General features: G+C 62.6%; 41 protein-coding genes, 2 tRNA genes and 1 pseudogene (1 of these 44 cut by a window edge). 20 read left to right on the forward strand and 24 right to left on the reverse strand.

Translation table 11 applies throughout. The annotated features are described in order from the left end of the window. On the reverse strand, positions 1–836 hold the 5' portion of the coding sequence (locus X730_RS143770) for an NAD(P)/FAD-dependent oxidoreductase (RefSeq protein WP_023826949.1). It extends 349 nt beyond the left edge of the window; 836 of the gene's 1,185 nt are visible here — the first part of the coding sequence; it begins with the start codon at positions 834–836; its stop codon lies beyond the left edge, outside the window. A gap of 173 nt (positions 837–1,009) precedes the next feature. Here X730_RS143770 and X730_RS143765 point away from each other — a divergent pair, with 173 nt between their 5' ends. Beyond that, entirely contained in the window at positions 1,010–1,315 is a 306-nt protein-coding gene (locus tag X730_RS143765; protein ID WP_023670294.1) for an ETC complex I subunit, read from the forward strand. 60 nt (positions 1,316–1,375) lie between these two features. After that, positions 1,376–1,452 (forward strand) — tRNA-Arg (locus tag X730_RS143760). 20 nt (positions 1,453–1,472) lie between these two features. Here the strand turns inward: X730_RS143760 and X730_RS143755 are convergent. Beyond that, positions 1,473–1,546 (reverse strand) — tRNA-Cys (locus X730_RS143755). 130 nt (positions 1,547–1,676) lie between these two features. Between X730_RS143755 and X730_RS143750 the strand changes: the two genes are divergently transcribed. Together X730_RS143750 and X730_RS143745 are read left to right on the forward strand one after the other, a co-directional pair. Continuing rightward, a complete protein-coding gene (locus X730_RS143750) occupies positions 1,677–2,012 on the forward strand; it encodes a hypothetical protein (RefSeq protein WP_031195175.1) in 336 nt (111 codons plus the stop codon). A 32-nt stretch (positions 2,013–2,044) separates the two neighbouring features. Further along, the gene (locus X730_RS143745) at positions 2,045–2,902 is read left to right on the forward strand and encodes an alpha/beta hydrolase (RefSeq protein WP_245261397.1); all 858 of its coding nucleotides are present in this window, start codon (positions 2,045–2,047) and stop codon (positions 2,900–2,902) included. A 46-nt stretch (positions 2,903–2,948) separates the two neighbouring features. Here the strand turns inward: X730_RS143745 and X730_RS143740 are convergent, their stop codons facing one another. The 6 genes from X730_RS143740 to X730_RS143715 form a co-directional block, all read right to left on the reverse strand. Continuing rightward, entirely contained in the window at positions 2,949–3,563 is a 615-nt protein-coding gene (locus X730_RS143740) for a LysE family translocator (RefSeq protein ID WP_245259945.1), read from the reverse strand. Positions 3,564–3,670: 107 nt separating this feature from the next. Next, entirely contained in the window at positions 3,671–4,477 is an 807-nt protein-coding gene (locus tag X730_RS143735) for an ABC transporter permease (RefSeq protein WP_023689053.1), read from the reverse strand. Further along, on the reverse strand, positions 4,477–5,310 hold the full coding sequence (locus tag X730_RS143730; RefSeq protein WP_023701874.1) for an ABC transporter permease: 834 nt from the start codon (positions 5,308–5,310) through the stop codon (positions 4,477–4,479). Before X730_RS143730 ends, X730_RS143735 begins: the two co-directional genes overlap by 1 nt. Before the next feature lie 21 nt (positions 5,311–5,331). Beyond that, the gene (locus X730_RS143725) at positions 5,332–6,447 is read right to left on the reverse strand and encodes an ABC transporter substrate-binding protein (protein ID WP_023689052.1); all 1,116 of its coding nucleotides are present in this window, start codon (positions 6,445–6,447) and stop codon (positions 5,332–5,334) included. 82 nt (positions 6,448–6,529) lie between these two features. Continuing rightward, entirely contained in the window at positions 6,530–7,621 is a 1,092-nt protein-coding gene (locus X730_RS143720; RefSeq protein WP_023689051.1) for an ABC transporter ATP-binding protein, read from the reverse strand. Between the two features lie 103 nt (positions 7,622–7,724). Continuing rightward, complete coding sequence (locus X730_RS143715) at positions 7,725–8,621, reverse strand: LysR substrate-binding domain-containing protein (RefSeq protein ID WP_023684774.1); 897 nt, start codon at positions 8,619–8,621, stop codon at positions 7,725–7,727. An 83-nt stretch (positions 8,622–8,704) separates the two neighbouring features. On the opposite strand from X730_RS143715, the gene X730_RS143710 reads away from it, so the two are divergent. Both X730_RS143710 and X730_RS143705 read left to right on the forward strand, forming a co-directional pair. Beyond that, a complete protein-coding gene (locus X730_RS143710) occupies positions 8,705–10,306 on the forward strand; it encodes a peptidase M20 (protein WP_031193513.1) in 1,602 nt (533 codons plus the stop codon). Positions 10,307–10,325: 19 nt separating this feature from the next. Continuing rightward, positions 10,326–11,258, forward strand: coding sequence for a dimethylarginine dimethylaminohydrolase family protein (locus X730_RS143705; RefSeq protein ID WP_023711883.1), 933 nt, complete (start codon positions 10,326–10,328; stop codon positions 11,256–11,258). A 324-nt stretch (positions 11,259–11,582) separates the two neighbouring features. Here X730_RS143705 and X730_RS1000000166500 read toward each other — a convergent pair whose 3' ends face one another. The 3 genes from X730_RS1000000166500 to X730_RS143695 all read right to left on the reverse strand — a co-directional run bounded on the left by X730_RS1000000166500 (position 11,583) and on the right by X730_RS143695 (position 13,084). Beyond that, a complete protein-coding gene (locus X730_RS1000000166500) occupies positions 11,583–11,768 on the reverse strand; it encodes an FCD domain-containing protein (RefSeq protein ID WP_023834744.1) in 186 nt (61 codons plus the stop codon). Between the two features lie 212 nt (positions 11,769–11,980). Beyond that, positions 11,981–12,403 (reverse strand): hypothetical protein, encoded by a 423-nt coding sequence (locus X730_RS143700; RefSeq protein ID WP_023670308.1) that lies wholly within the window; start codon positions 12,401–12,403, stop codon positions 11,981–11,983. A 129-nt stretch (positions 12,404–12,532) separates the two neighbouring features. Then, positions 12,533–13,084: a cytochrome c gene (locus tag X730_RS143695; protein ID WP_031244639.1), complete on the reverse strand. Its 552-nt coding sequence runs from the start codon at positions 13,082–13,084 to the stop codon at positions 12,533–12,535. A gap of 611 nt (positions 13,085–13,695) precedes the next feature. Between X730_RS143695 and X730_RS143690 the strand changes: the two genes are divergently transcribed. From X730_RS143690 to X730_RS143650, 9 genes are all read left to right on the forward strand, one after another. Continuing rightward, positions 13,696–15,129 carry a tlde1 domain-containing protein gene (locus X730_RS143690; protein WP_245259950.1) on the forward strand — a complete coding sequence of 478 codons (1,434 nt, stop codon included), beginning with the start codon at positions 13,696–13,698 and terminating at the stop codon, positions 15,127–15,129. A gap of 145 nt (positions 15,130–15,274) precedes the next feature. Further along, positions 15,275–16,060, forward strand: coding sequence for a ThuA domain-containing protein (locus tag X730_RS143685; RefSeq protein WP_023670311.1), 786 nt, complete (start codon positions 15,275–15,277; stop codon positions 16,058–16,060). 103 nt (positions 16,061–16,163) lie between these two features. After that, on the forward strand, positions 16,164–17,222 hold the full coding sequence (locus X730_RS143680) for a Gfo/Idh/MocA family oxidoreductase (protein WP_023670312.1): 1,059 nt from the start codon (positions 16,164–16,166) through the stop codon (positions 17,220–17,222). A gap of 20 nt (positions 17,223–17,242) precedes the next feature. Beyond that, positions 17,243–17,644 (forward strand): GFA family protein, encoded by a 402-nt coding sequence (locus X730_RS143675; RefSeq protein ID WP_023670313.1) that lies wholly within the window; start codon positions 17,243–17,245, stop codon positions 17,642–17,644. A gap of 196 nt (positions 17,645–17,840) precedes the next feature. Beyond that, positions 17,841–18,506, forward strand: coding sequence for a hypothetical protein (locus X730_RS143670; protein ID WP_023670314.1), 666 nt, complete (start codon positions 17,841–17,843; stop codon positions 18,504–18,506). A 7-nt stretch (positions 18,507–18,513) separates the two neighbouring features. Further along, positions 18,514–21,192 (forward strand): OmpA family protein, encoded by a 2,679-nt coding sequence (locus X730_RS143665; RefSeq protein ID WP_031197149.1) that lies wholly within the window; start codon positions 18,514–18,516, stop codon positions 21,190–21,192. A gap of 11 nt (positions 21,193–21,203) precedes the next feature. Further along, positions 21,204–21,698, forward strand: coding sequence for a Rab family GTPase (locus X730_RS143660; protein WP_023670316.1), 495 nt, complete (start codon positions 21,204–21,206; stop codon positions 21,696–21,698). Positions 21,699–21,701: 3 nt separating this feature from the next. After that, entirely contained in the window at positions 21,702–22,772 is a 1,071-nt protein-coding gene (locus X730_RS143655) for an adenylate/guanylate cyclase domain-containing protein (RefSeq protein ID WP_023821290.1), read from the forward strand. 144 nt (positions 22,773–22,916) lie between these two features. After that, on the forward strand, positions 22,917–23,984 hold the full coding sequence (locus X730_RS143650) for a cyclic nucleotide-gated potassium channel (protein ID WP_023684786.1): 1,068 nt from the start codon (positions 22,917–22,919) through the stop codon (positions 23,982–23,984). 194 nt (positions 23,985–24,178) lie between these two features. Here X730_RS143650 and X730_RS143645 read toward each other — a convergent pair whose 3' ends face one another. From X730_RS143645 to X730_RS143620, 6 genes are all read right to left on the reverse strand, one after another. After that, entirely contained in the window at positions 24,179–24,907 is a 729-nt protein-coding gene (locus X730_RS143645) for an amino acid ABC transporter ATP-binding protein (RefSeq protein ID WP_023670319.1), read from the reverse strand. 70 nt (positions 24,908–24,977) lie between these two features. Further along, complete coding sequence (locus X730_RS143640; protein ID WP_023684787.1) at positions 24,978–25,652, reverse strand: amino acid ABC transporter permease; 675 nt, start codon at positions 25,650–25,652, stop codon at positions 24,978–24,980. After that, positions 25,649–26,326, reverse strand: a complete 678-nt coding sequence (locus tag X730_RS143635) for an amino acid ABC transporter permease (protein ID WP_023684788.1) — start codon at positions 26,324–26,326, stop codon at positions 25,649–25,651. Before X730_RS143635 ends, X730_RS143640 begins: the two co-directional genes overlap by 4 nt. A gap of 178 nt (positions 26,327–26,504) precedes the next feature. Then, positions 26,505–27,293, reverse strand: coding sequence for an ABC transporter substrate-binding protein (locus tag X730_RS143630; protein WP_023684789.1), 789 nt, complete (start codon positions 27,291–27,293; stop codon positions 26,505–26,507). 111 nt (positions 27,294–27,404) lie between these two features. Beyond that, the gene (locus X730_RS143625; RefSeq protein ID WP_023826953.1) at positions 27,405–28,568 is read right to left on the reverse strand and encodes a saccharopine dehydrogenase family protein; all 1,164 of its coding nucleotides are present in this window, start codon (positions 28,566–28,568) and stop codon (positions 27,405–27,407) included. Next, on the reverse strand, positions 28,565–29,074 hold the full coding sequence (locus X730_RS143620) for an Lrp/AsnC family transcriptional regulator (RefSeq protein WP_023754678.1): 510 nt from the start codon (positions 29,072–29,074) through the stop codon (positions 28,565–28,567). Before X730_RS143620 ends, X730_RS143625 begins: the two co-directional genes overlap by 4 nt. A 441-nt stretch (positions 29,075–29,515) precedes the next feature. On the opposite strand from X730_RS143620, the gene X730_RS143615 reads away from it, so the two are divergent. Continuing rightward, positions 29,516–30,367 (forward strand): hypothetical protein, encoded by an 852-nt coding sequence (locus X730_RS143615; protein ID WP_023826954.1) that lies wholly within the window; start codon positions 29,516–29,518, stop codon positions 30,365–30,367. A 314-nt stretch (positions 30,368–30,681) separates the two neighbouring features. Here the strand turns inward: X730_RS143615 and X730_RS143610 are convergent, their stop codons facing one another. The 3 genes from X730_RS143610 to X730_RS0134160 form a co-directional block, all read right to left on the reverse strand. Then, positions 30,682–31,725, reverse strand: coding sequence for an acyltransferase (locus X730_RS143610; RefSeq protein WP_081731617.1), 1,044 nt, complete (start codon positions 31,723–31,725; stop codon positions 30,682–30,684). A gap of 171 nt (positions 31,726–31,896) precedes the next feature. Then, positions 31,897–32,622, reverse strand: a complete 726-nt coding sequence (locus X730_RS143605; protein WP_023826955.1) for a 3-keto-5-aminohexanoate cleavage protein — start codon at positions 32,620–32,622, stop codon at positions 31,897–31,899. A gap of 205 nt (positions 32,623–32,827) precedes the next feature. Then, the gene (locus X730_RS0134160; protein ID WP_050588144.1) at positions 32,828–33,304 is read right to left on the reverse strand and encodes a MarR family transcriptional regulator; all 477 of its coding nucleotides are present in this window, start codon (positions 33,302–33,304) and stop codon (positions 32,828–32,830) included. Positions 33,305–33,462: 158 nt separating this feature from the next. On the opposite strand from X730_RS0134160, the gene X730_RS143600 reads away from it, so the two are divergent. Together X730_RS143600 and X730_RS143595 are read left to right on the forward strand one after the other, a co-directional pair. Then, on the forward strand, positions 33,463–34,278 hold the full coding sequence (locus X730_RS143600; RefSeq protein ID WP_023754674.1) for a p-hydroxycinnamoyl CoA hydratase/lyase: 816 nt from the start codon (positions 33,463–33,465) through the stop codon (positions 34,276–34,278). After that, positions 34,275–35,804, forward strand: coding sequence for an AMP-binding protein (locus X730_RS143595; RefSeq protein WP_023826956.1), 1,530 nt, complete (start codon positions 34,275–34,277; stop codon positions 35,802–35,804). Before X730_RS143600 ends, X730_RS143595 begins: the two co-directional genes overlap by 4 nt. A 15-nt stretch (positions 35,805–35,819) precedes the next feature. Here the strand turns inward: X730_RS143595 and X730_RS143590 are convergent, their stop codons facing one another. The 4 genes and pseudogenes from X730_RS143590 to X730_RS0134170 form a co-directional block, all read right to left on the reverse strand. Continuing rightward, a complete protein-coding gene (locus X730_RS143590; protein ID WP_023754672.1) occupies positions 35,820–37,127 on the reverse strand; it encodes a cytochrome c in 1,308 nt (435 codons plus the stop codon). 10 nt (positions 37,128–37,137) lie between these two features. After that, complete coding sequence (locus tag X730_RS01000000164655) at positions 37,138–38,862, reverse strand: molybdopterin cofactor-binding domain-containing protein (protein ID WP_245261399.1); 1,725 nt, start codon at positions 38,860–38,862, stop codon at positions 37,138–37,140. A 124-nt stretch (positions 38,863–38,986) separates the two neighbouring features. Further along, positions 38,987–39,517 (reverse strand): annotated as a pseudogene (locus X730_RS1000000168735) (molybdopterin cofactor-binding domain-containing protein); the annotation flags it as partial. A 15-nt stretch (positions 39,518–39,532) separates the two neighbouring features. Continuing rightward, positions 39,533–39,985 carry a (2Fe-2S)-binding protein gene (locus X730_RS0134170; RefSeq protein ID WP_031197152.1) on the reverse strand — a complete coding sequence of 151 codons (453 nt, stop codon included), beginning with the start codon at positions 39,983–39,985 and terminating at the stop codon, positions 39,533–39,535. Between the two features lie 174 nt (positions 39,986–40,159). On the opposite strand from X730_RS0134170, the gene X730_RS143585 reads away from it, so the two are divergent. Both X730_RS143585 and X730_RS143580 read left to right on the forward strand, forming a co-directional pair. After that, positions 40,160–40,582 carry an OsmC family protein gene (locus tag X730_RS143585; protein ID WP_023754670.1) on the forward strand — a complete coding sequence of 141 codons (423 nt, stop codon included), beginning with the start codon at positions 40,160–40,162 and terminating at the stop codon, positions 40,580–40,582. 44 nt (positions 40,583–40,626) lie between these two features. Further along, complete coding sequence (locus X730_RS143580; protein ID WP_023754669.1) at positions 40,627–41,151, forward strand: hypothetical protein; 525 nt, start codon at positions 40,627–40,629, stop codon at positions 41,149–41,151. Positions 41,152–41,266 lie beyond the last annotated feature (115 nt).

The raw sequence follows: 41,266 nt of genomic DNA on the forward strand, positions 1-41,266 counted from the left end.
TCATCGGTCGCGATGGCGGTATAATCCGACGCCAGCCGGCTTGCGCCGCCCGAAGGCGTCGGCGGCAGGCCGTAGGCCGTGAGGTCGCCGAAGGCCCATCGCTGCGTCGCCGCCATCACCGCATCGGCGAGCTTGAACGGCAGCCGCGCCAGGATCGGCGAAAACCGGTGGACGGCGATCTGGCCGAGGCGCTTGGGCAGCAGTGCCGGACCGTTGCGCGCCGACAGCCAGATCTGTCCCGCGTCGGCTGCCACCAGGTGATTGAGCACGTCGAAGCCGGAATTGCCGGCGCCGACGACCAGCACTTTCTTGCCCGCATAGGCCTTGGCGTTACCGAATGCGGCCGAATGGATGATGCGTCCGGCAAAGGCCTTCATGCCTTTCCAGGCCGGGATGAAGGGCTGCCGGTCGCGCCCGGTGGCGATGACGACATGGCGCGCCAGCCGCGGCCCGGCACTGGTCCGCACAAGCCAGTGGTCGCCCTCGAAGCCAATCTCCTCGACCGCGATGCCGAACTCGACCGGCAGCCGGTGCATGGCGTGGAATTCGTTCAAATGGCCGATGATGGTGTTTCGGTGCGGAAAGGCAGGGGTGCCGGCAGGAAAGGAAACGCCCGGCAGCGCCGAAAGGTCGCGATGCGTGTTGAGATGCAGTCGCTCGTGCCGCCCGTGCCATGGCTCGGCCAGCCGGGCTTCCTTTTCCAACACCATCACAGGCACGCCGGTCTTGAGCAGCGCATGGGCTGCGGTCAAGCCGGCTGCCCCGGCGCCGATCACGATCGCGCCGTCGAAAATCGCTTGGCTGTCGGCCTCGGCGTGCAAAATCCCTGCGTCCATGCCTCTTTGTGTCGCCATCATGACCATGACTTTTGATGCTACGCCAGTGTATCGGGCCGATGCCGCTGCCGAAGCGGCCTGGTTGCAGGCCGCTTCGGCCTTGCCGTCGGCAGTGTTGCACAGTATTGACTGAAATAAGGCGGCGCTACCGCCAACGCAGCTACGAGGTGCCCATGTCCGCGCGAATTTTCAGCCCAGCCAAAACCGCGATGCAGTCCGGCAAGGCCAAGACCGGCCATTGGGTGCTGGAATTCGATCCCGCCCAACGCAAGAAGATCGACCCGCTGATGGGCTACACCACATCGGGCGACATGCTGAGCCAGATCAGGCTGACCTTCGACACCAGGGAAGAAGCGGTGGCCTATGCCGAAAAGCAGGGGCTGGCCTTCCGTGTCGAGGAGCCGAAAGAGACCAAGCGCCGGCAGATTTCCTATGCGGAAAATTTCCGCTATGACCGCAGGATACCCTGGACGCATTGACCGGCGGTCAGCGCCTGGCACATAGACACCAGCCGGCCAAGATATCAAATGCCGGCCAGCGGTCCCGTAGCTCAGCTGGATAGAGCACCGGCCTTCTAAGCCGATGGTCACAGGTTCGAATCCTGTCGGGATCGCCAACAACTTCAAAGAGATAGTGTGGAGGCCTGAGTGGGAATTGAACCCACTACGTCGGTTTTGCAGACCGATGCGTCACCGTCCCGCCCTCAGACCATGGCTCCTTGTGCATTGACCGCGACAGCTAGTCAACTTGGCCGGCCTCTGCTCGCAGGTTCGGACCGCGATCCGGCTGCCACCAGTCGAGATGTTCGGAACGCGGCTCGCGTTCAGGCGTTTGTTGCTGATGGCACCGACAACCCCGACCATTGCGCGCATCTGGCGCGGCAGGACCTTGCCCGACAAGGCCGACGCCTATGAGCGCTACAATTACGAGGCTGGTATCAAGCCGCTGATCGAGAAAGCGCTGGGCGTGCAGACTTTTCGCGAGGACACGCCGACGCATTCGGAATTCATCACCATCTCCTATTGGGAGAGCGTCGAGGCGATGGCCGCCTTTACCGGCGGCGATCCGCAAAGCATCCACCATCTCGACCGCGACAAGGAGTTCCTGATCGAATTGCCGAAGGGTGTCCAGGTGCTGCGAATCCGTTCCAGCCACGGAATGGTTGGCGGCAGCTGATGTTTGCGGGCTTTGACGCCAGGACCGTTCAAATGGAGGAGACATCGATCTTCGTCAGGGCCGGTGGCTCAGGGCCGCCGCTGCTGCTCCTGCATGGCTTTCCCGAAACGCATGTTATGTGGCGGGACATCGCCGTGGCATTGGCGCCGCACTTCAGCGTGGTTGCCGCCGATCTGAGAGGCTACGGACAAAGCGCCTGTCCGGCTTCCGGAGCCAATCATGCCGCCTATTCCAAACGAGCGATGGCGCGCGACATGGTGCAGGTTATGGACGTTCTCGGTTTCGACCGTTTCATGGTTGCCGGCCACGACCGTGGCGGTCGCGTCGCCTACCGGCTGGCGCTCGACCATCCCGAAACCGTGTCGAAAGTCGCCGTTCTCGACATCGTCCCCACGACCTCCGCCTGGGATCGGGCCGATGCCAGGTTGGCGCTGGCCTTCTGGCCGTGGAGCCTGCTCGCCCAGCCGGAACCGCTGCCTGAGCGCCTGTTGTCCGCAGCACCCGACGCAGTTGTCGACAATGCGATCGCCGGCTGGGGCTCGGCTCCAGATGCTTTTCCCGCTGAGGTCAGGGCCGCCTATATCGAGGCGCTGCGTGATCCCGCCCATGCCCACGCCATCTGCGAGGAATATCGCGCCGCCGCAGGCATCGACCGCGAGCACGACGCGCAGGACCAGGCTAATGGCTGTCGCATCAGATGCCCGCTGCTTGCGCTCTGGAGCGGCGAGGGCGGGTTGGAGAACTGGTATGCGGAGGAGGGCGGCCCGTTGGCGATCTGGCGGCAATGGGCTGATAACGTCGGAGGCGGCTCGGTCAAGGGTGGGCATTTCTTCCCGGAAGAGCACCCCGAAGACACGGCTGCAAGGCTGTCGAGATTCTTCGCAAGCTGACTGCGGACCGATTGCTAAAATCCGGGCCTGTGTGTTCCTGTGTCGACTATCTCAGATGGCCGAGGGATTGCAGGATCAAAGTGCTCGAAAGACCAAGCAGGGCGATACCGTAAAACCGGTCGATCCACACGGCGTTTGGCCCAGCCAGAAGCCTTGCAGCCCGCGCGCCAAGGGCTGCGTAAAACGTCAGCACAAACACATCGGCAAGCGCGGCGATAATGGCCAGGATGCCATACTGGATCGCGATCGGCTCATCCACGCGGACAAAATGCGGCAGGATCGCGGGGAAAAGCAGCCAGGCCGCCGGATTTGTGACCGCCACCAGGAAGCAGCGCCCAATGAGTGCCTTGGCTGAATGGCGTGTTTCGGGAAGGTTAGGGTTGAACGAAGGTCGGGATGCGGCGCGCAGGGTACCGATGGCGACGAAAAGCAGATAGCCCGCGCCGAACATCCTGAGAGCCGAGAGATAGAATTCCGAAGCCAGCAGAAGAGCGCCGAAGCCCAGCGCGACGATGCTGATAAGAACGAAATCAGACAGTACGACGCCGGCCATGCCGAGAAACGCGCGTCGAAAACCGTAGCGGGAGCCGTTGGTGATGGCGAGCACGACGTCCGGTCCCGGAACCGCCATTCCGAGCACCGACACGAAGGCAAATGTCACCAGCGGCAGGTTTCCCATGACGCCGCGTAATGTACCCGGCGCTCACCGTCCGTAACGCCCTTCACACAGCGGCTTGGCTATCGCCGATTGTTGTTGGCCACCTTGGCTCAGTGCCCGCCGCGCATCTTCACCACCACAGTCCTCACCGCCAGCACCAGCACAGTGATGATGATCAGGATCACCGAGAGCGCGGCGATCGCCGGGTCGATGTTGTCGCGCAGGCCCATCCACATCAGCCGCGGCAGCGTGATGGCGTTGACCGAGGTGATGAACAGGGTGACGCCGATCTCTTCCCAGGACAGCACGAAGGACAGCAGCGCGGCGGTGACGATGCCGAACTTGATGTTGGGCATGATGATGCGCGTCGCGCGTTCCCACACGCCGGCGCCAAGGCCGCGCGCGGCAAGGTCGATGCGGCGGTCGAGCTGGCTGAGCGAGACCAGGATCAGCACCGTGGCGAAAGGCACCGTCATCACCGAATGCGCCATGGCGACGCCGAGCCATGTGTCATAGCCAAAGAACGAGCTCATGCCCGAGATCGACGTCAGCAGGAAGTAGAGCGTGATCGCCGAGACCACCGGCGGCACCACCATCGGCAACAGCACGAAGCCGACAAGGGTGGCCGTGAAGCGCGGCTGGAACATCCAGACGCCAAGGCTGAAGCACAGCGCCAGCACGGTGGAGATGACGCTGCTGACGATGCCGATGCGGATCGACAGCAGGATGGCGTCGAGCCAGCGCGGATCCTCGATCAGCGCGCGGTAGTGGCGCAGCGACAGTTCGCCCGTCGGCATAGCCAGCATGCGGCTTGGCGTCAGCGACACCGGGATGACCGCCAGCAGCGGCAGCAGCAGGAACAGTGCCACCAGCACGGCGAGGATCAGCGAGACGGGACCGGGGCGATAGGTCGGCATCAGATCAGTTGCTTCGGTCTGACATAGCGGAACAGCAGCGCCATGAGCGCGCCGACGAACAGCACCAGCACGACGCTGATCGCCGCGCCCAGTCCCCAATCGGGACTCTGGAAGATGCGCAGATAGATCAGCTCGGCGATCATCACGCTGCGGCCGCCGCCGAGGATCGCCGGCGTGACGAAGAAGCCGAGCGAGAAGACGAACACGATCATCGCCGAACCGATGATGCCGGAGCGCGTCATCGGCACGAACACGGTCCAGAAGGTGCGCATACGGCTGGAGCCGAGCCCGCGCGCCGCGAGCAGCACGCGCTCGTCGAGGCTGCGCATGGCGGAGGCCAGCGGGAACACCGCGAAGGGAATGAGGAAATGCGTCATGCCGACGATGACGCCGAACTCGTTGCGCACCAGCGCCAGCGGCTCGGAGATGAAGTCGATCGATTGCAGCCAGGTGTTGATCAGGCCGCGGTTGGATAAAAGCGCCACCCAGCCGAAGGCGCGGGTCAGCACCGAGATCCAGAAGGGGACGAGAATGCAGAATTCAGCGATTATGCGCTGTGCCGGGCTGCCGCGCACCCACACCATGGTGATGGCGTATGCCGCCGCCACGGAAACCACGGTGACGATCAGCGCGATGCGCAGCGTGCGGATGAACACAGACTGCACCAGGGCATCGGTGGCGAGCGCGCCATACTGGCCGAGCCCCGGTGTCGGCAAGGTGACGCTCCACTTGACGACGCCGAGGAACGGCCAGGCGTAGGCCAGCACAAGGAACAGGAGCAGCGGCGCCATCAGCACCGCCGCGCCCATCCTGTCGGAGAGGGTGCCTCTCATCGAAGCTCGTGCCCGGCCTGGTCAGGCCGAGATGATCTTGGTGTATTCGTCGAGTGCTGCCCCGTAATTCTTGGCGTACCAGTCCATGTCGAGCGCGATCTGCTTCTTCATGTTTTCGGGATCGACCGGGTTGATGCGCTTCTTGTCGGCGGGGATCAGCGCATCGGCGGCCGGATTGGCCGGACCCTGTCCGAGCTTGTCGAACATCACCAGCTGCTTTTGCGGATCCTGGGCGCTGGCGATGAACTTCATCGCTGCGTCCTTGCCGCCGGGGTTGCCCTTGAGCACGGCCAGCGCGCCGGGCGAAATCAGGCCCTGATCCCAGATGAACTTGATCTTGCCGCCCGAGTCCTGCTCGATCAGCGAGGCGCGGGTCGACCACACGATCGCCATCGAGGCTTCGCCGTTGAGCAGCACGCTCTGGCTCTCGGCGCCGCCGCCCCAGTAAGCCACGACGTTTTCCTTGAAAGCGGCGATCTTGTCATGCGCTCGCTTCAGGTCGAGCGGGTAGAGCGAGGCCGGCGCGATGCCGTCTGCAAGCAGCGCTGCTTCCCAACTCGACACGCCCCATTTGTAGAGCGAGCGCTTGCCCGGAAACTTCTTCACGTCGAAGAAGTCGGCCATGCCGGTCGGCGCGTCCTTGCCGTATTTCTCGGAATCATAGGCGATGACATAGGAGAAGAAATAGGTCGACGCCGCGTATTCCCAGCCGAACCCCTCGCGCATCTTCTTCTTGTCGACGATGGCGTAGTCGATCGGCTCGAGCGCACCCTGCGCGCCGAGCGTGATGGCCGAGAACGGGTCGACGTCGACAAGGTCCCAGGTCGGCGCGCCGCTCTTGAACTGTGCGGCAATCGCGCCTTCGGTCGGGCCCGAACCGTCCATCTTGACGGTGATGCCGGTTTCCTTGGTGAAGGCCTGGCCGTAGGCGGCGTCATAAGCGGTAAGGGCATCGCCACCCCAGTTGACCAGCACCAGCTCCTTGGCCTGCGCAAAGGCACCGGTCGAGCGCAGCAGCATCGGTGTGCCGGCCAGCACGAGGGCTGCAAGCTGGGTGAATTGCCGGCGCGAAATCTCGCCGCGCACAGCCCGGGCGGTCAGCCCGTCCATGGCTTGTTTTTTGCTTTGGTTTGTCATTTTAGTTCCCCTTTTTCGTTTTGGTTCCGGTGGTTATGGCGCGCTCCAGATTCTTTGCTGGAAGACTTCGCCGTTCTCGTCGTCATCCTCCGTCCGGAAGGAGGAAACCCTTTTCCGCCGGCCATGTCAGCCAGACGGAATTGCCTTTGCTGAGTGCAGCCGCCGCGACCTCGTTCGGCACCGAGACGGTCACCTTGGCGCCCTGGCGTGTCGTCAGATCGAGTTTGGTCGCCGCACCCAGATAGGTCGAGCCGATGGCGGTGGCGGCAATGCCATTCTCGCCGGCGGCGGCTTCGCGCGTGATCGACATATGTTCGGGCCGGATCGCCAATATGGCATCGCCACGGACTTTCTCGGCCTTGCAGAGCATGTTGACCGCGCGGTCCTCGCAGAGGCCCGTCGAGCCATTGTCGGCGGGCTTGACCCCCTTCAACGGCAGCATGTTGATCTCGCCAAGGAACTCGGCGACGAAGCGGTTGTCCGGCCGGTCGTAGACCTCGTCCGGCGCTCCGACCTGCAGCAATTTTCCGTGGTTGAAGATGGCGACGCGCGACGACAGCGCCAGCGCCTCGCTCTGGTCGTGGGTGACGAAGACGAAGGTGGTGCCGGTCTCCTGATGCAGCCGCTTCATCTCGGCCTGCATCTGGCCGCGCAGGCTCTTGTCGAGCGCCGAGAACGGCTCGTCGAGGAGCAGCACGCCGGGTTCGAACACCAAAGCGCGGGCCAACGCCACGCGCTGCTGCTGGCCGCCGGAAAGCTGCGCCGGCAGTTTCGTCTCATGGCCCTTGAGGCCGACGCGCTCGATCATCTCGGCAACGCGGCGCTTGATCTCGGAAGCCGATTTCTTGCGTACCTTGAGCGGGAAGGCGATGTTGGCCTCGACCGACATGTGCGGGAACAGCGCATAGCCCTGGAAGACCATGCCGGCGGCACGCTGTTCGGCCGGCCGCTCGGTGATGTCGATGCCGTCGCTGAAAAGCTTGCCGGCGGTCGGTTGCACGAAGCCGGCGAGGATCATCAGGAATGTGGTCTTGCCCGAGCCGGAGGGACCGAGCAGCGTCAAAAACTCGCCGCGGCCGATATTGAGCGTCAGGTCGTCCAGCGCCCGGAACGAGCCGAAGCTCTTGCCGATCCCGATTGCCTTGATCTCTGCGGCCCGGCCGGGTTGCTGCATCCTGCCTCTTCCTTGGTCGTGGCTTGAGCGTAGGGCAGGGCCCCGGCTCACCGCAACCGAATAGTTTTCGCCTGATCGGCAAATTTGATTCACGGATGGGAGGCTAGTACGGGCTGATCCGGTTCTCCGACAGCTTCGACCTCAACCACCCATTGAATGCTTCCAGCACCGGGTGGCTGGCCTTGGCATGTTCCGACACCAGGAAATACGAGCGCGGCGAGGGGATCGCGATATCGAAGGGGCGCACCAGACGGCCTTCGCTCAGCGCCCGGCGGCTGGTCAACTCGTCGCCCATGGCGATGCCCTGGCCGGCGATCGCCGCGGAAAAAACGAGGTTCATGTCCGAGAAGAAGATGCCGCCTTCGGTGTCGGGGTTTTCCACCTTGGACAGCGCCAGCCAGCGCGCCCAGTCCTCGGTGTCGCCGAGATGCAGGAGATTGGCGCGCAGCACGTCGGCCGGTTTTGAAAAGCCGCCGACCTTGTTGAGCAGTGTCGGGCTGCAAAGTGGCGTGAACGAGATTTCGCACAGCAACTCCACCGAGCGGTTCGGCCAGTTGCCGACGCCGAAGGCAATGAAGGCATCGGCGTCCGGATTGCTGACATCGTCCAGCCGTCTGGGCGTCAGGATCGACAGCGCCACGTCCGGATACATCTGCCGGAACTCGCCGATGTGCGTGCACAGGAACAGAGAGGCGAAGCCCGGCGTGCAGGAAACGGCGAACGAACCGCCGACGCCCGTGCCGGCCTGGCGCGTCACCGCATCGCCGAGCACCGTCAGCGCCTTTCTCACATCGGCGGCATAGCGCTGGCCGCGCGGTGTCAGCGCCACGCCCTTGCCGATGCGCTCCAGCAGGTCGAAGCCGAGGTCGCGTTCGAGCAGCCGCAACTGATGGCTGACGGCGCTGCGGGTCAAATGCAGTTCATCGGCTGCGCGCCAGACACTGCCGTGACGGGCAAAACTGTCGAGGGCGCGCAGCGCCTGTGTGGAAGGTATTCGCAAGAGGCCTCAGGTGAACCGAATTTGCATGAACCGGAAAAACATATCACTTTTTGCAATGCCGCTTCACTGCTTTCTTGGGCCGCATGGAGAAACCGGTGACGACCTCGGCGCAAGCCACCGCGCTTGCCTGTCTCGATAGCATCCAGCCGTCGCTGTCGGCGTGGACGCGCACCATTTTCGATTTCGGCGAAACAGCCTGGCGCGAATACCAGTCGGCGGCCTGGTATGTCGCGCGGCTGAAGCATGAGGGCTTTTCGGTCGAGGAAGGGTCGGCCGGCATGCCGACCGCCTTTTGCGCCCACTGGACGAATGGCCCGGGGCCGACCATCGGCATGTACGGCGAATACGACGCCGTGCCTGGCAACTGCCAGGACGCGGCAACGGTGAAGCGATCGCGGCCGGGCCTCGGCAGCGAGGCCGGCGGCCACACCGATCCGCATTCCGGGCTTGGCATTGCCGGCCTCGGCGGACTTCTCGCCACCAAGGCTGCAATGCAACGCCACGGCATCGAGGGGACGTTGCGCTTCACCGGCGAGCCGGCCGAGAAGGTCAGGGGCTCGAAGCCGATCCATGCGGCCAAGGGCTACTATGACGGCCTTGCCGGCATGATCTCCTTCCACCCCTTCTATATGCTGCCGCTCTGCAACACGGCGCGCTGGGACACGCATTGCGGCGCCGCCTATGCGATGATCTACCGTTTTGTCTGCGACGAACCCGAAAACTGGGTTCGCGCAAGCGATGGCGCGCCGATCCCGCAGGCGCATTCGGCGGTGCGGGCGCCCGGCGCCAACGACGCACTGATGACGATGTACATGACCTCCAAGGCGCTGCGCGATTCCATGCTGCCTCACCAGGGCGGCTGGTCGATCAGCGAGGCGATCCTCACCGCCGGGCAGGCGACCGCCGACAATCTGCCGGCGGGGCTGGCCGAGATCCAGTACATGATCCGCGTGCCGACCATTGCCATGGCAGAGCAGGTCACCGCGGTGCTCGACCGTAATGCGGCCGCGGCCGCGGCGATCAGCGGTTGTCGCTATGAGCGCCATTGGGTGTCGAAGTCGAGGCCGGGCCTCGCCAATCACGCCATGGCGGGGATTGCCTATGAGGCGCTGTCCACCGTTGGCGCTCCGAGCTGGGACGAGGCGGCGAAAGCGATCGGTCGCGAGGTCCAGGTCAATGCCGGCGGCACCGCGACCGACAACCCTTTCATCGACGAGATGGAGCGGCTGGTTGCGCCGCAAGAGGCCGAGGCAATCCTGCGCCGCGATTTGCCTCCGTCGCAGATCAACTCGACCTCCGACGACTACACCGACATGTCGTGGCACACGCCGACCGCACGCTTCTATGTCGCTCGCCCGGCGCTGCGCTCGGCGAATGGCCATGCCTATCCATCCTGGGCGATGAACGCGCTGGGCGGTATCTCGGCCACCATTGACCCGATGGTCATTTGCGCCGCCAAGACGGTTGCGCTTGCAGCCCTCCGCCTGCTCGAGGACAAGTCCGCGCGTGATGCAGCCATGGACGAATTCGTCACCCGCACCGGCGGCGGCATTGGTGGCTCCAACTGGATCGCGCCGCTTTGCGACTATGACCCGCCGATCAATTTCCGCTGGCCGGAATATGTCACCACCGCGCGCGGACGCGATTGGTGGATTCCGAGCAGCCAATCCAATCAAGCTGCATAGTCAAATCGAGGAGAACCTTATGACCGTCCATGATCGCATCATCGCCGAACCGTTCTCGCTGCAGCGCCGCAATCCCGCCGGCGGCACCAAGCCGCTGACATCATGGGGCTTTGCCAACGAGACCGACGTGCTGACAGACGTGTTGCTCGGCTCGCCAAACTTCCTGCGCCACCTCTCGACCAGCTCGCTGTCGCGCAAGCATTTGCGCGAAGCGCCCTGCAACGTTCAGATCGCCCAGGCGCAGCACAAGGACCTCGTCGCCGCCTATGAGCATTTCGGCGTCAACATCCACTGGCACGAGCCGACGCCGGAACTGCCGATGCAGGTCTATTCCAGAGACTCCAGCGTCATGACGCCCTACGGCGCCTTCATCACCGCCATGGCCAATTGGTGGCGGCGCGGCGAGAACTATGCCGCCATCCGCACCTATGAAAAGCTCGGCATCCCCATCTACGACATGGTCACGGCTGGCACCTTCGAAGGCGGCGACTTCAACGTCATCGAGGAGGGCGTGGTGCTGATCGGCTGCGGCGGCGCCCGCACTCAGGAAGAGGGCGCCCGCCAGGTGCAGGACTGGTTCGAAAAGGAAGGCTGGGAAACGCGCCTCGCCTTCATCGACGAATATTACGTCCATATCGACCTGATGGTGGTGCCGATCGCCGAGAAGCTCACCGCGGTGTGCCTCGCCTGCACCGAGCCCGGCATCGTCGACTGGCTGAAGGGCAAGGGCCACGAGATCATCGACGTGCCCTTCCAGGACACGATGGCGCTCGGCTGCAACTTCATGTCGCTGGGCAAGGACAGGGTCATCGCGCCGACGTCGAGCCAGTCGCTGATCGGCCAGCTCAAGGCACGCGGCTTCGAGGTTGCTGCCGTCGACATGAGCGAGATTTCCAAGACCGGCGGCGGCATTCACTGCATGGCGCAGGCGCTCAAGCGCGAGCCGGCGTAACGGCACGAATTGCCGCCGGGACCTGTGACGGACTGCTGCCAGATTTGACAAAACAGGCCTGGCAGAGGAAATTGATGCCATTAGAGGAGGGATTCTGTGAAGAAAACTTACGAAAAGCCGAGTCTGGCCAAAGCCGGCAAACTCGGATCGCTGGTCGCTTCAAACCCGTCGAAGCCCGCCCCCTGAGCGCAACCAGCCGCTGAAGGCCGAAATTCGGTCGTCCTGGTTATCGGCGACCGGATCGCGCTGTATGATTGAAGGGAGCCCGCCGGCTTTGAACGGCGGGCTTTTTGCTTTGCGCCAGAGCGCTGCCGCGTCTGCCGGCTAGTCCAATCTGCCCGAACCTGAATTGAACTTGCTCCGGGCGTTTTCCAGATGCGCCCGCATCGCTTGGCCGGCCGCTTCCGGGTCGCGGCGCTCGATCGCCTCGAACACCGCCTGGTGGCCGGCAAAACTCGTGCGGTTTCGATCTCCGTATTGGCCACGTGGATGCGCTGATTGATCAGCCATTCGACCTAGCCGTTGATTTTGAAACCAAGCCAGCTTCCCCAAAAGATCATGCCCAAACAAAGCCATAGCGCGAAGACCACATGCGCGCCGTTCCCGCCCGCCCGGCGATCAGGGAGTGGCTGGCGTGAGATGGCCGCGCTGACGACGGAACGAGATCGCCTCGTCTGGCCGGCCGGACTCGCGACGGCGTGGTCCGGCCGGAATTCCATCTGCTATGCGGGTATCAATACGGCGATGCGATGCACGCCGACCTCCTTGCTTGTATTCGTCGCTTCATCGGTCTTGCCCTTGGAGCAGGTGTACATATCACCCGTCTTGAGCTTGAATTCCTTGTCCGCTTTCTTGATCGTGAATGCACCTGAGGTAATGGTGCACACCATGTCGTTGTCCATCACGGTTTGAGGAGCATGTGCTCCGGGCTGAAACACAACGTCGATAATTGCGATGCTCTTGTAGGCGGGAATGTCTGCATTGCCGGTGCCGACCTCCACCACCCTGACACCGGGCGCAATCTCCTTGCCCTCTTTCGGGCCGTATTTCTTGATTTTTGCCGATGCCGCCAAGGGGAACAAAGGCGCTACCGCGGCGGTCGTCAGACCGAGGGCAATTGCAGACCTGCGATTCATGGTTTTCATTGCATCCTCCCGATGCTCGTCATGCATGGATATGCACGACCGGCGATATATTAGCACAAACGAATTTACTTGTATGCAAAGTGACTGTGGCGCAGGCCAGCAAGAAATGCTCCGCCGGATAATGTCGCTTCACTGTACCTTTTGCCGGAATTTCGAATGACAGGTCGAGCAATCCTGCAGGATGAGATGCAGGATATGCTCCGCCGGCAGTTTGGTCGGATCGGCTTCCTCTGGAATCGAGCGCTTGCCGAGCAGGCTGCCGCCGCCCATCGCCAGGCCGGTGCCCATGCGCATGTCATCGGTGATGACGGCCGGCGCGCTTTCGGCCTTGGCGGCCAGAGCGTCGGCGAGCGTTCCGATATGATTTGCCAGGGCCTCGAATTCCGCCCGTGACTGATCGATCTCCAGCCTGGCCTGCGAAGGCGGTCCAAGCGAGCCGCTCGGAAATTCGGCAATCAGGGCAGGGCCGGTGCGCGCGCGCAGCGTGTCCGCTGCCGCCTTGAAGGCTGCCGCGTCATAGGCTTGCCTGCGGTCGAACATGCCGGCAATGGTTTTCGCAGCCGCCGCCATCTCCTTCATCGACGCCTGCCGGGCCGCGACCATCGGTCCGCCGCCGACGGAGGCGGCCATCGTAAGGGCACAGACCAGCCACAGCAGCGCCGCTTTCACAGTCCATCTCACGGCGCCATGTCCTTGCCCCATCCATCTGTGATCAGCCAGCCGCAGCAGGGGTTCGACCTGCAGTCGGATTCTTCGGTCGTGATGCCGGTTCTCATCGGTAAATTTCCGTCGCCGGAAGTCTCCGTCTCTGAGCGGATAGACCTTCCAGCCACCGGAAGGTCAACTGATTGAGAAGGCCGATCAGCGGGCAATCAGCACAGGCTTGCAGCAAGCTGACGCAGCGTTTCCTTGACTTGGATCGCAAAAACGGGCAGCAAGGCGGGGGTGAGGGAGAGCATTCTACCGTGGCGCAGACCATGGAGTGCTCTTTTTTTCGTATCAGGCGCCGCATAATCGGTGGCTGATGGAGGGATTGGTTAACCAACTTTGTCCATCTTTTGATTCAATCGGCAACAGACGCGAAAGGTGCAGGGGGCACCAGCGAACTGTGGATGTCACGGATGCGAGGGTCGCAAGCCTGCATGCCGATTGAGAGTGGTTGTATGGCGTTTTTGCGTTTGAAAGACCGGGGCGACACTCCTGAACGGGGTTTGACTTCGAAGAGATCCGGCCAGCGCTGGGTGGTGGTGCCGGTTGTCGGCGCGGCCTTGGCGCTGTGGTCGGTGGCAACCATGGCCGGCCTCTATTCGCTCGGTACCTCGCTCACCGCAGCCTCCAACAGCCTTCCGCACAGTCTGCTTCTGCCGAACGCAGCACTTGCCGATTCGCGCCGCAGCCTCGCCAATTCGTGGGCGCCGCGGCTTTCGGCGCAAAAATCACAGGCCTCGCTGCTCAGCCAATGCGACGCCGGCTGCGCGCATGCCGCCGCGAACTTCGCGCATGACGGCAAGATGGCGCGGCTGAAGCCGGCCGCGCACGCTGTGGCCCCGAGCAGTGTCGCCTCAAACATTGCGCCAAACACCAGCGTCGCTCTCGCCACTTCGCGCGGCATGCGCTTCGACGGCGTGGTGGCCAAGGCAGAGCTGTCGCCGCAAAAGCTGGCTGCCGCCTTCGCCAAGGCCTCGAATGCGCCCTTCATGCTTGCCAGCCTTCCGGTCGCTGCCCGTTTCGCCGAAGTCCGGCTGCCCGATCAGCATGGCCCAGCCTCGGAACGCTTTGGGCCGGAAGTGGCTGAGATCGAACGCTCGTCGCGCCTGGCGCTGGCGCTGGCCAACAGCTTGCCGGAAGACGCTGACATGCTGGCCCCGCCGCCGGCCGTTGAAGCAATCGCCGGAGGGCAGGATCCTGAGCAGGCCGAAGTTCAGGTCGCTTCGCTGCCGCCGCAGGACGATCTGCCCGACAACATTGCGTTGCCGGGTTGGCGTCCACGCGCCGAAACCGCTCAGCCTGCAGAGCCTCGGCAAGCCAGCAAGCCCAGGGCAGCCAAGCCACAGACCGACGGGACGGCCGAGAGCCCCGCACCCCAGTCGCCGGGCAATTCGTCGCCGCGCTCGCCACGCAGTACTTCGGAGGTCGCCGCACTGCCTGGCGTGCCAGACAGCCAGAGCATCCAATCAAGCCGGATCAAGCCTGGCAAAAGGTCGAAGACACAGGCCGGTGAGATGCTGGCCTATGCCAAGCCGGACGTCCCGGCGGGCGGTGTCGGTCGCGCCTTCAAGGATCTGTTCGCCACGCCCGGAATGGGCGGCGGCGTCGCCGTCTACGATATCTCGGCCAAGACCGTCTACATGCCGGACGGCTCGCGGCTGGAGGCCCATTCGGGGCTGGGCTCGATGGTCGACCAGCCGCGCTTCGTGCACAAGAAGAATGTCGGCCCGACGCCGCCCAACACCTATGATCTGCGGCTGCGCGAATCCCGCTTCCATGGCGTCGAGGCGCTCCGTCTCACTCCCGTCAGCGGCGGCAACAAGTACGGCCGCGACGGCCTGCTCGCCCACACCTACATGCTGCGCGGCGGCCGTGCGGAGTCCAATGGCTGCGTCGTCTTCAAGGACTACGCCCGCTTCCTTGCCGCCTACAAGAAGGGCAAGATCAAGCGCCTCGTCGTCGTGCCGCGCCTGACCAAGCCGCTGACGCGGGTCGCTCAGGAAGGCCGGGGAGCGTAAGGCAGTAGGCAGTAGGGCCCAGGAGCGTCCATCGCCTGTTCCTTGTTTTTCTGCCCCTATAGCCTATTCCCCACTGCCTATTCCCTTTTGACCCCCAGGCAGACTATGAGTGACCGCTGCGGGTCGGCTTCACCACGAGGACATCATGACAATACGCGCTGTCGTTTGGGGCGAGAACATCCATGAGCGGACCAATGAGGTGGTCGCCGCCCTCTATCCCGAAGGTATGCACACGACCATCGCCAAGGCGCTGAACGCCGACGAGGCGATCTCCGCCTCGACCGCCACGCTCGAGCAGCCGGAGCACGGCCTGCCGGCCGGCCGTCTGGCCGAGACCGACGTGCTGGTCTGGTGGGGCCACAAGGACCATGGCGCCGTTGCCGACGAGATCGTCGAGCGCGTCGCCCGCCGGGTCTTTGAAGGCATGGGGCTGATCGTTCTCCATTCCGGCCATTTCTCGAAAATCTTCAAGCGGCTGATGGGCACGCCCTGCACGCTGAAATGGCGCGAGGCGGGCGAGCGCGAGCGACTCTGGGTGACCAGTCCCAGCCATCCGATCGCCGAAGGCGTCGGCGAATATTTCGAGCTCGAGAATGAAGAAATGTATGGCGAGCAGTTCGCCGTGCCCGAACCGCTGGAGACCGTCTTCATCTCCTGGTTCCAGGGCGGCGAGGTGTTCCGTTCTGGGCTGACCTATCGCCGCGGCGCCGGCAATGTCTTCTACTTCCGCCCGGGCCACGAGACCTATCCGACCTATCACGACGCCAATGTGCACAAGGTGCTGCGCAATGCGGTGAAGTGGGCGCACAATCCGCAGGGCACCAAGTCGGCGATCCTTGAGGCGCCGAACGTGCCGGTCGAGAAGGCGCTGGAGCCGATCGTCGAGCGCGGCGGCAAGCTGCACGCTTCGGGCGAGGCCGGCTTCCGCTAAAGCAAAATCCAGGAAAAAAGGCGTGGCGGTTTTCCGCATGGGTTTCCTAGACCGTATCTGCGCCATATGATTGAATCGAACCAATTCGCTCGGAGTGCAGAAAATGCGGCTTTTGATACTGGGAACCGGCTGGATGGCGCAGGAGCATGCCCGCCGCTTCGGCGGTATCGACGGCGTCGAGATCGTCGGTGCTGTCGACGTCGATGAAAAGCGCGTTGGCGAATTTGCCGACGGGTTCAAGATACCGAAGCGGTTCACATCCCTGGAAGACGCGCTGGCGTGGGGCGAGTTCGATGCGGTCGCCAACGTCACGCCGGACCGCATTCACCACCCGACCACCATGGCGTTGATCGCGGCCGGCAAGCCGGTGCTGTGCGAAAAGCCGCTGGCCGAAGACTTCGGCAAGGCAAGCGAGATGGCCAAAGCGGCTGAGGCGGCCGGCATCGTCAACATGGTCAATCTCACCTATCGCAATGTCGCTGCCTTGCAGAAGGCGCGGCAGATGGTGCTGGTCGGCGAGATCGGCACCGTCCGCCACGTCGAGTCCTCCTATCTGCAGAGCTGGCTGGTCTCGAAATTCTGGGGCGACTGGCGCACCGACCCGAAATGGCTGTGGCGGCTGTCGCGCGACCACGGCTCCAACGGCGTGCTCGGCGATGTCGGCATCCACATCCTCGATTTCGCCAGCTATGGCGCCGCACTCGACGTCGACCACGTGTTTTGCCGGCTGCGCACCTTCGACAAGGCGCCAGGCAACCGCATCGGCGAATACGACCTCGACGCCAATGACAGCTTCGCCATGACGCTGGATTTCTCCAACGGCGCCTTTGGCGTCGTTCACGCCAGCCGCTGGGCGACCGGCCACATCAACGAATTGCGCCTGCGCATCTATGGCGACAAGGGCGGCATCGAAGTCGTGCACAATCTCGAGGGTTCGGAACTGAAGGCGTGTGTAGGCGAGGATATCGAGAACGCCAAATGGCAGGTGCTCGACGCCGGCACGGTGCCGACCAATTACCAGCGCTTCGTCGATGCGGTTCGCAGCGGCGTGCAGGCCGAGCCTTCATTCCACCATGCCGCCGAACTGCAGAAGGTGCTGGATCTGGCCATGGTTTCGGAACAGAAGCGGACGGAACTGAGGGCCAGCGCCGATACGCAGTGATGTGAAGGGAGGAAGAAACAATGGTCACGCGCCGCGCGCAATGTCTCTGCGGCCAGCTTTCAGCCGTCTGTTCGGGCGAGCCGGTGCGCATCTCGGTCTGTCATTGCCTCGACTGCAAGCGCCGCACCGGCAGCGCCTTCAGCTACAATGTCCGGTTTGCGCAAGCTGATGTATCGATCGAGGGACGGGCGAAGCAGTTCACGCGCACCGGCGACGAGGGCGGCCGCGTCATCTACAATTTCTGCCCGGAGTGCGGCGCCGCCGTCCACTATCGCATCGACACGCAGCCCGGTGTGATCGCCATTCCCGTCGGCGCCTTCGCCGACCCGTCGTTCCCGCCGCCATTTCAGTCTTTTTACCACGAAAGCCGGCGCTGTGAGTGGGTCGAGATCAATGCCGAGCCGCTGGCGACGTTCGACTGAAGGCCGCTTTTTGGATACCCGGAACCGTCCGCACGCTCCGCGCCTTCAAGAGGGCATCGCCCCTGATTGCCATTGCCGGGCCGTTAGCCATCGCGCTCGGCTGCCCCATGAATAGGCATAAGTCAAGACGAATCCGGCTTGCGGCCCGATTGCTGACATGCTTACCTGACGGCATGTGTTCAATGGGGGTATATGGATGGCTAAGGAATCTTCGAATTCCGCTTCTTCAGAAAAGAAGGCGGACGTAAATCTGATAGGTAACACAGAAGGAAACGGGCTGAACTTCATGGGAGTTCAGGCCCGCGAAAACGGAACCGCCGGCGACGCCGTCGGTGTCGACAAGATCCGTGACCTGCTGTTCGGCAACCAGATGCAGGACTATGACCGCCGCTTTTCCAAGCTTGAAGAACGGGTGTTGCAGCGCTTCAAGGATGTTGAATCCGAGGCCAAGCGCAATCTCGAAATGTACGAGTCGAATGCAAAGAAGCAGATCGATTCGCTTGCAGGGCAATTGCGGAGCGAAAAAGATTCACGAGCCGATGCCGACAAGGAGATCGACCGGAATCTTCGCGAGCAAAACCAGGCTCTTGAAAAGCAGGTGCGCACGTTGTCGGATCAGTTAAGCGCGCTCGAGCGCGATGTTTCGGACCGGATAAATCGAAACGATCATTTGCTGCGTGAGGAAATCAAGCAGAAGAATGAAGGCGTTCAGATGCTGATCGAGAAGATGTTTGCCGACCTCAGCAACGTCAAGACCGACCGAAATCTTTTGGCTGGCCTGTTTGTCGAGGTTGCAAAGTGTCTCAATCAGGATCCCGTCGGGAGCAAGAGCAACTCGGACCGTAGCTGGAAAGTGAGTTGATGGGACCTTGACGTCCACCGTCGACCCATTCAACCTTCCGCAAAGAACAGCCTCGAACGATACAGAGATTGATCGCGAGGCTCTGGCTCGTCTTTTGATCGAAATTGCCCGGAACGTTGATCCGGACTACCGTGCGCAGTTCGAGGCGGTTCCAACCGCCGATCCGCGCATGGAAACGCTGCGGCAGTTGCTGGTCAGCCGCGAAATCTCCGAGCTTTCACGCGTCACGCATCTGCTCGACGAACCCGAGCAGCTTGCGGCGGCCGTGGGCGACGTTCTTCCCAGTGCTGCCGGACGAGCGCCTTACGCGCAACTCGGCGAGGCGCTTGCGCCAGCTGTCGAACGGGCTGTGCAACGGTCGATCCAGAAGAGCCCGCGCACGCTGACGGACATATTGTACCCGGTGTTTCTGCCGGCAATTCGCAAGTCGATCGGCGAAAAGATCGACCAGACCTTTCAGTCGCTGAATGAAACTCTAAGGCACATATTCACCTGGCACGGGCTCAAGTGGAGACTTGAAGCCTGGAGAACAGGGGCAAGCTTCTCGGCAGTTGTTCTGAAGCATTCCCTTGTCTACCGTGTGGAACATGCGTTTCTCATTCATCGGAATTCCGGCCTTTTGATAACGCATGTAACGGCCGACAATGCAACGAGCGAAGATCCTCAGCTCATTTCTTCGATGCTCAGTGCGATTCAGGATTTTGTAAAAGACTCATTTAACGAGAAAGAGCAGAGCGGCCTGGACACAATCCGTTTCGGCGAGCTTCGTCTCTGGTCGGAAGTTGGACCGTTTGCGACCCTGGTTTCGGTGATCCGGGGAAATCCGCCGGAGGAATTGCATGAAATCGTTCGCGATGTGTTGCTTCGCATCCATGAGGAAAGCTCACAGGCCTTAGAGCAGTTTGACGGCGACGGTTCGCAGCTGGCCAGCGTAGAGGCGCAGTTGCAGACCTGCGTCGAGCTGAAGCAGGAGGAATCAAACGACGGATTTCCGTGGCTGGTGGCGGCCGTTGCCCTGCTGCTTTTGAGTCTGGCAGGCGGTTGGTACTTTCTTTCCTGGCAATCAGCGCAGCGCTGGCAGGCTTACGTGTCGCGCTGGCAGGCTTACGTGTCGCGAGTGGAGGCCCAGCCGGGCATCATCGTTGCCGAACAGCAGGTACGCGATGGCCAGTTCTATATTGCCGGCCTGAGGGACCCGCTTGCCGTCGACCCGCAGTCGCTGTTGTCAGGCACGGGAGTCGATCCGGCCGGGGTTCATTCGCAATGGCAATTTTATCAGAGCCTTGAGCCGGAGTTCGTGCTGAAGCGGCTGACGGCGTCGCTGGCTCCGCCGGATTCAGTGCGACTTTCGATTGTCGATGGCCGCATCGTCGCCGAGGGTGAGGCTCCCGACACCTGGATCAGCCGGGCGCGCGCGGCGGCCCAGCAGCTTTCGGCAGGCGGGCCGGTCTTCGATATCTCGGGGGTTCGTGACGTAAGTCCCCAAGTGCGCGAGGCGGAGCGCTGGCACGCCTATGTGTCGCGACTGGAGACCCAGCCGGGCATCATCGTTGCAGACCAAAAGATAAGCGACGGCCAATTCTATATTGCCGGCCTGCGAGACCCGCTTGGCGCCGATCCGCAGTCGCTGTTGTCGGGAACAGAGGTCGATCCCGCCCGGGTTCATGCGCAGTGGCAGTTCTATCAGAGCCTTGAGCCGGAGTTCGTGCTGAAGCGGCTGACGGCGTCACTGTATCCGCCGGAAACAGTACGACTTTCGATCGTCGATGATCGCATCGTTGCCGAGGGTGAGGCTCCCGACACCTGGATCGATCGCGCGCGCGCGGCGGCCCGGCAGCTTTCGGCAGGCGGACCCGAATTCGACATCTCCAAGGTTCGTGACGTGAGCCCCGAAGCACGCGCGGCGGAGCACTGGCAGTATTATGTGTCGCGACTTGAGGCCCAACCGGGAATCATCGTCGCCCAACAAACGGCGAGGGGCGGACATTTCTATATTTCCGGCTTGAGAGACCCGCTTGCCGCCGACCCGCAAGCCCTGCTGTCCGGAACGGACGTTGATCCTGCCCGCGTTCATGCACAGTGGCAATTCTATCAGAGCCTTGATCCGAAGTTTGTGGTGAAGCGGCTGACGGCGGCGCTGTCCCCGCCGAAAACCGTTCAGCTCTCGATCATCCAGGGTCGCATTGTGGCCGTGGGTGAGGCTCCTGCCGGCTGGATCAACCGCGCGCGGGCCGCCGCTGAACAACTTTCGGCGGACGGAGTGGTTCTGGATGTCTCGCAGCTGCGTGAGCTGAACCTCGCAGAACTTAATCATTTGAGGCAGGCGATCCAGACGACCGATATTTTCTTCTCTTCCGGCAAGGTTGTGCCGGGACCGGAGCAGACGCCGGTTCTCGACAGGTTGGCGGATCAAATAAAGGAATTCGCCCAGAGTGCCCGCAATTCCGGCGTAACGGCGCGGTTCATGTTGACCGGGCATTCGGACACCACGGGCCGTGAGACGGCCAACGCGTCGATCAGCGCCGCCCGCGCCGAGACAGTTCGTGCGCTTCTCAACAAGCGCGGCGTTGCTCCCGAACTGCTGCTGGTTCGGGGCGCGGGCACTTTTGAGCCGGCTGTACCTGAAAACAGTCTAACCGGTAGCTCCACCAATCGCCGGGTTTCGATTACGGTAAACCTGGACTAGCGGAGCCCAACATGTTGCAAAAAAAGATCTGCATGCTGGGCGGCTTCGCCGTCGGAAAGACGAGTCTGGTCCGCAGGTTTGTGCAGAGCATCTTCTCAGAAACCTACTTGACCACCGTCGGAGTGAAAATCGACAAGAAAAGCGTCGCGCTCCCGGACAAAACCGTGGATCTGATTTTGTGGGATTTGGCCGGCGAGGACGATATCGGCTCATTCCGCGTCAGCTATGTTCGAGGTGCAACCGGGCTCGTGCTAGTCGTCGATGGAACCCGCGCTGCTACTCTTGCCGTGGCACTCACGCTGCGCGAACGGGTCGAGGCCGAATTCGGCGCCATGCCGTTCGTATTGCTGTTCAACAAGTCCGATCTGGCCGATCGGTGGGCGATATCGGATGGTGAGATCAACGAGTTGAGGCAACGTGGATGGCAAATCTATCTAACAAGTGCGCTTTCGGGCGAGCAGGTCGATGACGCCTTTCGTCAACTTGCCTTGATGGTCACCAAATAGACCATGCATGAATTGCCAAAAGAAGTCAGAAATTGGTTTTTCAATTTCTTCTTCGACGGGCACGCTGTCGCTTATCTGAAAATCGACGCTGAGCTTTGCATAGCTGCCAAGGGCGGTAATGTTGAACATTACGGGCTGTCATCGCTTCGCATCGGCAAGCCTGTTGCGGAGCAGCTTGAATTCATGGAAGGTTTGCTGCCTTGCCCGGAGCTTCCGTTTCGCATGGATATGGTTGAACTGCCCGGCGGGCGTGTCGCCGACCTCCATTTTTTTGCTGACAATGCGTTCGTGTGGCTGCTTTTTCTGGACGCCACTGCCGAACGAGACAACAGGCAGCGGCTTCAACAGAAGGCCTATGAAATGACGCTCCTGCAAGAGAGGGAGCGTCAACTCAACGAAAAATTGCAATCGACGAACGAGGCACTGAGAAAGAGCCAGGAGGGATTGGCGCGTGAATACCAGCGCGCCGAAAACCTGCTCCTCAACATTCTCCCGGCGTCGATCGCGGAGCGATTGAAAGCGCAAAAGAAAATTGCCGACAACCACGCAGAGGTGAGTGTGCTTTTTGCCGACATCGTCGGTTTTACGGAACGAGCGCGCAGCGTCGGAGCGGTGACGACGCTCGCTATTTTAAACTACTTCTTCAAGGCGGCGGATCGGCTCTCTGAGCGATACGGCTGCGAAAAGATCAAAACAATTGGCGATTGTGTGATGGTGGTCGCCGGCCTGCCCACGGCGCGATCCGATCATGCAAAGGCCCTCACGCGCTATGCGATTGAGCTGCGCAAAGCGGTCAAGCGGGAACGCTTCGCAGGAGAACCGATAAGGCTGAGAATTGGAATTCACTCAGGACCGATCGTCGCCGGCGTCATAGGCAAGAGGCGGTTCGCCTACGACCTGTGGGGTGAGACCGTTAATCTCGCCTCACGTATTCAAACGTCCGCGGAGCCCGATGAAATCCGTATTTCCGATGCAACTTGCCAACTGCTTGGACCGAAATTTGCTTGCGACCCACTCGAGGAAACGGAATTGCGCGGTGCGGGTCGCGTGCGAATGTGGCGGCTCCCGAGCTGATCCGTCGCCTGCGGTGCGACCGTGGAGCGCCGATAGCGGCGCCCGAAAGCCATTGGCGTGACGTGATCTTGCGATCGCAAAGCACCCTTTGCGCTTGCCCGGAAGGCCTCTATTCTGGAGCACAGTGGCCGCTGGTGGGATAGAATGTCGGTACTGCCTTTTCTGAGAATCTACGCACCGCTAAATGCGGTGCTCGCTGCGCCTGGGCTTCTGGCGGTGGCTGCGCTCACGATGCCGAACATGTCCGGACGAAGCAGACTGGCTCTGGCTGCCGTGCTCGCTGTCATTTGGGCCGCCTATCTTCTGCAGATGGCCGAGACCCTGCTCAAGCGCTGGGCGGGAGACCTCAGGGACAGGACGCCGGCAATCGCGATCGATGTGCTCGCGGTTTTGGTTCCAGTCGCCGCATTTCTGCTCGACGGCACGCCCGACCGGAGCCTCTACTGTGCTGTCTGGCTGCTGAAGCCGCTGCGCGACTCGACCTTCTTCCCGCTGCTTGGCAGGGTTCTGGCCAACGAAGCGCGCAACCTGGTCGGCGTCACCACGGTCTTCGGCCTGGTTCTGTTCGGTGTCGCACTCGCGGCCTATGTCATCGAGCGCGACGTCCAACCGGAAAAGTTCGGCAGCATCCCCGAGACAATGTGGTGGGCGGTGGTCACGCTGTCCACTACCGGCTATGGCGACGACATTCCGCAAAGCTTCGCCGGCCGCGTCCTTGCCGGGGCTGTCATGATGTGTGGCATCGGCATCTTCGGGCTCTGGGCCGGCATTCTTGCCTCCGGCTTTTATCAAGAAGTCCGTCGCGAGGATTTCGTCCGCAATTGGCAATTGATTGCCGGCGTTCCGTTGTTTCAGAAGCTTGGCCCGGCCACGCTGGTCGAGATCGTGCGCGCGTTAAGGCCTCGCACGGTGCCGGCGGGCGCCGTGATCTGCCGCAGCGGCGAGACCGGCGATCGGATGTTCTTCGTCGTGGAGGGCCGCGTCAGCGTCGCGACGCCGAACCCGGTGGAGCTTGGCCCTGGCGCCTTCTTCGGCGAGATGGCGCTGATCAGCGGCGAACCGCGTATGGCGACCGTCACTGCCGCAACTTCTGTCTCACTCCTGTCGCTGCACGCGGCGGATTTCCAGATGCTGTGCAGCAGCAGCCCGGAAATCGCGGAAATCATCCGCAGGACCGCGCTCGAGCGGCGCGGCGCGGCGCCGGTGGCTTGACCGTACAGCCGATGGTGGCCCGGCTGGAACTGGATGGTGCGGCTCCATCCGCGCGGAGCTTCTGGACGGCACGTGGAAGTTCCAGAGGCGTAGCCGGAGACGTAAACGTAGCCGATCCACTCTACCGGCGGCTCGTTGTTTGGCGCTGTGCGTCGACAGTTCCTGCCCCGCGGCCTTTCGGCTTGGGCTAAACTCTAATGCCTTAGAATCTTGCTTAGAAAAGCCCGGCTGCGGTCGGTCTTCGGGTCGGAGAAAAACGCCTCCGGCGTGCCGCTTTCGACGATGGCGCCGGCGTCCATGAACACCACGCGCTGCGCCACCTTGCGGGCAAAGCCCATTTCGTGCGTTACCACCATCATGGTCATGCCTTCCTCGGCCACCGCGACCATGACGTCGAGCACTTCGGAAATCATCTCGGGATCGAGCGCCGAGGTCGGTTCGTCAAACAGCATGATCTTGGGGCGCATGCCGAGGCAGCGCGCGATGGCCACACGCTGCTGCTGGCCGCCGGACAGCTGTGACGGGTAGGCGTTGACCTTGTCGGCGAGGCCGACCTTGGCCAGCAAGTCGCGCCCGGCCTGCTCGGCCTCGGCGCGGGGGATCTTGCGCACATGGATCGGCGCCAGCGTGACGTTTTCCAGCGCCGTCTTGTGCGGGTAGAGGTTGAACGACTGGAAGACGAAGCCGATCTCGGTGCGCAGCTGCGTCATGTTGGTGGCGGGGTCGCCGAGGCGCTGGCCGTCGACGACGAGGTCGCCATCCTTGATCGCTTCCAGGCCGTTGATGCAGCGGATCAGCGTCGACTTGCCCGAACCACTTGGGCCGCAGACGACGACCACTTCGCGCGGCTCGACGCTGAGCGTGATGTCCTTCAGCACATTGAGCGAGCCGAACCATTTGTTGACGCCGCGAAAGTCGATCATGCCCGTTTTGGTCAGGTTTGTCTTGGTCGGGCTTGGATTGGTCATGGCGGTCAGCCCTTTGGGTTCGATGTCACAGCTGCACCTCGCCATGCGCCGCGCCCATGCGGCGCTCCAGCCGGCGGGCGAGCATGATCAGCGGATAGCAGACGACGAAATAGCCGACGCCGACCAGGAAGAAGACCAGCAGGCCGTTGGGCACACGCTGCACCACAAGCCAGCCGACGCGGGTGAGGTCGGTCAGCCCGATCGCCGAGACGACGGAGGAATCCTTGATCAAGAGTACATATTGCCCGACCAGCGGCGGCAGCACGATGCGCATCGCCTGCGGCAGCACCACCTGGCGCATGCGTTGCCAGCGCGACAGGCCAGACGCCAGAGCTGCCTCAACCTGGCCGGTCGGCACCGAGCGGATGCCGGCGGCGACGATCTCGCAGATGAAGCACGCGGCGAGGTTGGTGAGCGCGATGATGCCGGCCGTGAAGGCATCGAGCTCGATGCCGAATTCCGGCAGGATGAAGAAGATCAGGAAGATCTGCACCAGGAACGGCGTGCCGCGGATCAGGTCGACCCAGGCGCCGATCACGCTCGAGATCAGCCGGTTGCCGCCGGTGCGCAATATGCCGAGGCCGAAACCAAGCAGCGTGCCCAGCACCAGGCTGATCGCCGACAGCATCACGGTCATCCCGAGGCCGCGCAAGGCGAGGGGGTAGCTGCCGGCCAGGCTTTGCAGCTGTTGCCAGATCATGTGCTGCTCCTTGCCGGCTGCAGACCGAGCCAGCGACTGGACAGCCCCGCCAGTCCTTTGAGGCCGTAATAGAGCAGCAGATAGAAGGCGGCGATGGTGATGAAACCTTCTGCCGGCATGAAGCGGTCGGACGCCAGCAACTGGCCGGCGCGCGTCAGTTCGGAAACCGAGATCAGCGACAAAAGCGCGGAATCCTTGACCAGCACGATCGCCTGGCCGAGCAATGGCGGGATCGTCACCTTGAAGGCTTGCGGCAGGATGACCAGGCGCATGCGCTGGACATAGGTCATCCCCGAGGCGACGCCGGCCTCGACCTGGCCGCGCGGGATCGACAAGATGCCGGCGCGGATGATTTCCGCGACATAGGCGCCGCTGTTCAGCGACAGAGCGATGATGCCGACGACCAGCTCGGGCAGGACGAAGCCGAGACGCGGCAGGCCGAAATAGAGGAAGTAGAGCTGCGCCAGCAACGGCGTGGCGCGCACGGCATCGATATAGCCCTTGGCCAGCACGCGAAACAGCTGGCCGCGCTGCAGGTTCATGGCGGCGAGCACGATGCCGACGGCCAGCGCGCCCGCAAAAGACAGCGCCGACAGCCACACGGTCGTGATCAGGCCCTGCCCGAACAGCGGCAGATATTCGACGATGGTGCGGAAGCTGAAATTTTCGAGCATGGCGGTGAATGGTGAATGGTGAATGGGCAGTAGTGAGTAGTGAGTAGTGAGTAGTGAATAGTGAGTAGTGAATAGTGAATAGTGAGTAGTGATGGGCGTCCGGAATGGCCATTCACCATTCACCATTCACCATTCACCATTCACTACTTCCTACTCACTACTCCCTGCTTACCTCTGCTTAGTGATCCTTCTTCCAGGCGTCGGAATTGACCCAGTAGTCGAGGTTCTTCTGCAGGCGTCCGTCGATGCTGACCTGGTTGAGGAACAGGTTCATCCAGATCAACAGGTCCGGCTCGTCGTAGCGGGTGGCGAAGGCAAGCGGCTCCTTCGACAACAGGTCCGGCATGATGGTGAAGGTGCCGGCGGGATAGGCTGTCGACTGACCCTTGACCGCCGAGACGTCGTTGACGCCGCAATCGGCTTGGCCGTTGTTGACCGCGTCGAGCAGCAGCGGGCCGCCGCCCTTGTAGCTCTTGATGTCGGCATCCGGGAAGGCGTTCTTGGCTTCCTTTTCGCCGGTGGCGCCCAACAGCACGGCGATCTTGGTGCCCTTGGCCTTGCAGTCCTCGGTTGTCTTGAACTTGCTGTCGGCCTTGGTGAAGACGGTGCTGCCCGTATACATGTAAGGTGTGGTGAAGGCGACCTTCATGCCGCGCGCCAGCGTCGGCGTCATGTCGGCGACGAGCAGGTCGGCCTTGCCCGAAAGCAGCGCCGGGATCAGCCCGTCCCAGTCATAGTCGAGGAAGGTGATCTTGACGCCCATTTCCTTGGCCATCAACTCGGCGAGTTCGACCGAACTGCCGGTGCGCTCGCCGGCCGCGCCGACCAGCGAGAAGGGAGGTCCTTGCGTCTGTACCGCGACGCGCAATTCGCCGCGCTTGGTGATCTCGTCGAGCGTTCCGGCACTGGCAGCAGCGGTGAGACCCGCAAGCGCAAGTCCGGCGATGAAAAGCTTGGCAATCTTCATTTGGCATTCCTCCTTGTTGTATTGTTCCACTGCGTCGTTTGTTATTTTCACCCTTCGGGTGCTTTTTGAACGGCAGCGCCGTTTGCCGGCGGCGCCACTGTTCGAAAATCCTCAGTCCCAGGCCACCGTCTCGGCAACCTTGATGCCACGTCTCGCCAGCTCCTCGAAGAAGCTGGTGTCGGGAACATGCTGCAGCGGGTTCAAAAGCCCTGGTGTGGTGATCTCGCGCCGCGCCAGCATCTGCGCCACGATGCTGGCGGGATAGCCGACGCCGAGGCTCATGCCGAACAGGCCGGAGCCGAGGTCGCGCTCAATGACCAGGTCCGACGTCACCGTCTTGCGGCGACCGCCTTCGAGACCGGAAAAGACATTGCGCATCACGCAAAGGTCCTTCTCGTCGGCGCCGTACTGGAGTTGCGGGCCGAGCAGCCTGCCGAGAAATTCGCGTGGGCTGGCGCTTGTGCCGGGCACCTTGTCTTCGGAGAGGAAGCCGAGTTCCTTCAGCGGCGCCCAGAACGCCGACCAGCCGGGCCAGCGCAGCGTATAGCGGCCCGAGCGTTGCAGCCCTTTGGCGGCCTCCAGCATCTCGACATAATGCAGCGCGTCGCCATTGGGAAAGGCTTCCAGCCGGCCGAGGCCGGCCACGTCGATCTCGTGGATGAAGCGGTTGTCGTGCTGTCGGCCGGCCGAGACTTCGACGCGCTTGCCGTCCTCGATCATCACGCTGTCGCGGTTCTGGCTGACCAGAACCATGTCGAAATTCCAGCTCACCTTGTAGCGGAGCGGCTTGGCCATTGCCTTCGGCTCGGGGATGCCGCCGCAATAGGAATCGATCGAGGAGATCCTAGAGAACTGCTTGGCGGCGCGCGCGTAGAGCACGAGGTCGATGCCGGGGTCGAGCCCGCATTCGGTCATGATCGAAACGCCGGCCTGTTCAGCCTCCGGCGCCAGATCGGCGATGGCCTTGCCGTAATTGGTGGTGACCAGCGGCGTGCGCGTCGTGATCGCAGCCTGCACCGCCTCGCGCATCAGCGGCTGCGGCAAGAGGTCGATGACCGCGTCGACATCGGCCAGCACGGTGGCGAGTGCCGGACCGATGGCGCCCTCGGGCACCATGAAACGCACGCGAGAAAGGTCGGTCAGGCCGCCGAGCCGGGCAGGTCCGTCAGGCGCGGTATCGACGCAAACCACCTCCTCGATGCCGGCGCTGGCGACGAGATCGGCGATGGCCGCGCGGCCCTGCAGGCCGAGGCCGCCGAGAACAGCTATTCTCATGCCGGCTCCTTGCGCGCCGGTGTTTCTTCCGACCAGCAGCCTTCGGGCAGGCTGACCCATTTGTTGCAGGAGGCCATGACGACGAAGGTCTCGCTGCGCACCACTTCGCCCGGAATGCCGGCGCCCGGAATCAGTTCGCTGGTGATGCGGTAGAGGTCGGCGACATCGCCGGCGACGGTCACGTCGACGATGATGTCGAAGCGCCCGGTAACCACCGAGGCCGAGTTGACGAAAGGCAGTTCGGCAATGCGCTGCGCCAGTTCCCGGGCGCGGCCACGTCCCTGAGCGTTGATCCCGACAATGGCCGAGATCAACTCGGGGCGTTCGGTCAGATTGAGCAGCCCGACGATCTTCAAGAGGTTGCGGTCGAGCAGATTGCGCAACCTTGAGCGCACCGTCGGCACCGAGATCGCCATCGTCTCGGCGAGCCGGTTGATGCCGGGCTGGGCATCCTGCGACAACAGCTTTACCAGCCGTCGATCGGTTTGATCGAGATGCTCACGCAAAGGCAAGCCTTTCATAAAGGGAAAGAAACGATCGGATTTTCTTTCGGATATGAAAAATACCTTATGGGGAATTTTTTACAGCAGCAAGAGCTATGTCATCCCTCTGTGTCCCTTCCGTGTGCGTTCGGGCAAGACAGGATCAGGGGCCTCTGTCCTGCTGGACATCTCCTCACAAGAGGGAAATCGCTAGTTTCGTCGAGGTTGCCACATTTGTTCTTGTTTTGTTCCAGCAGCTATGCTACTAATTTGGGGTAGGTGCTGATTCGCGCCGCCAGCCCGCCTTCCGAGGCGGGTTTTTTGTTTTCAGCATACCTTTGAAGGTTCATCGCCGCCTTTGAGGCTGGCGGGACAGCGCCGTTCGGGGCGCTGTGTTCGAAGGCGAAAAAGCAAACGGCGCAAGGGGTGTGCTTCGAATTTCATGGAAAGGAACGGTGAATCGATATGAAGAAGATTTTTCATCTGTTGGTGCTAACTGCAATCTGCACCATTGCTGCTACCATGGTGCCAATTGGCGCCGCATATGCCCAGAACGCGCCCTACTGGCGTGCGGACTGGGAGGAGGGGTCTTGCACCGGAGCCTCGTGCTATACCGACTGGTCTTTCGTTCAGGCGGAGGATCCCGCGGAAGCTGATCCCAACCTGAACGCAATTGTCAGCGGCTTGGTCTCGACCGGCGCGGGGAATGTATCCTCGCACGGCGGCAACAGCTTCGGAAAGTTCGAAACGACGGTGGCTGCCATCAATGCTGGAAAGCCCCATTCCAAAGTCTACAAAGAGTGGCTCTTTCCAGGCGGCCTGGCCAAGAACGACGCTTTCGGACGTCCGCTCCAGGCCGTGTCGCCATCAGGGATCGATGGGACCTATGTCTCGTGGTTTTTCATTCCGTCCAATTACCAGGCGGCCAATGGCTGGACGAATATCTTCCAGTTCAAGGTGACCGAGCAATCGCCTTTCTCGCAGGAACCAACGTGGTGGGTCAACTTGCGCGACAGTCAGACTGAGGATTTGCTGCTGCTGCATGTGGAAAATGCGGCACCCGGAACCTACAATCCGGCTAATGATGTTCCCGCACCGAAGGGCCGTTGGTTTCAGCTGCGCGCGGATCTCTATGAAGGGGTGGGCATCGATTGGTATCTGGACGGGGTGTTTTGGCAATCATCGTCAAACGCAACGTGGCCGGTCGGGCGGGATTCAGACGGATCAGGTACACCTCAGTCATTTGTGTTTGGCGTGGGTCACTATGGTGGAGTTGGCAAGATCTATACGGACGATGCCTATTTGGTCGCAAAATAGCTACTGCCAAATTGCCCTGGCGCATAAAACACTAAGCTGCTTCGGGTCCAAACGGGGCAGCTTTTTTTGCACTTGAGCACGTCGCGTTTGAACGGGACCCCTGCGACGCGCTTAAGTCTCTGTTCATGCATGTCGTCGTCCCAAAACCGCTGTGCATTTTGGGGCGACAGGCAGTCGAGGATGTGCGCGACAGCACTAGGCGACGGAGTTCGGAGACGATCTTGCCGCCGCCGTGGTCGCTTGAACGCGACGCGAGGTCGTAGTGAGCAACGCACCCGCATAGCAGGCCGACCGAGTTGCGGCGTAGCCGCAACTCACGCCTTCACCTGATAAGCGGAGAGGCTCATTCGCGACATGGCCAAAAGCGGCCTTTCAATAAAACTATAACTCGCCAGGGACACGGCGATGCAGGCGGTGACAATAGCTATGCCTGCAAGCCATGGTGACACATTGGCGGTTGCAACGACAGGAGCGATCGCGAGCAGCACGATAGGATGGGTCAAATAGAGAGAGTAGGAAGCATCTCCCAGCCTTGCCAGCACGCGAGGAGCAAAAAGTCGGAAGTAGCTCTCCAGGCTGATGCAACCCGCGACAAGGATCAGCGCCGGGATACCTTGAGCAAGGGTTCGCGGCAAGTTGAAGCCAAGTACCATCACCAGTGTGGACACAATAGCGAACCCGACAGCCGAGGCACCCAGGAAAGCGGGCAAACGCACCAGTCTGCCGACCAGATGGCCGACAGCCATGCCGGCAAGGAACTCAAACAGGATTGGCGTGGTATAGAAAAACAGCACAGTGTCGGCGGCGGGTTTGAAGATAATGCGTGCGGCTACGGCGATTGCAAAGACAACGCCAATGGTGGCCATTTGCGTCAGCGCACCAAAACCCATAGTCGCCGCGAACAGAATGTAAAACAGGATTTCCAGATTGAGCGTCCAACCCACGCCAAGCACTGGCTGGACATAGCCTGTGGCCGTATCGAGATAGGGCACGAAAAGCAGGCTGTTGGCAATCTGCTCAAAGGACACTCCACGACCGGCAAACAGCCAAAGTGCGGCGACCATGAGGAAGGTCATGACCCAATAGAACGGAACGACGCGCGTGAACCGCTGCATCAAAAAAGCACGGTGGTCGCGATGTCTGTTCTCCGTCGAGAGAACCATGACGAAACCGCTGATGACGAAAAACAGGTCGACGCCGCTGTTTAGAATGGGAATAGGCAAATCGAGCACGCCTAGTGCGGCCGGAAGATGATAGATAACAACCATAAGGGCTGCTAGCCCCCGCAGGGTCTGTATCGATGTATATTGTTGAATCCGACGCGGCGCAGCGTGATCATTATCCGGAATGACGTTCATTAAAAAAGTCCCCGATGCGGGAGAATATTAACATAGATGAGACCGTTGATGCGACTATTAACTGCCGGTTTAATTAATACATAAAATTTGAATAGCTTCCACCGACTTTCGCGGCCCGGGCCTTGCGATCGCCATCGTCTCGGCGATGCCTTGGCGCGCTGCTTGTATGCGCTATCGCCCGGCCCGGAAGATCGCCACCGCAGCCGCCACCAGTGCCGCATTGCCGGCCGCCACCGTTCCATCCGGCAGGTCTTTGCCGTCCTCCAGCCCGACGCGCGTCGACCAGTTGTGCTCCGCCGCACGGCGCACGAACGGCCAGACCGTGGCGTCGGACCCATGCAGCAGGATGACACGGCGGATGCCGGCGCGATCCAGCACTTTCTCGATGCCGTCCGAAACGGCAAAGGCCTCGTCCAGCGTCTGCTCGGAAATCTCGATCAGCACGCGCAGAACGCGTCCGCCATGGTCGAGGCTGACGAGACGCTCGGCGTCGGCGACTGAAGCCAATCCGGCTTCGACCCCGATACCGCGTTGTCGCAGGCTCTCCATGACGATGGGGGCTGCCGCCTCGCTGAGATTGACCGAGGCATAGTCCGGCAATTCGCGCCAGCCGGCGATGGCGACCAGCGTGCTGGTATCGTCGTTCTCGATCCAGGCACCGGTGGAGACGCCGATCAGCGTGCCGGGGCAGGCGCGGCGCAGCGCCGCGATCGTCGGGTCCATCGCCGCAGGCGCAAGGCTCTCGCGGCGGTCCGCGCCGCGGGCATGGATGTGCAGCTCGGCCGCACCCGCGGCAACAGAGGCCGCACCATCGCGCGCCATGGCCTCGGCGTCGAGCGGCAGCGTGGGATGAAAATCGGCGGGACGCGCGCCGTTGATGCAGGTCTGGACGATCATGGTTCTCGCGATCCTGTTGCGGATGGTGCGAGCCTAGCTCAGGGCTGCCAAAATCGGTACCGGTCCGCCGAAGGCTCCTGACAGGTGGATGCGACCCGGCCTGAATCAGTTCGGCAGGAGGCGCCCCTATCATATTGTTCGAAACCGATCTTCCGCGAGTTCAGTGGCGGGACGTCAATGGCCAGTGACACGCTTGCCGGAGAACTTACTCTTCCTCGGTCCAGATCAGCCGCAGCAGGCGCAGCAGCGTTGCCCGCTCTTTTTTCGTCAGCCGCTCCAGGAGCCGGTCCTCGTGCCGGCGCACCTGCCGGCGCCATGCCGGCATGGCGGCTTTGGCCGCCTTGGTCAAAGCCAGCACCTGCACGCGTCTGTCCTGCGCATGGTCGTCGCGCTCGACCAGGCCGCGCTCTTCGAGTTCGGCCAACAGCGGCGCCATGTTCGCGCTCTTCATGCCGAGCAGGCGGCAAAGCTCGGCGGCCCGAATGCCAGGCCTTTCGTCGATCAGCGCCAGCATGCCATAGGTGACCGGGCGCAGCGCCGCATCGGCCAGCTCGACCGCGAAATCATTGAGCGCCAGCGCCGAAGCGCGCCGCAGATTGTAGCCGATCTGCGCGTCGAGCCTGTCTTCGGGCGCGACCCTGCTCGCCTTGCCGGATGCGGTGCGATCTGCCGTCTCGTTCATGCTGCAAGCGATCACCGCGATCAAGGCTCTTGTCAAGGAGAAAATACTATGCGACATAGCAATTATGAAGGCTATGTCACATAGCTATTGATGACATGTCGGGGAGGAGCGCAACTCTTGCCTCGTCACACAGGAACGCAAGCAGGAGGAGAATTGCCATGACCCAAGACACCGTTGCCTTCGACATCGAGGACGGCATCGCCTGGGTGCGCTTCAATCGCCCTGAAAAACGCAATTGCATGAACCCGGCGCTCAATCGGCGCATGATGGAAGTGCTGGACCAGCTCGAATACCGCGACGATGTCGGCGTGCTGGTGCTGTCGGGCGAAGGCAATGCCTGGTCGGCGGGCATGGATCTCAAGGAGTATTTTCGCGAGACCGAGGCCAAGGGGCTGGGCGCCGTCCGCAAGGCTCAAGGCGAGGCCTATGGCTGGTGGCGGCGGCTGCGCTGGTACCGCAAGCCGACCATCGCCATGGTCAATGGCTGGTGCTTTGGCGGCGGCTATGGCCCGCTGTTTGCCTGCGACCTCGCTTTCGCCGCCGACGAGGCGCAATTCGCGCTGTCGGAGATCAACTGGGGCATCCTGCCCGGCGGCGGCGCCACCAAGGTGGTGGTCGACCTGCTGTCGATGCGCGACGCCATGTACCACGCGCTGACCGGCGAACTCATCGACGGCAGGAAGGCGGCGGCCTGGAAGCTGGTCAACGAAAGCCTGCCGCTGGCGGAGTTGAAGCCACGAGTTACCGAGGTGGCGAACATCCTGCTGAAGAAAAACCCGGTGGCGCTGAAGGCGACCAAGGACGCCATCCGCCGCGTCGCCGAGATGACCTACGACAATGCCGAGGACTATCTGGTGCGCGCGCAGGAGGCGGCCAATTCCTACGACAATGACGGCCGCAAGGAAGGCATCCGCCAGTTCATCGACGAAAAGAGCTACAAGCCCGGCCTCGGCGCCTATGACAAGGCGAGGTGATCAGCCAATATCCGATCTGGGAGGAGATGCAGATGCCGGCCTGGACGACGCCCGATCCCGTGGCCTTGCATGCCGAGACGCAGCCAGAGCGTCTTGCATGCGTCGACCTCGCTTCCGGGCGGCGCTGGACCTACGGCAGGTTCGACGAAGCCATCCAGCGCGCTGTCGCCGTCCTTGAGAGCGGCTACGGCATCGAGCCGGGGCAGCGCATCGCCACCGCCGCCCGCAACAGTGTCGATCTCCTGATCCTGCAGCAGGCCGCCATGCGGCTCGGCGCCGTCTTCGTGCCGGCGAACTGGCGCCTCGCTGCACCTGAGCAACAGGCAATCCTAGCCGATTGCGATCCCGCGCTGCTGCTGCACGACACCGCGTTTGAATTGGCGCCGCCCGAGGGCTGCGTGCCGGTCGAGATCGCTGCCTTCGCCGCGGCGGTGGACGCGCAAGCGCCGGCGCCGCGCCGGCCTTTGCCGCCGGCCGATCATCCATCGATCATCCTCTACACCTCGGGCACGTCCGGCCGGCCGAAGGGGGTGATCATCACCGAGGCCAACGCCTCCGCCACCGCGGTCAATTTCGGCGTGCTGGGCCGCGTCGGCAATTCAAGCGTCTTCCTCTGCGACGCGCCGATGTTCCATGTCATCGGCCTCATCACCAGCCTGCGTCCGCCCTTGCTGCAGGGCGGCACCGTGCTGATCTCGCCCGGCTTCGAGGCCGGCCTCACCAACCGCCGCCTGGCCGATCCCGACCTCGGCGTCACCCACTATTTCTGCGTCCCGCAAATGGCCAAAATGGTGCGCGAAGATGCCGCGTTCTCGCCGGCAAACTGGACCACACTGACTGCCATCTTCACCGGCGGCGCGCCCAATCCCGCCGCCGACATCCTCTGGTGGCTGGAGCAGGGCGTGCGCATGGTCGATGGCTTCGGCATGACCGAGGCCGGTACCGTGCTCGGCATGCCGGTCGAGGCCGGCCAGATCGCCCGCAAGGCGGGTTCTGCCGGCCTGCCGGCGCCATCATTGTGCTTGCGCATCGTCGACGAAGATGGCCACGACGCCGCGGCCGGGGAGGCGGGCGAGATCTGGCTCAGCGGCCCCAACGTCACGCCGGGCTACTGGAACCGTCCTGACGCGACGGCACAGGCCTTCACATCGGATGGCTGGTTCCGCACTGGCGACATAGCGCGCCGGGACGAAGACGGCTTCGTCACCCTGGTCGATCGCCGCAAGGACATGTTCATTTCCGGCGGCGAGAACGTCTATCCGGCCGAGGTCGAAATGGCGTTGCTCGCTCATCCCGACATTGCCGAAGCGGCTGTCATCGGCATCGCCGACGAGCGCTGGGGCGAGGTCGGCCGCGCCTTCGTCGTGCTGAAGGCTGGCTGCGTCCTCGATCCGGCGGCGCTCGCGGCGCACTGTGCGGCTCGCATCGCCCGCTACAAGGTGCCGAAGGAATTCCTGCTCACCGACGCGTTGCCCCGCACCGCCTCCGGCAAGATTCAGAAACACATTTTGCGCGGCTGCCGGTGACCCCACCGCCGTCCTTCACTGCGCCCGCGCTTTGGCCACGTCGGCTGGCGTGATGGCGGATTGCTTGCCGCCGAAATGCGCCAGCACATAGTTGCCGAGGGCTGCGATCTCGGTATCCGAATAGGCGTTGGCGAAAGCCGGCATGGCCTGCTTGCCCAGCGGCGTCGTCATATGCGCGCCTTTCAGGATGACCTGGATCAGATTGGTGCCGTCGGGGTCGTTGACCGTGCGGCTGCCGCGCAGTGCCGCGTAGGGCGTCTGCAACCCTTCACCATTCCATCCGTGACAGCTGGCGCAGGCGCCCTGGAACAGCTTCAGGCCGAGCCCGCCTTGCGCCACTGAATCGGCAGACGGAGCGTAGGCGATGGACGTCGTCAGTGTTGCCGGCGGCTCGACTTCGACGATCGCCTTGTCGCTGCTGACTTGCGGCGGAACGGTTTTTACGTAAGTGACGATCGCCTTGATGTCTTCCGGCGTCAAATGGCGCAGGCTGTAGTCGACGGCTTCGCCCATGTTGCCGGTGGCCGCACCACGCCCTTCCGCATGACCCTTGAAGAGATAGTTGGACAGCTGCTCCTCGCTCCAGCTTCCGATGCCGGTCGTCTTGTCCGAACTGATGTTGTAGGCCTTCCAGCCCTGCAGTTCGGCGCCGGCGAATTTCTTGCTGTTGTCGAGCCCATAGAACAGGTTGCGGGGCGTGTGGCATTCGCCGCAATGCGCCATCGCTTCGGTGAGATAGGCGCCGCGGTTCCATTCCGCGCTCTGCTTTTCGTCTTGTGGCAACGGACCGTCGGGAACGAACAACAGGTTCCAGAACCGCAGGACATAACGCTGGTTGAACGGAAAACTCAGATCGTTCTTCGGCGCCTCGGCGTGCACCGGCGGCAGGCTGAACAGATAGGCCTTGATCGCCAGCGCATCTTCCGTGGCCATCCTGGCATAGGAGGCATAGGAAAAGGCCGGATAGAGATTGCGGCCTTGCTTGTCGATGCCCTGATGCAAGGCACGCACGAACTCCGCGTCGCTCCAGTCGCCGATGCCGGTTTCCTTGTCGGCGGTGATGTTTGGGGAATAGACGGTGCCGAACGGCAGCTTGAAGGCAAGGCCGCCGGCATAGGGCTGGCCGCCTCCGGTTGTGTGGCAGGCGACGCAATCGGCGGCGCGCGTCAGATATTCGCCGCGATCGATCAGCGCCTGACCGGTCGGCAGTTTCGCCGCCGCCATGGAGACGTCCGGCAGCGACGCCGGTTTGAACAGGAAGATCGCAACGCCGGCGGCGATGACGACCACGACAGCGAGGAGGATGCGGACCAAGCTTCTCATGGCCTGGCCCTCACAGCGCTTCGGCTTCGGTTTCGATGCCGGTCTCCGGGCGCTCCCTGCTGTTCGCCAGCACCGCCAGCAAGGGTGCTGCGGGCGGCGGCACCATCGACACGCTGGTCTTGTCGGCGCCGTCGCTCTTCAGCTGGTTGCGGTCGATGGGCAGGCTGCGCAGGCGTTTTCCCGTCGCGGCAAAGATCGCGTTGGCAAGGGCAGGCCCGGCCGAAACCGTTGCTGTCTCGCCGATGCCGCCGGGCGATTCCAGGCTCTTGACGTGATAGACCTCGATCTTCGGCGCCTCATTGTTGCGCAGGATGCGGTAGTCGTGAAAATTACTCTGGTCGACGCGGCCATTGCTGAAAGTGATGCCGCTGTAGAGCGCCGCCGACAGGCCGAAGATCAACCCGCCTTCGATCTGGGCTTCGACCGTGTTTGGGTTGATGGCGATGCCGCAATCGACGGCCACCACCGCGCGCTGCAGCGTAATCTCGCCGGCCGCTGAAACCGAGATCTCCAGCACCGCGGCCATGAAGCTGCCGAAGGCATCGTGCAGGGAAATGCCGCGGCCGCTGCCGGCCGGAAGCGGCGAGCCCCATCCCGACTTTTCGGCCGCAAGCTCGAGCACGCCTGCGGCCCGCGGCTGGTTCTTGGTCAGCGCCCGGCGATACTCCACCGGATCCCTGCCCACCGCATAGGCGAGTTCGTCCATAAAACTTTCGACCACGAAGACATTGTGCGTCGGCCCGACACCGCGCCACCAGGTGATCGGCACCGGCGGATCCTCGCGCACCCAGTCGACCTGGATGACCGGCAGATCATAGGGCGGTTTGGCGGCGCCCTCGACGGCATCGTCGTCAAGCTTGTCCTGAGGCCAGCCGCCGGGGATGTAATTACCCAACACCGAACCGCCGGCGACATGGTCGATCCACACGGTTGGCAAGCCGTCGGCGCCGAGACCGGCTGATATCCGGTCGTAGTAGGTCGGCCGGTAGAGATCGTGCTGGATGTCTTCTTCACGCGTCCAGATAACTTTGACCGGGTAGCTCACCTGTTTGGCGATCGCCACCGCCTGGCCGACATATTCAGCGACAAGCCGGCGGCCGAAGCCGCCGCCGATCAGGTGATTGTGCACGATGATCTTGTCGAGCGGAAAGCCCGTGACCTGTGCCGCCCAGCCTTGCGCCTGGGTGGGCACCTGGGTGCCGAGCCAGATCTCGCATTCATCGGCGCGCACATGCACGACGCAGTTGACCGGCTCCATCGGCGCATGGGCCAGGAACGGCAGCTCATAGCTCGCCTCGACCGTCTTGACGGCGGCTTTCAGCGCGCCGGCGACGTCGCCTTCCTGGCGCGCCATGATCGGTGTCTTGTTTTTGGACGCAGCCTTCAGCGTGTTCATCATATCGGCGCTTGAAAGCCTGGCGTTGGCGCCTTCGTCCCAGGTGATGGTGAGGGCCTCGAGGCCTTTCTTGGCCGCCCAGAAATGATCGCCGATCACGGCGACCGCATTGTCCAGCCTGACGATATCGCGCACGCCTGGGACGGCGCGTGCCGCCGTCTCGTCCACATCGCCGAGCTTGCCGCCGATCACCGGACAGGCGGCGACCGTCGCCACCTTCATGCCGGGCACGCGCACATCGATGCCGTAGACCACTGCGCCATTGACCTTGCCCGCCGTGTCGACCCGGCGCAGCGACTTGCCGATTANGCACATCGATGCCGTAGACCACTGCGCCATTGACCTTGCCCGCCGTGTCGACCCGGCGCAGCGACTTGCCGATTAGCTGGAAATCCTTGGGGTCCTTGAGCTTGACGTCGCTCGGCACCGGTTGCTTGCCGGCCGCGTCGGCGAGCGCGCCATAGGCCAGCTGCCGGCCTGTCGGCAGATGCGTGACCACGCCAAGCTTGGCGCTGCATTCCGAAATCGGAACCGCCCATTGCGCGGCTGCTGCCGCAACCAGCATCGTGCGGGCAACGGCGCCTGCCTTGCGCAGCGATTCCCAGGTTGCCCGCATCGAGGTCGAGCCGCCCGTTGCCTGGCCGCCAAGCGCAGCGGTGGCGTACAGCTTGTCGTTGGGCGGCGCGTCGACGACCTTCACCTGGTCCAGGCCGACTTCCAGTTCCTCGGCAATCAACGTCGCTTCGCCGGTGTGCGTGCCTTGGCCCATTTCGATGTTGGGCAGGATGAAAGTGATCTTGCCGTCGCTGTCGACGCGGATAAAAGCATCGGGTGAAAAGGCGGCGGTGACGTCGCCCTCGACGGGTTCGGCGGCGGCAAAACCGGGCCTGGTGCCGGCGCCCAGCATGGTGAAGCCGAGCAGAAGGCCGCTGCCCTGCAGGAAGGCACGGCGCGAGGTGAATTTTTGGGTGGGGGAGGAGGACGGCTTGCTCATGGCTGGCTATCTCCCTCAGGCCTTCGCGGCCTGTTTTATGGCCGCTCTTATTCGCGTGTAGGTGCCGCACCTGCAGATATTGCCGGACATGGCGGCGTCGATATCGCTGTCGCTCGGGTCGGGGTTGCGCTCCAGCAGCGCCGAGGCCGACATGATCTGGCCGGACTGGCAATAGCCGCACTGGATGACTTCAAGGTCGAGCCATGCCTGTTGCACTTTCTTGCCCGATGGCGTCGCATCGATCGCCTCGACGGTGGTGACATGGCGCGACCCAACCGACGCGACCGGCAACACGCAGGATCGCACCGGTTGCCCGTCAAGCTGCACCGTGCAGGCGCCGCACTGGGCGATGCCGCAACCGAACTTCGTGCCGGTCAGGCCGATGACATCGCGCAGCACCCACAGCAATGGCATATCGTCCGGCACGTCGACACTGCGATCCTCGCCGTTTACATTGAGCGCAATCATGGGCCTCTCCTCGGTTATCCGCATCCCCGTGGACAATGCAGTAGGCACCTGTTTGCCGGTAGTGTCTAATCACATGCATGTTGTTCGGCACCGCAACGCGTGTGCAAATCGCACTCGTGTGCGCGCCACAGTGCCCCTGATCTTTGCCGGGCTGCCGGCTGAAAGGTTTTTGCGATGGCTGAGTTGAAGGTCAGAACCCGCGTCACCGGCGCGACGGCGACGCTGCAGCCCGGCGGCTTGCCTTCCATCACCACTCCGACCGGCGGTGCAGTCGATGTCGTCACCGGCGTCAGCGCGCCGGGCTTCAATCCGCTCGACCTGCTCTACGCCTCGCTCGCCGCCTGCATGGTGCTGAGCGCGCGCATCGCCGCCTCCCGCCTCGGGGTTGCCGCCGCGCTTGGCGAGGTGCGCGCCGAGGTCGGCGGCGAGAAGGCCAAGGACGAGCCGTCGCGCGTCGAAAGGCTCAACATCAGGCTCGACATCTCAGGCGATCTCGACGCTGCGACCAAGCAGCGGATCGTCGAGGACGCCGAAGCGATCTGCACGGTGTCCAACACGCTGCGCGCCGCGCCGCAATTGCATACGACGCTTGGGTGAGGGCTTCGCAGAATGCCTCGCTGCCACCAACCAAGGACCGTCCCATGGCCATGATCCCGCCGATCGACTACGCCTCGGCATCGCATGACATCCGCGCCGAGCACGACAGGGAGCTTGGCCTGCGCGGACGCATGACCAACATGAAGCGCATCCTGCTGCATTCACCGGCGGCCCACCGCATCTATGCCGAATGGTTCACCCTGCGCGATCTGCTCAAGCCCGCACTCGACGACCGCGCTGTCTGGCTGTTGTCGCTGGCGATCTCCGAGAGATGCCGCGCCGAGATACCGCTTACCTTCTTCCGCCGCGCGCTGATCGACAGCGGTCTTGATCCCGAGGCGATCGAGCCCAGCGCTGAAGAAGCTTTGCTGATCGAATTCGGCAAGGCAGTCGCTGCCGATACCAACGCCGTTCCCGACGATGTCTGGGCGGCACTCAAGGCTCGCTACGACGACACACTGCTGGTCAACCTCGTCGCCTTCGCCGGCATCATGGTGGCGACCTGCGTGTTCACGAATGCGGTGCGCGTTGATCTCGACCCGGAGCTGGAGGTGTATCGCAAGCGGTGAAGCGCGTTTTCCCTTCTCCCACAGGGGCGAAGGGGAAGATTGTCCGAACCGGATAGATAGGTAACAGAATGGACCGATAGCATGGGTGACAGTTTTCTTGTCCGCCGGAGGACCG

Origin of the sequence: Mesorhizobium sp. L103C131B0 (genome assembly GCF_000502275.1) — a bacterium.
Taxonomy (GTDB): Bacteria; Pseudomonadota; Alphaproteobacteria; order Rhizobiales; family Rhizobiaceae; genus Mesorhizobium.

Excerpts from the sequence above, each read along its gene's own strand:
- X730_RS143765 (WP_023670294.1), top strand. The coding sequence starts at position 1,010 with ATGTCCGCGCGAATTTTCAGCCCAGCCAAAACCGCGATGCAGTCCGGC.
- X730_RS143750 (WP_031195175.1), top strand. The coding sequence starts at position 1,677 with ATGGCACCGACAACCCCGACCATTGCGCGCATCTGGCGCGGCAGGACC.
- X730_RS143745 (WP_245261397.1), top strand. The coding sequence starts at position 2,045 with ATGGAGGAGACATCGATCTTCGTCAGGGCCGGTGGCTCAGGGCCGCCG.
- X730_RS143735 (WP_023689053.1), bottom strand. The coding sequence starts at position 4,477 with ATGCCGACCTATCGCCCCGGTCCCGTCTCGCTGATCCTCGCCGTGCTG.
- X730_RS143730 (WP_023701874.1), bottom strand. The coding sequence starts at position 5,310 with ATGAGAGGCACCCTCTCCGACAGGATGGGCGCGGCGGTGCTGATGGCG.
- X730_RS143725 (WP_023689052.1), bottom strand. The coding sequence starts at position 6,447 with ATGACAAACCAAAGCAAAAAACAAGCCATGGACGGGCTGACCGCCCGG.
- X730_RS143720 (WP_023689051.1), bottom strand. The coding sequence starts at position 7,621 with ATGCAGCAACCCGGCCGGGCCGCAGAGATCAAGGCAATCGGGATCGGC.
- X730_RS143710 (WP_031193513.1), top strand. The coding sequence starts at position 8,705 with ATGGAGAAACCGGTGACGACCTCGGCGCAAGCCACCGCGCTTGCCTGT.
- X730_RS143705 (WP_023711883.1), top strand. The coding sequence starts at position 10,326 with ATGACCGTCCATGATCGCATCATCGCCGAACCGTTCTCGCTGCAGCGC.
- X730_RS1000000166500 (WP_023834744.1), bottom strand. The coding sequence starts at position 11,768 with ATGGCTGATCAATCAGCGCATCCACGTGGCCAATACGGAGATCGAAAC.
- X730_RS143700 (WP_023670308.1), bottom strand. The coding sequence starts at position 12,403 with ATGAAAACCATGAATCGCAGGTCTGCAATTGCCCTCGGTCTGACGACC.
- X730_RS143690 (WP_245259950.1), top strand. The coding sequence starts at position 13,696 with ATGGCCGGCCTCTATTCGCTCGGTACCTCGCTCACCGCAGCCTCCAAC.
- X730_RS143685 (WP_023670311.1), top strand. The coding sequence starts at position 15,275 with ATGACAATACGCGCTGTCGTTTGGGGCGAGAACATCCATGAGCGGACC.
- X730_RS143680 (WP_023670312.1), top strand. The coding sequence starts at position 16,164 with ATGCGGCTTTTGATACTGGGAACCGGCTGGATGGCGCAGGAGCATGCC.
- X730_RS143675 (WP_023670313.1), top strand. The coding sequence starts at position 17,243 with ATGGTCACGCGCCGCGCGCAATGTCTCTGCGGCCAGCTTTCAGCCGTC.
- X730_RS143670 (WP_023670314.1), top strand. The coding sequence starts at position 17,841 with ATGGCTAAGGAATCTTCGAATTCCGCTTCTTCAGAAAAGAAGGCGGAC.
- X730_RS143660 (WP_023670316.1), top strand. The coding sequence starts at position 21,204 with ATGTTGCAAAAAAAGATCTGCATGCTGGGCGGCTTCGCCGTCGGAAAG.
- X730_RS143655 (WP_023821290.1), top strand. The coding sequence starts at position 21,702 with ATGCATGAATTGCCAAAAGAAGTCAGAAATTGGTTTTTCAATTTCTTC.
- X730_RS143650 (WP_023684786.1), top strand. The coding sequence starts at position 22,917 with ATGTCGGTACTGCCTTTTCTGAGAATCTACGCACCGCTAAATGCGGTG.
- X730_RS143645 (WP_023670319.1), bottom strand. The coding sequence starts at position 24,907 with ATGATCGACTTTCGCGGCGTCAACAAATGGTTCGGCTCGCTCAATGTG.
- X730_RS143640 (WP_023684787.1), bottom strand. The coding sequence starts at position 25,652 with ATGATCTGGCAACAGCTGCAAAGCCTGGCCGGCAGCTACCCCCTCGCC.
- X730_RS143635 (WP_023684788.1), bottom strand. The coding sequence starts at position 26,326 with ATGCTCGAAAATTTCAGCTTCCGCACCATCGTCGAATATCTGCCGCTG.
- X730_RS143630 (WP_023684789.1), bottom strand. The coding sequence starts at position 27,293 with ATGAAGATTGCCAAGCTTTTCATCGCCGGACTTGCGCTTGCGGGTCTC.
- X730_RS143625 (WP_023826953.1), bottom strand. The coding sequence starts at position 28,568 with ATGAGAATAGCTGTTCTCGGCGGCCTCGGCCTGCAGGGCCGCGCGGCC.
- X730_RS143615 (WP_023826954.1), top strand. The coding sequence starts at position 29,516 with ATGAAGAAGATTTTTCATCTGTTGGTGCTAACTGCAATCTGCACCATT.
- X730_RS143610 (WP_081731617.1), bottom strand. The coding sequence starts at position 31,725 with ATGAACGTCATTCCGGATAATGATCACGCTGCGCCGCGTCGGATTCAA.
- X730_RS143605 (WP_023826955.1), bottom strand. The coding sequence starts at position 32,622 with ATGATCGTCCAGACCTGCATCAACGGCGCGCGTCCCGCCGATTTTCAT.
- X730_RS0134160 (WP_050588144.1), bottom strand. The coding sequence starts at position 33,304 with ATGAACGAGACGGCAGATCGCACCGCATCCGGCAAGGCGAGCAGGGTC.
- X730_RS143600 (WP_023754674.1), top strand. The coding sequence starts at position 33,463 with ATGACCCAAGACACCGTTGCCTTCGACATCGAGGACGGCATCGCCTGG.
- X730_RS143590 (WP_023754672.1), bottom strand. The coding sequence starts at position 37,127 with ATGAGAAGCTTGGTCCGCATCCTCCTCGCTGTCGTGGTCGTCATCGCC.
- X730_RS0134170 (WP_031197152.1), bottom strand. The coding sequence starts at position 39,985 with ATGATTGCGCTCAATGTAAACGGCGAGGATCGCAGTGTCGACGTGCCG.
- X730_RS143585 (WP_023754670.1), top strand. The coding sequence starts at position 40,160 with ATGGCTGAGTTGAAGGTCAGAACCCGCGTCACCGGCGCGACGGCGACG.
- X730_RS143580 (WP_023754669.1), top strand. The coding sequence starts at position 40,627 with ATGGCCATGATCCCGCCGATCGACTACGCCTCGGCATCGCATGACATC.